The 55,585-nt window shown below is 57.1% G+C and carries 59 protein-coding genes, 1 tRNA gene, 1 other RNA gene and 1 riboswitch; of the genes, 32 read left to right on the forward strand and 29 right to left on the reverse strand.

Features of this window, described 5'->3' with window-relative positions:
- Together ABJN86_RS16605 and ABJN86_RS16610 are read right to left on the reverse strand one after the other, a co-directional pair.
- Positions 1-313: hypothetical protein (locus ABJN86_RS16605; RefSeq protein WP_348362970.1), on the reverse strand; the 313-nt coding region annotated here is incomplete at its 3' end.
- Between the two features lie 76 nt (positions 314-389).
- On the reverse strand, positions 390-1,043 hold the full coding sequence (locus ABJN86_RS16610; RefSeq protein WP_348363754.1) for a transposase: 654 nt from the start codon (positions 1,041-1,043) through the stop codon (positions 390-392).
- On the opposite strand from ABJN86_RS16610, the gene ABJN86_RS16615 reads away from it, so the two are divergent.
- Together ABJN86_RS16615 and ABJN86_RS16620 are read left to right on the forward strand one after the other, a co-directional pair.
- Positions 1,015-1,317: a hypothetical protein gene (locus ABJN86_RS16615; protein ID WP_348362972.1), complete on the forward strand. Its 303-nt coding sequence runs from the start codon at positions 1,015-1,017 to the stop codon at positions 1,315-1,317. The genes ABJN86_RS16610 and ABJN86_RS16615 overlap by 29 nt on opposite strands.
- 16 nt (positions 1,318-1,333) lie before the next feature.
- On the forward strand, positions 1,334-1,468 hold the full coding sequence (locus ABJN86_RS16620; RefSeq protein WP_348362973.1) for a hypothetical protein: 135 nt from the start codon (positions 1,334-1,336) through the stop codon (positions 1,466-1,468).
- Between the two features lie 90 nt (positions 1,469-1,558).
- On the opposite strand, the gene ABJN86_RS16625 is transcribed toward ABJN86_RS16620, so the two are convergent.
- From ABJN86_RS16625 to ABJN86_RS16655, 7 genes are all read right to left on the reverse strand, one after another.
- A tRNA-Ser gene (locus ABJN86_RS16625) sits at positions 1,559-1,648 on the reverse strand.
- A gap of 116 nt (positions 1,649-1,764) precedes the next feature.
- The gene (locus ABJN86_RS16630) at positions 1,765-4,206 is read right to left on the reverse strand and encodes a DUF3772 domain-containing protein (RefSeq protein ID WP_348362975.1); all 2,442 of its coding nucleotides are present in this window, start codon (positions 4,204-4,206) and stop codon (positions 1,765-1,767) included.
- Positions 4,207-4,215: 9 nt separating this feature from the next.
- A complete protein-coding gene (locus tag ABJN86_RS16635; protein ID WP_348362976.1) occupies positions 4,216-5,244 on the reverse strand; it encodes a cysteine synthase A in 1,029 nt (342 codons plus the stop codon).
- 55 nt (positions 5,245-5,299) lie between these two features.
- The gene (locus tag ABJN86_RS16640; RefSeq protein ID WP_348362977.1) at positions 5,300-6,436 is read right to left on the reverse strand and encodes an NUDIX domain-containing protein; all 1,137 of its coding nucleotides are present in this window, start codon (positions 6,434-6,436) and stop codon (positions 5,300-5,302) included.
- 5 nt (positions 6,437-6,441) lie between these two features.
- Entirely contained in the window at positions 6,442-6,900 is a 459-nt protein-coding gene (locus ABJN86_RS16645; protein WP_348362978.1) for a TrgA family protein, read from the reverse strand.
- A gap of 116 nt (positions 6,901-7,016) precedes the next feature.
- Entirely contained in the window at positions 7,017-8,432 is a 1,416-nt protein-coding gene (locus tag ABJN86_RS16650) for a deoxyribodipyrimidine photo-lyase (RefSeq protein ID WP_348362980.1), read from the reverse strand.
- On the reverse strand, positions 8,429-9,655 hold the full coding sequence (locus tag ABJN86_RS16655; RefSeq protein WP_348362981.1) for an aminotransferase class V-fold PLP-dependent enzyme: 1,227 nt from the start codon (positions 9,653-9,655) through the stop codon (positions 8,429-8,431). Before ABJN86_RS16655 ends, ABJN86_RS16650 begins: the two co-directional genes overlap by 4 nt.
- 318 nt (positions 9,656-9,973) lie before the next feature.
- On the opposite strand from ABJN86_RS16655, the gene ABJN86_RS16660 reads away from it, so the two are divergent.
- The 7 genes from ABJN86_RS16660 to ABJN86_RS16690 all read left to right on the forward strand — a co-directional run bounded on the left by ABJN86_RS16660 (position 9,974) and on the right by ABJN86_RS16690 (position 17,319).
- On the forward strand, positions 9,974-10,441 hold the full coding sequence (locus ABJN86_RS16660; protein WP_348362983.1) for a DUF1203 domain-containing protein: 468 nt from the start codon (positions 9,974-9,976) through the stop codon (positions 10,439-10,441).
- A 322-nt stretch (positions 10,442-10,763) separates the two neighbouring features.
- Positions 10,764-11,918 (forward strand): ABC transporter substrate-binding protein, encoded by a 1,155-nt coding sequence (locus tag ABJN86_RS16665; RefSeq protein WP_348362985.1) that lies wholly within the window; start codon positions 10,764-10,766, stop codon positions 11,916-11,918.
- Between the two features lie 62 nt (positions 11,919-11,980).
- Positions 11,981-13,042: an iron ABC transporter permease gene (locus tag ABJN86_RS16670; RefSeq protein ID WP_348362986.1), complete on the forward strand. Its 1,062-nt coding sequence runs from the start codon at positions 11,981-11,983 to the stop codon at positions 13,040-13,042.
- Entirely contained in the window at positions 13,039-13,812 is a 774-nt protein-coding gene (locus ABJN86_RS16675) for an ABC transporter ATP-binding protein (protein ID WP_348362988.1), read from the forward strand. Before ABJN86_RS16670 ends, ABJN86_RS16675 begins: the two co-directional genes overlap by 4 nt.
- A gap of 41 nt (positions 13,813-13,853) precedes the next feature.
- Positions 13,854-14,073: riboswitch (cobalamin riboswitch) on the forward strand.
- 450 nt (positions 14,074-14,523) lie between these two features.
- On the forward strand, positions 14,524-15,306 hold the full coding sequence (locus tag ABJN86_RS16680; protein ID WP_348362990.1) for an ABC transporter ATP-binding protein: 783 nt from the start codon (positions 14,524-14,526) through the stop codon (positions 15,304-15,306).
- Between the two features lie 15 nt (positions 15,307-15,321).
- Positions 15,322-16,257, forward strand: a complete 936-nt coding sequence (locus ABJN86_RS16685) for an ABC transporter substrate-binding protein (protein ID WP_348362991.1) — start codon at positions 15,322-15,324, stop codon at positions 16,255-16,257.
- Between the two features lie 6 nt (positions 16,258-16,263).
- Positions 16,264-17,319 (forward strand): iron ABC transporter permease, encoded by a 1,056-nt coding sequence (locus tag ABJN86_RS16690; protein WP_348362993.1) that lies wholly within the window; start codon positions 16,264-16,266, stop codon positions 17,317-17,319.
- A gap of 53 nt (positions 17,320-17,372) precedes the next feature.
- Here the strand turns inward: ABJN86_RS16690 and acuI are convergent, their stop codons facing one another.
- From acuI to ABJN86_RS16720, 6 genes are read right to left on the reverse strand one after another with little or no spacing between them, the layout of a single operon-like run.
- The gene (gene acuI, locus ABJN86_RS16695; RefSeq protein ID WP_348362995.1) at positions 17,373-18,356 is read right to left on the reverse strand and encodes an acryloyl-CoA reductase; all 984 of its coding nucleotides are present in this window, start codon (positions 18,354-18,356) and stop codon (positions 17,373-17,375) included.
- Between the two features lie 17 nt (positions 18,357-18,373).
- Entirely contained in the window at positions 18,374-19,474 is a 1,101-nt protein-coding gene (locus ABJN86_RS16700) for a dimethylsulfoniopropionate demethylase (RefSeq protein WP_348362997.1), read from the reverse strand.
- A 3-nt stretch (positions 19,475-19,477) separates the two neighbouring features.
- On the reverse strand, positions 19,478-19,732 hold the full coding sequence (locus ABJN86_RS16705) for a hypothetical protein (protein WP_348362999.1): 255 nt from the start codon (positions 19,730-19,732) through the stop codon (positions 19,478-19,480).
- Complete coding sequence (locus ABJN86_RS16710) at positions 19,732-20,238, reverse strand: DinB family protein (protein ID WP_348363000.1); 507 nt, start codon at positions 20,236-20,238, stop codon at positions 19,732-19,734. Before ABJN86_RS16710 ends, ABJN86_RS16705 begins: the two co-directional genes overlap by 1 nt.
- On the reverse strand, positions 20,235-20,876 hold the full coding sequence (locus ABJN86_RS16715) for a DUF1326 domain-containing protein (RefSeq protein ID WP_348363002.1): 642 nt from the start codon (positions 20,874-20,876) through the stop codon (positions 20,235-20,237). Before ABJN86_RS16715 ends, ABJN86_RS16710 begins: the two co-directional genes overlap by 4 nt.
- Positions 20,877-20,891: 15 nt before the next feature.
- Positions 20,892-21,629, reverse strand: coding sequence for a DUF2182 domain-containing protein (locus tag ABJN86_RS16720; protein WP_348363003.1), 738 nt, complete (start codon positions 21,627-21,629; stop codon positions 20,892-20,894).
- Positions 21,630-21,735: 106 nt separating this feature from the next.
- Between ABJN86_RS16720 and ABJN86_RS16725 the strand changes: the two genes are divergently transcribed.
- Complete coding sequence (locus ABJN86_RS16725; RefSeq protein WP_348363004.1) at positions 21,736-22,467, forward strand: GntR family transcriptional regulator; 732 nt, start codon at positions 21,736-21,738, stop codon at positions 22,465-22,467.
- A gap of 13 nt (positions 22,468-22,480) precedes the next feature.
- Here ABJN86_RS16725 and ABJN86_RS16730 read toward each other — a convergent pair whose 3' ends face one another.
- Positions 22,481-23,839, reverse strand: coding sequence for a DUF3179 domain-containing (seleno)protein (locus ABJN86_RS16730; RefSeq protein ID WP_348363006.1), 1,359 nt, complete (start codon positions 23,837-23,839; stop codon positions 22,481-22,483).
- A gap of 152 nt (positions 23,840-23,991) precedes the next feature.
- Here ABJN86_RS16730 and ssrA point away from each other — a divergent pair.
- Positions 23,992-24,343, forward strand: a transfer-messenger RNA (tmRNA) gene (gene ssrA, locus ABJN86_RS16735).
- A 27-nt stretch (positions 24,344-24,370) separates the two neighbouring features.
- On the opposite strand, the gene ABJN86_RS16740 is transcribed toward ssrA, so the two are convergent.
- Positions 24,371-25,045, reverse strand: coding sequence for a winged helix-turn-helix domain-containing protein (locus tag ABJN86_RS16740; RefSeq protein ID WP_348363007.1), 675 nt, complete (start codon positions 25,043-25,045; stop codon positions 24,371-24,373).
- A 136-nt stretch (positions 25,046-25,181) separates the two neighbouring features.
- On the opposite strand from ABJN86_RS16740, the gene ABJN86_RS16745 reads away from it, so the two are divergent.
- The 5 genes from ABJN86_RS16745 (at position 25,182) to ABJN86_RS16765 (ending at position 28,598) form a co-directional block, all read left to right on the forward strand.
- Positions 25,182-25,505: an NIPSNAP family protein gene (locus ABJN86_RS16745; protein WP_348363009.1), complete on the forward strand. Its 324-nt coding sequence runs from the start codon at positions 25,182-25,184 to the stop codon at positions 25,503-25,505.
- Positions 25,502-25,864, forward strand: coding sequence for an antibiotic biosynthesis monooxygenase (locus ABJN86_RS16750; protein ID WP_348363010.1), 363 nt, complete (start codon positions 25,502-25,504; stop codon positions 25,862-25,864). Before ABJN86_RS16745 ends, ABJN86_RS16750 begins: the two co-directional genes overlap by 4 nt.
- Before the next feature lie 125 nt (positions 25,865-25,989).
- Entirely contained in the window at positions 25,990-26,775 is a 786-nt protein-coding gene (locus tag ABJN86_RS16755; protein ID WP_348363012.1) for a sulfurtransferase/chromate resistance protein, read from the forward strand.
- Positions 26,772-27,974, forward strand: a complete 1,203-nt coding sequence (gene chrA / locus ABJN86_RS16760) for a chromate efflux transporter (protein ID WP_348363013.1) — start codon at positions 26,772-26,774, stop codon at positions 27,972-27,974. The genes ABJN86_RS16755 and chrA overlap by 4 nt, the downstream gene beginning before the upstream one ends.
- Positions 27,975-28,067: 93 nt before the next feature.
- Entirely contained in the window at positions 28,068-28,598 is a 531-nt protein-coding gene (locus ABJN86_RS16765) for a ClpXP protease specificity-enhancing factor SspB (RefSeq protein WP_348363015.1), read from the forward strand.
- 64 nt (positions 28,599-28,662) lie between these two features.
- On the opposite strand, the gene ABJN86_RS16770 is transcribed toward ABJN86_RS16765, so the two are convergent.
- The 3 genes from ABJN86_RS16770 to ABJN86_RS16780 form a co-directional block, all read right to left on the reverse strand.
- Positions 28,663-29,196, reverse strand: coding sequence for a GNAT family N-acetyltransferase (locus tag ABJN86_RS16770; protein ID WP_348377722.1), 534 nt, complete (start codon positions 29,194-29,196; stop codon positions 28,663-28,665).
- A gap of 227 nt (positions 29,197-29,423) precedes the next feature.
- Positions 29,424-29,819, reverse strand: coding sequence for a LysE family transporter (locus ABJN86_RS16775; protein WP_348363019.1), 396 nt, complete (start codon positions 29,817-29,819; stop codon positions 29,424-29,426).
- 608 nt (positions 29,820-30,427) lie between these two features.
- Entirely contained in the window at positions 30,428-31,282 is an 855-nt protein-coding gene (locus ABJN86_RS16780; protein ID WP_348363021.1) for a hypothetical protein, read from the reverse strand.
- Between the two features lie 556 nt (positions 31,283-31,838).
- Here ABJN86_RS16780 and fumC point away from each other — a divergent pair.
- Genes fumC through ABJN86_RS16795 form a run of 3 tightly spaced genes read left to right on the forward strand, consistent with a single transcriptional unit; the run spans position 31,839 to position 33,612 of the window.
- Positions 31,839-33,230 carry a class II fumarate hydratase gene (fumC, locus tag ABJN86_RS16785; RefSeq protein ID WP_348363023.1) on the forward strand — a complete coding sequence of 464 codons (1,392 nt, stop codon included), beginning with the start codon at positions 31,839-31,841 and terminating at the stop codon, positions 33,228-33,230.
- Positions 33,227-33,400 (forward strand): DUF4169 family protein, encoded by a 174-nt coding sequence (locus tag ABJN86_RS16790; protein WP_348363024.1) that lies wholly within the window; start codon positions 33,227-33,229, stop codon positions 33,398-33,400. Before fumC ends, ABJN86_RS16790 begins: the two co-directional genes overlap by 4 nt.
- Positions 33,397-33,612 carry a ribbon-helix-helix domain-containing protein gene (locus ABJN86_RS16795; RefSeq protein ID WP_348363026.1) on the forward strand — a complete coding sequence of 72 codons (216 nt, stop codon included), beginning with the start codon at positions 33,397-33,399 and terminating at the stop codon, positions 33,610-33,612. The genes ABJN86_RS16790 and ABJN86_RS16795 overlap by 4 nt, the downstream gene beginning before the upstream one ends.
- Here ABJN86_RS16795 and ABJN86_RS16800 read toward each other — a convergent pair.
- From ABJN86_RS16800 to ABJN86_RS16815, 4 genes are all read right to left on the reverse strand, one after another.
- Entirely contained in the window at positions 33,609-33,890 is a 282-nt protein-coding gene (locus ABJN86_RS16800) for a hypothetical protein (protein WP_348363027.1), read from the reverse strand. The genes ABJN86_RS16795 and ABJN86_RS16800 overlap by 4 nt on opposite strands.
- 274 nt (positions 33,891-34,164) lie before the next feature.
- Positions 34,165-34,644: a DUF3592 domain-containing protein gene (locus tag ABJN86_RS16805; RefSeq protein ID WP_348363028.1), complete on the reverse strand. Its 480-nt coding sequence runs from the start codon at positions 34,642-34,644 to the stop codon at positions 34,165-34,167.
- The gene (locus ABJN86_RS16810; RefSeq protein WP_348363030.1) at positions 34,637-35,989 is read right to left on the reverse strand and encodes a cytochrome P450; all 1,353 of its coding nucleotides are present in this window, start codon (positions 35,987-35,989) and stop codon (positions 34,637-34,639) included. The genes ABJN86_RS16805 and ABJN86_RS16810 overlap by 8 nt, the downstream gene beginning before the upstream one ends.
- Positions 35,986-37,266: a hypothetical protein gene (locus ABJN86_RS16815; protein ID WP_348363032.1), complete on the reverse strand. Its 1,281-nt coding sequence runs from the start codon at positions 37,264-37,266 to the stop codon at positions 35,986-35,988. Before ABJN86_RS16815 ends, ABJN86_RS16810 begins: the two co-directional genes overlap by 4 nt.
- 82 nt (positions 37,267-37,348) lie before the next feature.
- Here ABJN86_RS16815 and ABJN86_RS16820 point away from each other — a divergent pair, with 82 nt between their 5' ends.
- Entirely contained in the window at positions 37,349-37,576 is a 228-nt protein-coding gene (locus ABJN86_RS16820) for a sulfurtransferase TusA family protein (protein ID WP_348363033.1), read from the forward strand.
- Here the strand turns inward: ABJN86_RS16820 and ABJN86_RS16825 are convergent, their stop codons facing one another.
- Entirely contained in the window at positions 37,577-40,984 is a 3,408-nt protein-coding gene (locus ABJN86_RS16825) for an indolepyruvate ferredoxin oxidoreductase family protein (RefSeq protein ID WP_348363034.1), read from the reverse strand. It abuts the gene before it with no gap.
- 149 nt (positions 40,985-41,133) lie between these two features.
- Between ABJN86_RS16825 and ABJN86_RS16830 the strand changes: the two genes are divergently transcribed.
- Positions 41,134-42,039: a LysR family transcriptional regulator gene (locus tag ABJN86_RS16830; RefSeq protein ID WP_348363036.1), complete on the forward strand. Its 906-nt coding sequence runs from the start codon at positions 41,134-41,136 to the stop codon at positions 42,037-42,039.
- Positions 42,040-42,268: 229 nt separating this feature from the next.
- Here the strand turns inward: ABJN86_RS16830 and sigJ are convergent, their stop codons facing one another.
- Complete coding sequence (gene sigJ, locus ABJN86_RS16835) at positions 42,269-43,102, reverse strand: RNA polymerase sigma factor SigJ (protein ID WP_348363755.1); 834 nt, start codon at positions 43,100-43,102, stop codon at positions 42,269-42,271.
- 172 nt (positions 43,103-43,274) lie between these two features.
- Complete coding sequence (locus ABJN86_RS16840) at positions 43,275-43,598, reverse strand: hypothetical protein (protein ID WP_348363038.1); 324 nt, start codon at positions 43,596-43,598, stop codon at positions 43,275-43,277.
- Between the two features lie 257 nt (positions 43,599-43,855).
- Between ABJN86_RS16840 and purL the strand changes: the two genes are divergently transcribed.
- The 3 genes from purL (at position 43,856) to grxD (ending at position 46,681) form a co-directional block, all read left to right on the forward strand.
- Positions 43,856-46,015, forward strand: coding sequence for a phosphoribosylformylglycinamidine synthase subunit PurL (gene purL, locus ABJN86_RS16845; RefSeq protein ID WP_348363040.1), 2,160 nt, complete (start codon positions 43,856-43,858; stop codon positions 46,013-46,015).
- A gap of 75 nt (positions 46,016-46,090) precedes the next feature.
- A complete protein-coding gene (locus tag ABJN86_RS16850) occupies positions 46,091-46,315 on the forward strand; it encodes a BolA/IbaG family iron-sulfur metabolism protein (RefSeq protein WP_348363042.1) in 225 nt (74 codons plus the stop codon).
- A 3-nt stretch (positions 46,316-46,318) separates the two neighbouring features.
- A complete protein-coding gene (grxD, locus tag ABJN86_RS16855; RefSeq protein ID WP_348363044.1) occupies positions 46,319-46,681 on the forward strand; it encodes a Grx4 family monothiol glutaredoxin in 363 nt (120 codons plus the stop codon).
- Positions 46,682-46,787: 106 nt separating this feature from the next.
- Here grxD and tkt read toward each other — a convergent pair whose 3' ends face one another.
- Positions 46,788-48,803, reverse strand: a complete 2,016-nt coding sequence (tkt, locus tag ABJN86_RS16860; RefSeq protein WP_348363045.1) for a transketolase — start codon at positions 48,801-48,803, stop codon at positions 46,788-46,790.
- A 212-nt stretch (positions 48,804-49,015) separates the two neighbouring features.
- Here tkt and ABJN86_RS16865 point away from each other — a divergent pair, with 212 nt between their 5' ends.
- The 4 genes from ABJN86_RS16865 to ABJN86_RS16880 all read left to right on the forward strand — a co-directional run bounded on the left by ABJN86_RS16865 (position 49,016) and on the right by ABJN86_RS16880 (position 51,206).
- Positions 49,016-49,465 (forward strand): hypothetical protein, encoded by a 450-nt coding sequence (locus ABJN86_RS16865; RefSeq protein ID WP_348363046.1) that lies wholly within the window; start codon positions 49,016-49,018, stop codon positions 49,463-49,465.
- A gap of 3 nt (positions 49,466-49,468) precedes the next feature.
- Positions 49,469-49,852 carry a cell division protein ZapA gene (gene zapA, locus ABJN86_RS16870; protein WP_348363048.1) on the forward strand — a complete coding sequence of 128 codons (384 nt, stop codon included), beginning with the start codon at positions 49,469-49,471 and terminating at the stop codon, positions 49,850-49,852.
- 187 nt (positions 49,853-50,039) lie between these two features.
- On the forward strand, positions 50,040-51,038 hold the full coding sequence (gene gap / locus ABJN86_RS16875; protein WP_348363050.1) for a type I glyceraldehyde-3-phosphate dehydrogenase: 999 nt from the start codon (positions 50,040-50,042) through the stop codon (positions 51,036-51,038).
- Between the two features lie 24 nt (positions 51,039-51,062).
- Entirely contained in the window at positions 51,063-51,206 is a 144-nt protein-coding gene (locus ABJN86_RS16880; protein ID WP_348363052.1) for a hypothetical protein, read from the forward strand.
- A 44-nt stretch (positions 51,207-51,250) separates the two neighbouring features.
- On the opposite strand, the gene ABJN86_RS16885 is transcribed toward ABJN86_RS16880, so the two are convergent.
- Positions 51,251-51,598: a hypothetical protein gene (locus ABJN86_RS16885; protein ID WP_348363053.1), complete on the reverse strand. Its 348-nt coding sequence runs from the start codon at positions 51,596-51,598 to the stop codon at positions 51,251-51,253.
- 284 nt (positions 51,599-51,882) lie between these two features.
- Between ABJN86_RS16885 and gap (ABJN86_RS16890) the strand changes: the two genes are divergently transcribed.
- The 4 genes from gap (ABJN86_RS16890) to ABJN86_RS16905 all read left to right on the forward strand — a co-directional run bounded on the left by gap (ABJN86_RS16890) (position 51,883) and on the right by ABJN86_RS16905 (position 55,578).
- Positions 51,883-52,887, forward strand: coding sequence for a type I glyceraldehyde-3-phosphate dehydrogenase (gene gap / locus ABJN86_RS16890; RefSeq protein WP_348363055.1), 1,005 nt, complete (start codon positions 51,883-51,885; stop codon positions 52,885-52,887).
- Positions 52,888-52,965: 78 nt separating this feature from the next.
- A complete protein-coding gene (locus ABJN86_RS16895) occupies positions 52,966-54,144 on the forward strand; it encodes a phosphoglycerate kinase (protein WP_348363056.1) in 1,179 nt (392 codons plus the stop codon).
- Between the two features lie 117 nt (positions 54,145-54,261).
- Positions 54,262-55,155, forward strand: a complete 894-nt coding sequence (locus ABJN86_RS16900; protein WP_348363058.1) for a fructose bisphosphate aldolase — start codon at positions 54,262-54,264, stop codon at positions 55,153-55,155.
- A 117-nt stretch (positions 55,156-55,272) separates the two neighbouring features.
- Positions 55,273-55,578: a septum formation initiator family protein gene (locus ABJN86_RS16905; protein ID WP_348363059.1), complete on the forward strand. Its 306-nt coding sequence runs from the start codon at positions 55,273-55,275 to the stop codon at positions 55,576-55,578.
- Positions 55,579-55,585: the final 7 nt, after the last annotated feature.

Here is a 55,585-nt window from a genome sequence, read left to right on the forward strand (position 1 = left end):
CCCGCCGCCCCCATTGATCTTTGGTATGATGTTCCTGCCACCCAGTGTTTTTTCCTGAGTGGTGCCCTCGCGCAAGATCTAAACGATGCCGGCTTTGGGAAGGCTTTGCACCTGTCCCAGCTGCGTAGTAATGTTTAAGAGCAGCTAAAGCGATCTTCTCAACCTTTTTTGCGCTAAATTGAATATAGCGAAACCGGCTTTCATTATGCGCCTCTTCTGCGAGCGCCACCAGTGCAGGAGAATCAGTGCGACTTGAAACCAGCCGAAAGCTAATTGAGTTTCGAGTGATTTTTGCGGTGGTTGGGGTTTTCAAAACAGTGGCCTTTATGTTTCCTAAACCTAAAAAGGGTTTAACAAAGTTCGCCCGATCAATTCAATTGTAAGCGGTGTCAGTCCTTCTTGTCAAAGCTCCACGGCATGAGCTCATCGGTACGTGCGCTTGGATGTCCTGCTGCGATGGCCTCCAAAGTTGCCTTTAGGTAGGCGTATGGCTCAACGTCGTTGAGCTTGCAGGTCTCGATGAGGGAGGCGATGCGCGCCCATGTTCTGCCACCTTCGTCATGGCCCGCGAACAGGGCGTTTTTGCGGTTCAGAGCAATGGGACGAATGGCGCGCTCGACAATGTTGCTGTCCATCTCGACGGAACCGTCATCAAGAAACAACTTCAGGCCGCCCATGTATTTGGCGATATAGGAGAGCTTCTCGCCAAGGCCGGCTTTTGCGGAGCTCCGGGATCTCTGTGTTTTGAGCCAAATCTCAAAGTCATCCATCAATGGTTTGGTTTGTTCTTGGCGTGCGGCCTTGCGCTGTTCAGCCGATTGCCCTCTGATCGCTTCCTCAATCTTGTAGAATTTCGCAATGCGCTTCAGTCCTTCACCGGCAATGGGCGAACCATCGCGATCATGGACCTCCTTAACGCTCCTAAAGATCCCGCCGTTTGCCCCCAGCGTGTGCGGATCAATTTCGATCTTATACTGGTTCAGTCGCCGCCTAATCGACGCGAGTGCAGAGGAGATGACACATCTGGGCCTCGTCTGGTTAATGCTGCATGAGCTGCATCATTTTGAAATGGGACATTTCGAGTTTGCAGGGCGGCTTTGTCTGACCGAGGCGCATGCGCCGTCTTCGTTTGGTGTCGTATCAAGAGCGAAATCACAACCCTCGCCAGCATTGGCGCAGATCGATGCGGATGATCTGCCCAAGGTCGAACCTTGTCTGGAGATGCAGGCAGATCATGACGCCATAGAAATGTTGATTGACGCGTACGCGCTTTCAAAAGGTGGAAGGTCTCCTTCACCAAATCAGCAACCTAAATAAGATCGGAGCCGCTGCGATGGAAAGCGATTTGAAAATCCCCAACTTGGATAAAGCACACGACACGTTACACGAAATCATCCACCGCCTAGCCTCCGAAGCATTGGAACACCTAGAAAAGTTCGAGAAGATGGATAGCGTCAAACACCCTTAAAGGGCCTCAAAGCACCGCTTTTTCTTGGACGCATAGGATGGCGCATAAGAGAAAATATTGCACCCCAACCCATTGTTATTAAAGGGTTAGTGGCGGACAGACAGGGATTCGAACCCTGGAGACGGTCTCCCGCCTACACACTTTCCAGGCGTGCGCCTTCGACCACTCGGCCACCTGTCCGTGGCGCTGGGTGTAGCCAAAACTATAGGGTATGCGCAAGAGGCAAATCGCGCTTTTCTGCAAGAGATTACCCAAGCAACAAACAGGCACCACTTTGGGGTGCCTGCACGCGTCGTTTAGGTAGTGCTGCCTTTCTTTGACGGCTTGTTTGGACCAGCCTTTTGAGGGGCTTTGGTCGGGGCCGCAGGAGCCGCCTGAGGGGGAGACAAAGCCTCGGGGTTGCGCAGCCATACGTCGCGTTGCGCGAAGGGTATCTCCAGCCCCTCCTCCGCGAACCGCCGTGCAATCTCATGGTTCATGTTCGAGGTCACCGACAGCGAATAATTGATGTCACGCAACACGGCCCTGATCTCAAAATCCATCGAATCCGCCCCAAATCCGCGAAACAATACGGATGGCGGCGGGCTAAGGATGACCAGCGGCTCGGCCTCGGCAATTTCGCGCAAGACGGCTTCAACCTTTTTGGTATCGCTACCGTAGGCCACCCCAACCGGCAGAATGATACGCCCCGTCAGATTGCCTTTGGTCCAGTTGGTCACCGAGGTGGAGATCAGGTCCGCATTGGGCACAATCACATCACGGCGATCAAAGGTCTCGACCCGCGTGGCCCGCACCGAGATATCGCGCACGACCCCCATTGTGTCGCCAACTTCGATCCAGTCACCTTCGGAGATCGGGCGCTCGATCAACAAGATGATGCCCGACACAAAGTTCGAAACGATAGTCTGCAAGCCAAAGCCGATACCAACCGACAAGGCCCCTGCCACAATCGCCAGCGACGACAGATCAATGCCCGCACTGGTGATCGCGATGACAGCAGCCAAGAAAATCCCCACATAGCCCGCGCCCGACACAATGGCGTTCCGCCCGCCTGTATCAAGCTTGGTGCGTGGCAAGATTTGCGTCTTCAAGCTGCTTTGCAACAGGCGCGTCAGCCCATAGCCAAGCGCGAAGACCACTGCGAACTTTAGAAAATCCACCGGCGAGATACGGCTTTCACCCAAAGGAACCCCAGCGGAAATGACGGCCCACGCCTCGCTAAGGTCGGTGACCTGCGCGCCCCAAATCAGCGCCAAGATCGGCAACGAGCAGATTGCCAAGGCGAAGCCCACAAGCACTGGGATCAACCCTTTGCTGCCCGCATCTTCCCCGCGGATCATCGCATAGATGTCACGCACCAGCCTTTGCAATATCGCGACACCAGCCAGCAACGCCAGCGTCAGATAGCTGGAAAAGACCAGCGCGTTGCCTGCAAACGTATAACCGATCACCGCCAAAACGGGGCCCACAACCGCCACGAGTCGAGCAGCACGGCCCAAGTAGCGCACCACCACCCCAGCCGAAGCATCGGCTGCTGACATGGCCCCATCCGCGCCCTCGGCTTCTTCAGTAGCCAAAGCTTGCTGCGCCTTTGCTGACACCACCAGCAATTGCGCGATACGGAACAAGAACAGACCTGCAATCACAATGACAGGAAGGCCCAGAACGGAGGCTGCAGTCTCGGACAACAGCCCCATCCCCAACAGGCCGGAGATCGCGACTTCAAAACCAATCAACAGGCCAGAGATGTTAATCATCAAACGCAATTGCAGCGCCTGTCCTTGCGTCAGAACCAGCAATGGATGCGGTGGGTAGGCAGGTGGTGCAATCTGGCGACCAAGCCATCGAGCGATGTAGCAGATCGTGGCCCCAATGACGCTAACATCCAACACCAATGTGCCTACGCTACCCGTCAATTCGCTTTGCTCAATGGCCTCGCGAAGCATCAACATACCAACAATCGGCAGCACCAGTGCCACCAGCGAGGTGATGAACACCCCAACCCGCACACGGGCGCGGCTGGCGTGGCGACTACCGCGCAATGCCGATGTCCCACGTTCAACCCACAGGCCTCCTCGCACGACCAAGGCCAGACCGATCAGAACCAGAACGGCAATCAGCGGCAAGCTCCCTTTCAGCGTCTCAGCGCGCAGGGGGGATTTGAAGTTTGCCTTCACTTCCGAGACGACGCCTTCCCAGATACTTGCCAAGGAGATCACAGTCTCTGGCCACAAAGCGGGGTTCACCGGTGTGGGGTTTAGTTCCAGAATTTGGGTGGTCTGGCGGTCACGCACGATACTATCGAGCCGCGAAATCAGCCCGTCCGCACGTGCATAAGCCTCCTCGGCCCTGCGCACAGGCGCGGTTTGAGCGTCCAGCTCGATGTTCAACTCGGCACGTCTGGAGGCTATTTCCTCCGCTTCTTCGCCCTCTTCTGGGACGGGGCCAAGCGCGTCGATTTGATCCTCTAAGGTCTCAATCTGCTCACTGTTGGCCCCTTGCCTGCGGGTGAACAGTTCGCGCCAAGACGACAATTGCTCGCGCAGCGCTTGCAGCCCTTCGACCGAGGCGCGGTTGGCCACCAGCACCTCGTCGGCGCGAACGGCGTCGCGGTCCCAAGCCTCGTAATCGGGCGCCCCTGTCTCGGTTGCGATGGCCTGAGCCAACGCCACACCCTGCCCCGACACCGTGGCCACACACACTGTCAGCGCAATGAGAAACGCGCGCAAAATATTCATGTCTAGTTCCTATTCAAAGACGTCAGGCATGGGTTGGGCGTCTTTCGCCAGCCACTCAGGAAATGGCAGGCCCTTTTCCTTCAAGAACTCTGGGTTCCATAGCTTCGACTGATACCGCGTGCCGTAGTCACATAGCACCGTCACAATGGTATGGCCCGGCCCCATATCTTTGGCCATGCGCAGCGCACCCGCGACGTTGATGCCCGAGGACGCGCCAAGGCACAGCCCCTCATCCGCCAGCAGGTCAAACACCACCGGAAGCGCTTCTTCATCGGAGATTTGGTAGGTGTAATCAGGGGTGAACCCGTCCAAGTTTTTGGTGATGCGCACCTGCCCGATGCCCTCCGCGATGGAGCCGCCGTCCATAGTCAGCTCCCCCTTGGTGTACCAATCATACAGCGCAGCACCCATCGGGTCGGCGATGCCGATTTTGACGCCCTTGGGCTGCAACGCCATCGCCGTGCCCGCCAATGTGCCGCCAGAGCCAACCGCGCAGATAAAGCCATCGACCTTGCCGTCGGTTTGCGCCCAAATCTCAGGGCCAGTGGTTTCAATATGCGCCTGACGGTTCGCCACATTGTCGAACTGGTTGGCCCAGATCGCGCCATTTGGCTCGGTCTTGTTCAGCTCATTGGCCAGACGTTCCGAATAACGCACAAAGTTGTTGGGGTTGCGGTATGGGGCGGCGGGCACTTGGACCAGCTCCGCGCCCGCAAGGCGCAACATGTCTTTCTTTTCTTCGCTTTGCGTCTCGGGGATGACGATAACGGTTTTGAACCCCATAGAGGCCCCAACCAGCGCCAAGCCAATGCCCGTGTTACCCGCCGTGCCTTCAACAATCGTGCCACCCGGTTTCAACGCGCCAGAGGCAATTGCCTCGCGAATAATGTACAACGCTGGTCGGTCCTTGACCGATTGGCCGGGGTTCATGAACTCGGCTTTGCCCAAAATTTCACAGCCCGTTGCCTCACTGGCCGCATTCAGACGGATCAATGGGGTGTTGCCCACCATATCTGCTAGATTTTTGTTGATGGTCATCCGTGACAACTCCTGTTCAGCGCTTGGCCTTTGATAGGCACCACGCGAGCCGAACTCAAGCGTCCGTTGCAGCCTTGCGCAGCCGATCTCGCTCACGTTCCAGATACAGGGCGCAAATCAACAGTGGGCCATTTTGAACCTCGCCGCTGCGCACCGCGCCCATAAGCGTCTCAAACGGGATCACCAACGAGCGGATATCCTCCCCCTCCGACGCCAAACCACCGTGGCCTGCAGCACTGTCAGGAATATCAGCAAGCCCTAAGAAGCAATACAGGTATTCACTAAAGGCCCCCGGTGACGGGTAGTAATTAGCAACTGATAACAGCTCCTTAAGCGACAATCCGACTTCCTCTTGGGTTTCACGGTGTGCGGATTCTTCAGGGGTTTCGCCCCCATCAATGCGCCCAGCCACAGCTTCCAGCATCCAAGGGTTCATATCCCCGCGAACATATGGGGCGGGCCGAAATTGCTCGATTAGCATAACGGTGTCGCGGACCGGATCATAAGGCAGGATCACGGAGGCATCGACAGCTATGAAAACCGCCCGCTCAACTTGATTGGTCCCGCCGTCAAAGCGTGGGTGGCTCAAATCCAATTCATCCACTGCAAAAAACTGCGAATACGGTCGGCGTATTGAAGTCAGGCTTACTGCATCTCGCCCCTCACTTTGACGTAAGGCCACGGGGATGTTGTCCGTCTTAGCATTCACCCGAGCTTGGGCCCGCGCCCTGATCGGCCCCAAACGGCGCAACAGATCATCCATGGTGATGCGGCCAAAGAGGCCCATGATCTCATGCGCCGCCTCGCGGGTCATAGCGCCGATCTGGTCTTGCCAAACCGACAGCTCCCACGGCGCAGCTGCCTCAAACTGGTTATCTGACGGCCTGTAGACCTGCGCCTCTCGCCCGCCCGCCAGAACCACAGGCTCCAAGGCGTAGCCGTAAGGGGCCTCGTAATAGTCCAGTCGCGCGACCTGCTCGTGGGACAATTGTTCCAGCAGCAGCCCATGGGCCTGCACGCCGTCACGGGGCAGCAACAAGGGGAAACTTTCTCCGGCGGCAGTAAAGACTTGGTGGTTTTCCAGCACAACGGGTTGCGAAATGGCCACATCGCCCAGCACGATTTCCAGCAATTCAGGATCAGTCAGTGTGCCGAATAGGACGACATCTGCGGGCATGTCTCGCGTGGTCACAGGTGTTACTCAAACTTCCTGTGGGCCCACTCGGACACGATCCCCGCGATAAACCCGCCTCCGACCAAAGTGACCAACACCAACGGGTTCAACAGCAACAGGCCGTATTCCAACATCAGTGCGAACACATCGACCAAGGCCTCCATCGGGCCGTCATATTGAAGACGACGAGACTTCTTTATCATCAAGGCCGCCGCAAAGATGAAAGTCACAGAAATTGTACAAACAACAACAGCATAGAAGCCGGAGTTCATGCTTACGCCGTAGTTATTCCCAACCAATTTCCCCATGATGCGCCACCCAATAACCATTGGAACTAGCGTACAAATCGGCAGCAACCAGCCCGCAGGCTGCCCTTCAGGCAAGGAGGCCCTGACAAATTCCGACGCAAAATACCCCGTCACTGCTAAGATCACTGCAGCAACAAGTTTGGCGGCGGTTGGCATCGTTGAGGTTGTGCTCATGGCGAAAGCTACTCGTTTGTTCTCGGTGTTGTTGGTGTCATGGCACAGTTTCCACGCCAATTCTCAACGGCGCAAGAGGTGGCGTACGATTTCCCTCAACCCTGACCTTAACACCACTATCCCCGCGCCTTATAGGCATCGAGCGCAATCTGGCGCCCCTGCGCTAAGCTGACGACCGGCGCGGGATACTCATCATCTGGCGACAGGTTCCACGCTTTGGGAATGGCCGAGAAGTAATCATCCGCCTGTTGTCCATGGTCCGTGTAAGGCTCCGCTAAGTAGCGCGCACGGTAGCGTCTATCGGGGTCGAACTTCTCGGCCTGCGTATCGGCGTTGAAGACCCGAAAATACGGCGTCGCATCAGGCCCGCACCCCGCCGACCATTGCCAGCCCATCGCGTTGGAGGCCGGATCCCAATCAATCAAGCAGTCCGCAAACCATGCCTGCCCGACCTTCCAATGCGTCATCAGGTGCTTGGTCAGGTAAGACGCCACAATCATACGCCCGCGGTTGTGCATATAGCCCGTTACATACATCTCGCGCATGGCGGCATCGACCAGCTGCACCCCCGTGCGCCCCCGCGTCCACGCGGCGACCTGCGTCGATGTCTCGTCGGTCTTCCAGCCAAAGGCATCCCACTCCTCGCGCCAGTTTTGGTCGATAATGCGCGGCGTGTGATAGGCCAGATGATACGCAAACTCGCGCCAGACCAGTTCTTTCAAGAACACCTCCGCACCGGCTTTGCTCTCATGCAACGCCTGCCAGCCTGCATGCCAACATGTGCGCGGGGAGATTTCGCCGTAGGTCAGGTTCTCCGACAGCATCGAGGTTCCGCGCGTTGCCATTTGATCGCGCGCCGACAGGTAATCCGCAATGTTGTCACCTACGAAGGACTGCAAGCGCGCGCGCGCCGCTGCCTCGCCCACCACGACATGTTGGGCCACAATCTGCGCCCCTCCACGCATATCAGCGCCCATGTTCCACTGTGAAATTTCATCGCTTGCGGGCCACCGTTCGGGCGGCTGCAAGTGGTCTACGGCGGCAAGATCGCGCGGCAATTCTCGGCTGCGTACGGTTTTCCACATCGGCGTGAAGACCTTATAGAACCCGCCGGTTTTCGTCTCTACGATCCAAGGCTCGAACAGCACATGCCCCTTGAAACTTTGCGCCTCCACGCCGTCGCCTTGCAAGCCCGCCTTGACGCCCTTGTCCCGCTCAATTGCTGCCGGATCATAGGCCCGCGACCACCAAACCGCCCCTGCCCCGGTCTCAACCACCAAGTCGCGCAATACCTTGAGGGCAGGTCCACGTCGCAAGATCAAACGCGACCCGATCCCCTCCAGCGTTTTGGCAAAATGCTCCACCCCCAGCCCAAGACGCCACTTTGGGGCCGCGCCATGGGTCTCGACCACCTCATCATGAATGAACACAGGGATAACGGGACGCCCCGTTGCTGCGGCGGCGGTTAGCCCTTCATGATCGGCCAGCCGCAAATCACGTCGCAGCCAGAATAGAATTGGAGTTTGGGTCATAGCACGCGATCTAGCGCGTCGATCAACTGGTCGACTTCGTGTTTGGCCGTGTAATGCACGAAAGATACCCGCAGCACGCCTTTGCTCATGTCGACGCCCATCGCCTCCAACGCGCGGCCGGCATAGAAGTCGCCGCCCCCCGCCATCACGCCCAATGGGGCCAGTTGCGCCGCCACCTCTTCGGCGCTCGATTGCAAGGATAATGCAACGGTCGGTGCCCGCTTGGCGGCCTCAGACGTCCCGATCAACCGCACCGAGTTCTTAGACGACACATAGTCCAACAAAGGTTGCAGCACCCGCACCTCATGCGCGCGCATCAAGTCGTGGACCACAGCCCCCCTGCCCGCAACATCGGCCCCGCCGCCACCGTGATGCGCATACAGCGCGTCGACATAATCCGCCATGCCCGCACTTGCCGCCACTTGCGCGTGGTCAGGCCCCGCAGGGGTGAAACGTTGATACAGATTGCCGCCGTTGAAGTGGTGCCCTTGGTTGGGCAGCGCCATCCCAAGGTCGCGGCGGATGGCCATAATGCCCTGATGCGGGCCGTAGGTTTTATAGGCCGAGAATAGGTAGATATCCGCCCCAAGCTTGCCCACATCCGGTATCCCATGCGGCGCGTAGGACACCCCGTCCACACAGGCAACCGCACCGGCGTCATGCACCATCTGGCAGATGCTCGCCACGTCGTTGATCTCCCCCACCACGTTGGAGCAATGCGGGAAGGCCACCAGCCGCACCTTATCGTCAAGCAAGTTCGCCAAATCCGCGGGGTCCAGATGCCCCGTCTCAGGGTTGATCTTCCATTCGCGCATCTCGAACCCGCGATCCGCCAACCTGCGCCAAGGGCCAGAGTTCGCCTCATGGTCCTGATTGGTCACGATGAACGCATCCCCCGGCTGCATCCACTGCGCGAAGGCTTGAGATAAAACATAGGTGTTTTGCGTGGTGGACGGGCCGAATGACAGCTCGTCCGTGTCGATCCCCATAATCGCCGCCAAGCGCATCCGCGCCTCGTCCATCTCCGCGCCCGCTAGGGTCGAGGCCTCATACGGCGCATAGGGCTGCACTTTTCGCTCGGTGTAGTAACGGGTTAGCCTGTCGATCACTTGGCCGCATGTATAGGAGCCGCCTGCATTTTCGAAGAAGGCTTGCCCCTGCAACGAGGGCACCTCAAACGCAGGGAACTGCGCCCGCACAAAATCCAAATCTAGTGTGGTCATCAGAGCATCCTTGAAAAGTCAAATCTGATGCAGTCTGCCCGTGGTCTGCATAAGTATCAATGCCTCCGCGACCAAACGGTCATCTCGGAAACACGTCGTGACGTGTTAGACGTCGAATTGCATCGAGCGTCGGGGCAAAATCTGAACCAACCCAAGACCAGACGTTCACGAACGGCGCAACGGACGTCCGCTTCGAGCCCACTTTGACAGATGCTGCGCCTTTCCTGAATGGCCGCTTTAATTATTGAGCATGTATCGGGTCGCTCGCTGTGTTGGCATGTTGCTATCTACGTTCCAAACAAAAAAGGAACTAGAAACATGAGCTTTCAAATTCACTCCCTACCAGCTGAGGACTTTGCAGACCTTTTCGATCTCTCCGACGCTGAACTAGCCAATAAGAACGCTTGTCGTCAGATTGTGCAGTCAAAGCCGGGTACACCCTGTCGCGTAAGTATGGCTGATGCCGAAGTGGGTGAAACTGTCATTCTGTTGAATTATGCACATCAACCCGAACAATCGCCTTATAAGGCGACACATGCAATCTTTGTGCGAGAAGGAGCGCCACAAGCCAAGTTGCCTGTTGGCGTTGTGCCAGAGGTTTTGCGATTTCGCGTCATCTCGCTACGACTGTTTGATAGCGATCATATGATGATTGATGCTGATGTGCTGCAAGGTGACGTACTTGCTGATGCGATCGCAACAGCATTCGAAAACGATCAAGTGTCTTATGCCCACTTACACAATGCCAAACCCGGTTGCTTTGCTGCGTCCGTTACCAGAGCATAATAATGGGGTAGTTGGATGAAGCCGCCATTCGCGCAGTCGCAGCGAAATGGCGCTTTGTCCGCCCCCAAAACTTGACCTAGGTCGAGAACAAGGTTTGGTCTGGGTTAAAAATGCATGATGTAGGTCAGTATTGCATGACGCCGCATATCGATGGGAGGTCAGAAAACCCGCTGTCTCGGGTTAAAGATTAGCCGCACTCCACACTCCGCGAAGTCGCTCCTTCGTCTAAAAATCCTGCAATTAATAATTGACTCTTTCTATCGGATATAATTTACCCCCACCAGAGCATGGCATAAGCCCTGCCAAAAATTAGGAGAGACCCATGAATGTCAGATCACTGACGCGGGGTCTTTGCTCCGCTACCGCAGCTATGACGCTATCTTTCGCGTCTGCCACGATCGCCACCGCAGAGACGATTACCGTGACCGACATCGCAGGACGCGTTGTCGAAGTTGAAAAGAACCCATCCAAAGTTGTGATTGGCGAAGGGCGCATGATTTACTCGCTTGCGCTGCTCGATAAGGAAAACCCGTTCCAGCGCGTTATTGGCTGGAAAGACGACATGATCAACTTCGACCCAGACGCCTACCGCGCCTATCTGGCGGCCTATCCAGAGGTCAAAGACCTGCCCAGCTTCGGCAGCCCTTACACCGATGAATGGAACCTAGAGGCGGTAATCTCACTGGGAACCGAGGTCGTCATCATGAACCTCGGCAACCTTCTGAAAGCGCAGGAAAGCGGGATCATCAAAAAGTTGGATGAAGCCGGCATCGCCACCATCTTCGTGGACTTCCGCCAAGACCCAACACAAAATACCGTTCCAAGCTTGCAGCTGTTGGGCCGTGTGTTTGACCGCCGCGACGAGGCTGATGCCTTTGGCGACTTCTACCAAGCGCAGATGAAAGTCATCTATTCGCGCGTGCAAGGCATTGCCGACGAAGACCGCCCCGTCGTCTTCATTGAGCGTGCAGCGGGCTACAACCCGGCTAAGTGCTGCAGCACATTTGGTGGTGCCAACCTTGGGCGTCTTGTTGATCTGGCGGGCGGCCAAAACTGGGGCACACTGAAAACCCCTGGGTATTCCGCGAATGTCAGCCTTGAGGCCATCTTTGCAGATGATCCTGACGTGATCATCGGCACTGGCGCCAATTGGTCGGAAACGAACCCTGCCACAACAGCGGTGCTGTTCGGCTATGAAGCCGATGAAGCCACCGTTCAAACCCGCTTGGCAGCCCTTGCGGCACGTGAAGGCTGGCCTGAGTTGTCCGCCGTTCAGAATGGACGTTTCCACTCGGTCTACCACCAGTTCTACAACAGCCCCTACCATTTCGTCGCCATGCAGGCCTTCGCGAAATGGCTGCACCCTGAGCTGTTTGTAGACGTAGACCCGACCGCCACGATGAAAGAGCTGCACGACACGTTCTTGCCCATCGATTACTCCGGCGTATTCTGGGGCACCCTTCGCGGCGACAGCTAAGTCGAGCGAACAAATCGGCCCCGCGACACGCGGGGTCGTAACCGCCTTTGGAGGGCCTCTTCGTGACAACAGACATTAACGCCGCAGACATGCGGCAAGCATATGGCGCGCAAACCGCCCGCCGCTACGCCATGATCGCAATCGTTGCTGGGCTGCTTCTTGTGAGCTTCTGCCTCGACGTGGCGACAGGCCCGGGCAAATACAGCCTCTCAACCGTGCTTGAGGTCTTCACCGATCCCCTGTCTCATGGCGTGCGCCTGAAGGTGATCGTTTGGGATTACCGCCTTCCCGTTGCCATTACCGCCGTGCTGGTCGGCGCCTTGCTGGCCGTCGCCGGTGCGCAGATGCAGACGATTTTGAACAACCCGCTGGCCGAGCCTTTCACCCTTGGCGTCTCCGCCGCCGCCAGCTTCGGCGCGTCCTTGGCGATTGTTTTGGGCTTTAGCGTGGTGCCCGGTGTGGGGCCGTTGCTGGTCACCATCAACGCCTTCGTCTTCGCGCTGCTGACCTGCGGGTTCATCTTGTTTGCAACCCGCCTCAAAGGGGTTGGCAGCGAGACCATGATCCTATTTGGCATCGCAATCTTCTTCACCTTCTCCGCCCTGCTGGCCTTGATGCAATACATGGCGTCCGAGGACCAAATCGCGCGGATCGTCTTTTGGATGATGGGGTCCCTGAGCCGCGCAAGCTGGGAAAAAATCTCGCTCGGCGCGCTGCTTTTGGCCTTCGCCATTCCCTTCAGCCTGCTGCGCACGTGGCCCATGACCGCCCTGCGCATGGGCGAGGCCACCGCCGAGAGCATGGGCGTAGACGTAGGCCGGTTGCGCGTTGAGATGCTGATCTGCGTCTCCTTGCTGGCGGCAACGGCCGTGTCATTCGTTGGCACCGTGGGCTTTGTGGGCCTAGTCGGTCCGCATATCGCGCGCCTGCTGGTGGGCGAGGACCAACGCTACTTCGTCCCCCTCTCCGCAATTGTGGGCGCATTGGTGATGTCGCTCACCTCGCTGATATCCAAGTCGATCACCCCCGGTGTCATCTACCCAATTGGCATCATCACCTCGCTGATCGGGGTGCCGGTGTTCATATCTATCATTCTTAGCACCCGTCGGGAGAAGCTTTCATGACCCTGTCCATCTCCAACCTCAAAGCCGGATACGGGCGGACCGAAATCTTGCATGACGTCTCGGTCCCCGACATCGAGAGCGGCTCCTTTGTTGGGCTGATCGGGCCGAATGCCTCGGGCAAGTCCACCTTGTTCAAGACCTTGGCGGGGCTGGTGGCCCCAACGGCTGGGCAGATCACCCTTGGTGCCGATGACATCACCCACTTGCAGCGCAAGGACCGTGCGCGGCGCGTCGCCTACATGCCGCAAGCCTTTGGCTGCAACGCCTTGCTAACGGTCTTTGAAAGCGTGCTGCTGGCGCTCAAGCAAACCACGGGCTGGCGGGTGGAGGTCGACAATCTTGACCGCGTGTCCGACACCTTAAGCGCGCTGAACTTGTCCCATCTGGCAGGCCGCGGCGTGTCTGATCTGAGTGGGGGTCAGGCGCAAATGGTGGCCGTCGCGCAAACGATTGTTCGCGCGCCAGAGGTGATCTTGCTCGATGAGCCAACCAGCGCGCTGGACCTGCACCACCAGCTGTCGATCCTGACCTCCATCCGCAACGAGATGGACCGTAAAAAGCCCGTGGTCATGGCCGCCCTGCACGACCTGAACCTTGCGGCAAAATTTTGCGACCGTTTGGTGCTGCTGCGCGATGGCGTCATCCTAGCCGACGGCCCACCCGCGCATATCCTATCCCTGTCTGAGATTGGCAAAACCTACCGTGTGGAAACCGATCTTGAGCACACCAAGCGTGGCGAGCTCTATGTAGACGCCCGCCTGTCGGCATAGCGCCCCGCCTGTGTTTGAACTTGACTGTCTCAGGCAAGTCTTCCACAAAACTCCCAGATGGTTCCGAGGCGCCGAAAATGCGTCTGGGATGAAAAGGGAATACGGTGAGGAGGAGCATATATGCGCCAAATCCGTTACTGCCCCCGCAACTGTAAGCGGTGAGTGCCCCGATGAATGCCACTGAGCCTTTAAGGCTTGGGAAGGCTTCGGGGAAACGCTGATCCGCAAGTCAGGAGACCTGCCATCAACGGTGCCATGTATTTGGGGCCGTCAATGTAACTCAATCCAGACGGGGCGTCTGGCTAGGTGATTGTGATGGCGATACGGATATCCCCGTGGATCAAAACATATCTACCCCGCGTCCCGCGTGATCGCGGAGGGCGATATGCACACACTCTATAAGTTCAGAGTAAATCGTATAAAATTTGAGGTGTAGCTGTTGGGCTGAGCCTAACGCGAATGCCAGATCGCGACTTCACAATCGGATCGATCCCGACTGCTCACTGCGGCGCGGCCCCAGACAGATGTGCGCGACTAGGCGGAAATTCAATCAATATCGCCCTGCATCTCTCCAAAGCAATAACGCGCCTTGCCAAACGGATCAGGTCAGAATAAATAACTTGATATGTTATAACGTAACACAAATTGAAGTTTCAAATCGAGGACCTAATTTTGCATTACCAACCCAGAAGCGCATTGGGACCTCTTGTCATGAAACTCGCTGAGCTTGAGGTAAATGGGGTCAGCTGGTCACCGACCAAAGCCTCCCTGCCCGTTCTTCACCCCACCACCTTCACTGTCGGTGCGGGGAAAGTCCTTGGGGTCGTTGGCCCCAATGGCGCAGGTAAATCGACCCTACTCCGCCTCCTGTACCGGTTCCAAAAACCCCAAACCGGATATGTGCGCGTCGGGGGCCAAGACATCTGGGACATGCCCGCGCGCGATGCGGCGCTGTGCATTGCCGCAGTCTTGCAAGAGCAAGCGTCAGCCTTCGGCCTGACCGTTCGCGAGATTGTCCGATTAGGCCGCACCCCGCATAGATCCCATTACGCCACATCGGGGGCGCGCGACGAGCAGGTCGTAGAACACGTCTTGGGCTTCTTAAACCTTCACCCACTTGCGGACCGCGACTTTGGCACCCTATCGGGCGGCGAGCGGCAACGCGTCATGGTGGCCCGCGCCTTGGCGCAAGAACCGCAGGTCCTTGTCTTAGACGAGCCGACAAACCACCTAGATGTGCGCCACCAGCTTGAGGTGGTGTCGCTGGTGCAAAACTTGGGCCTGACAATTGTGGTGTCGCTGCATGACCTCAACCTCGCGGCGCGGGTGTGCGACGATGTGTTGATCCTCAAAGACGGCCATCCGCAAGGCTTCGGCCCGCCCCAAACGCTGCTAACCGACAGCCTCGTGTCGGACACCTTTCACGTCGATGCGCGCCGCGAACAACTCGCGCCAAGCGGCGCGTCGCATTTCTCTTTCTCCCTCCCTAATTAATAAGGCTTCTCTACAGTGAAACTTACCATTACGTCCCTAAGCGCCATTTTTCTGGCAACCACTGCATTTGCACAAGTCACGGTGCAAAGCTGCGACCGCAAGGTCACTTTTGACGCGCCGCCAAAGGCCGCCATCTCCAACGACGTCAACCTGACCGAAATGATGCTGGTTCTGGGCCTTGCAGATAACATGGTCGGCTACACCGGCATCTCTGGCTGGAAAACGCTGGACGAAACCATGACCAATGGCGTCAAGGAATTGCCAGAGCTGGCGTCCAAATACCCCTCCAAGGAAGTGCTGATCGGTGCCGACGCCGACTTCTACTTTGCTGGCTGGAACTACGGCATGAAGGTCGGCGGCGAAGTGACGCCACGGACGTTGGAGCCCTTCGGCATCAAGACATATGAGCTCACCGAAAGCTGCATTCACGTCGGCGAGAAAAGCGCGGCCTCGATGGACGATATGTACAACGACCTTCGCAACTTGGGCGCTATATTTGAAGTCTCAGAGCGCGCAGACAGCCTGATTGACGGGTATAAAACCGAGCTTGCGGGCTTTGTGGAGACCCTGCCGGCCTTGGACGCGGCCCCGCGTGTATTTGTCTACGACAGCGGCGAGGACGTGCCCTTCACAGCGGGTCGCTACGCCATGCCGAACGCTTTGATCGAAGCCGCAGGCGGCGTCAACATCATGAACGATTTTGAGAAAAGCTGGGCCACCGTCGGCTGGGAAGCCGTCGTCGAGCGCAACCCCGAGGTGATCGTCATCGTGAACTACGGCGATGTCACCGCCGACCAAAAGCGCGCGTTCATGATGTCCAACCCCGCCTTCGCCGACATTGACGCGGTGCGCAATGACCGCTTCGTTGTGCTGGAATATGTCGAGGCAACCCCTGGGCCGCGCAACATCAAAGCCGTCAAAACCCTCGCCGCCGCGTTTCGTGATAAGTAACGCATCATGACGCGAGCGAAGCAATCGACAGCACGCCCTGCCCGCACGCCCCTGCCCTTGTGGGCGGCGGTGCTCATGGGCATTGCGGCCCTTTTAGGATCGCTGTCGATTGCTGTGAGCGTCGGGGCAATATCCATTCCGCTTGAGACGGTTTGGGGCGTTCTCATCCACAAGATTGCCCCAAACGCCATTGCCGTCGATTGGTCCAACGGGCGCGAGGCAATCGTGTGGGACATTCGCTTTCCACGGGCCATCCTTGCGTGCTTCGTGGGCGCGGGCTTGGCCATGGTCGGCGCGAGCCTTCAGGCCGTGACCCGCAACCCGCTGGCCGACCCGCATCTTCTGGGCATCTCGGCGGGGGGCGCGTTCGGCGCGATTTTGGCCCTGTTGCACACGGGGCTATTCTTGGGCCTGCTAACCGTGCCGCTGTTGGCGTTCCTAGGCTCACTTGGCGCAACGCTCATCGTGTTGGGCGTGTCGCAATTCGCGTCGGCCACCAGCGCCGATCGCTTGGTTTTGGCGGGAATTGCGGTGTCATTCATCGTCATGTCGGGCGCGAACATATTGATATTCCTAGGGGATCCACGCGCGACCCACACGGTGGTCTTCTGGATGCTGGGCGGGCTTGGCTTGGCGCAATGGGACCAGCTCATCTACCCCGCGACGATCCTGCTGCTCTGTGGGGGCTTCTTGTGGCTAAGGTCAGGGACCCTCAACGCGATGACCATCGGGGACGAGACGGCCACCACCCTTGGCATCTCCGTCGCCCGCTTTAGGCTAACCATTTTCGTGATCGGCGCATTGATCACCGGCGTGATGGTCGCCTTCTCGGGGATCATCGGCTTCGTAGGCCTTATGGTCCCGCATATCGTGCGCTTGCTGGTTGGCGGCGACTACCGCCGCTTGTTGCCGCTATGTGCCCTATGCGGGGCGGTTTTCCTTGTCTGGGCCGACGTCATCGCGCGCACCATCATGGCCCCCGACGACATGCCCATCGGGATCGTGACGGGCCTTATCGGCGGCATGTTCTTTGTGTGGTTGCTGCGCAAAAAGCTGGGGTAGGTGAAAACGGCGCCCCATGGGACGCCGCTTTGCCTTGCTACATTTTCCTAAACCTACGCATTCACGTCGACGACCACGCGGCCCTTCACTTGGCCCTTCAGGATGTCACGCCCCAAGGCGGGCAAATCCGACAAGGTTGCAGGCTGCACCATGGCCTCCAGCTTGTCCATCGGCAGGTCCTTGGCGATCCGCTGCCAAGCGCGCAGCCGGTTGTCGTAGGGCTGCATCACGCTGTCGATGCCCAGCAGGTTCACCCCGCGCAGCAGGAACGGGATGACCGTGGCAGGCAACCCTGCCCCGCCAGCCAGTCCCACCGCCGAGACCGAGGCCCCGTATTTCATCTGCCCCAGCAGCCGCGCCAGCATCTCGCCGCCAACCGCGTCAACGCAGCCCCCCCATGTTTCCGCCTCCAGTGGGCGCTTGGTGGTCTCATTCACCTCGTCGCGGGCAACGATCTGAGTAGCCCCTAGGGCGCTCAGGTAGTCTGCGGTCTCAGGGCGTCCGGTGACCGCCGCGACCTCATGGCCCAAACTGGCCAAAAGCGCCGTTGCCACAGACCCCACGCCCCCAGCGGCCCCCGTCACCAGCACGGGGCCGTCCTTGATGCCGTGATCCTCCAGCGCCATAACGGCCAGCATTGCCGTGAAACCCGCCGTGCCAACCGCCATGGCTTGGCGCGTGTCCAAACCGCTGGGCAGCGGCACAAGCCAATCGGCCTTGACGCGCGCCTTTTGCGCGTAGCCGCCCCAATGGGCCTCGCCCACACGCCAGCCGGTCAACACCACCTTGTCGCCCGCCTTGTAGCGCGCGTCATCCGAGGCCTCGACCGTGCCCGCGAAATCAATCCCTGGCACATGTGGGTAATTGCGCACCAAGCCGCCACCCGGCCCCACGCAAAGCCCGTCCTTATAGTTGACGGTCGAGTATTCCACAGCGACGGTCACGTCCCCCTCGGGCAAGCGGTCCTCACCAATGCTCTCGACGCTGGCACTGGTTTTGCCATCTTCGTCCTTCTCAACGATCAATGCGTTAAACATAAGGGTACTCCATTGTATTATATCCAAAATTTCTCATGAACCGTCGCGCTCCGCGGCCCGTCATGTGTTTGTATTTGCACGCGAGCGCCCTCATTCCAGTGCGTCATCCGCACCATGCCGATGGCCACATTGGTATTGAAATCCGGGCTTTTCGCCGCCGAAGTTATCTGCCCGATAACCTTGCCATTGTCGGTGATCTGCCAAAGCCGATCACACGGTGGCAGGTCCCCATCGATGCTGAAGGCACGGATTTGTTTGACTGGGCCTTCCTTGGCGACCCGCAACAAGGCATCACGCCCCACGCAGCCAATCGCAGTTTGCGTCGAGCAGAACCGACCCAAGCCACATTCGTGCGGCGTGTTGTCGATGGTCATGTCGTTGCCGTAAGACAGTAAACCGCCCTCAATCCGTTCAATCAAGTTCGGGCCCCCTGCATGGACGTCCAGGTCCTTGCCCGCCTCCATCAGTGCGTTCCACAGCGGCATGCCCTTGTGGGCGCCCTCGACATAGACCTCAAAACCGCCCTGTTTTGAATAACCCGAGCGTGCAACCAGCATCATCTGGCCTTGAAAGTTGAAGTACCCGTATCGGAAGAACCGCAACTCCTTAACGCTGTCGCCAAAGATCCGCGCCGCCAATTCATCCGCCTGCGGCCCTTGGATCGCGAGCGGTGATACATCTGGCTCATCCACGATCACATCCAAATGAAGTGCGTGAGCTAAACCCTTTATCCAAAACATTAAATCGCTATCCGCAATGGACAGCCAATAACGATCATCTGACAGCATCAACGCCACCGGATCGTTCAACATACCACCCGTGCCGTCGACCAATGGAACATAGTAGCACATGCCAGGCAGCATTGCGCGCAGGTCACGCGGTGTCAGCATTTGCATCAACCGCCCAGCGTCAGGTCCGCGCAACTCCACTTGGCGCTCGCAAGATACATCCCAGACCTGCACTGCGGATTTCAGGTGATGGTAATCTTCCTCAATGGAGCGAAATATCGTCGGCAAAAGCATGTGGTTGTAGACCGTGTATCCTTTGACGCCCGCCGCCTCGACCCCGTCAGAAAACGGCGTGCGGCGCACACGGCGCGATGGAGCGATTGTTGCCATGTCTTAAAGTCCTCCCCTCAGGTTTCGTTTGCAATCGTTTGGCCCTTTGCCTGTCCGGCTGTAGGCGGCAACTCCGCAAGTGGCACATCGGTATTCCAGCAACGCGCCTTTGGCGTCTCCGGTTCCGTTCCAACGACAAGGCTTGCGGCGAAACAGTTTATCGAGCCGAAACGCCACCTCGTCCCCCGCGCGGCGACGCCCCCAGCTCCACCACACGAAGCCTGCAACTGCGAGCAAGATGGCCAGTACAATTGGCATCAGTCCTCTTCCCCCATGAAAACCAGGTCAGTATCGCCAATGCTTTGGCCCGCCTGTGACAGCATCGCGTGGATTTGCCCGCGGTGATGCGTCTGGTGGTTAAAGAAATGCGTCACGCACATCTCCATCGGCTTGCTGAACTCGCGCTCTGCCACAACAGATCGGTAGGTCAGCGGCCCAACTAGATCGAGTTGCCTTAGCCCCGCGGCCCACCGCGTAATCCGCGCATCCATGCGCATGCGGTCGTCTAGGAACAGCTGCAAATTCTCATGCATGTTAACGCTGTCCTTCACCCCGCCCGAAGGCCCAAAGCCCCCGTCGAAACGCGCCATCCACAGCTGATCCCCCCACAAAAGATGGTTTGCTGTCGCGAAAATCGAGCCGAAGAACGACTTACGATCCTTGCGCAGCTCGGCCGAGGGCATGGACTGGAACACCTCCATCTGCCCGCGACTTTGCCAAGCGTTGTACCGTGCCATCATCTGGCAGTAATCAGTCGTAATCATTTCGGCGCTGGACCTCCCCAATCAATCTGGCAAATCTCGGCAGAGCGCCCGTCGAAGTCCCAAACCCGACCGTAAGCGCGCACCTTGCCTTTGTTGGCGGTGGCCACGGTGATGTCCGGCCCCATCCAGTATTCGGTGTTTGTGATCACCATGTCCTTGCCGTCTTTGCCCGACACGGGAACCACCTCGCCTTGGATTTTCTTCCCGACCATCAAACGGCGCGCGTTGCCCTCGGTGGTGAAGGACACAGGCGCGCGTTCGGCGCCCAAAAACTCACCCACAAGCATGGAGAACAACCCCGTCGTCCCCTTGGCAGCCCCTGACAAAATGGCCACCAGCCCGTCATATGCCGCCTCTGACACTTGGTCGTCGATATAGGCCGCAGCCTTCCAATTGCCGCGCCCCATGTTGCCCGGAATGTCCATCAACATGCCGACGGCGGTGCCTGACAGGTCTTCGTCGCCGTAGTGGCCTTCATCGATGCGAATGCCCAACCACGCTTGGCAATAGCCTTCCGTGGGCGGGTGCTTGCCCAAGGACACAACACAGGGGCAAAACACCGTGCAGTTGCAGTTCAAAATGAGTTCGCCCTTGATGCTCCATGGAACCGTTCCCACGGCTTGTGCGTCTAACGCCATCGGTATTTCCTCCCGTTAAATTCCAGTTACCAGGACCCACGCCCCTGCCATCAGCAGTGCTGCACCCAGCGGTTTCGTGACATGACGGCCAAGATCGGGCAGCTTTTCAACCACCATGATCACTGTGGCCAAGCCCATGAAGGCAACGCTCATCACGCCGCCCACAAAGGCCAATAGCATCAACGCCCAGCAGCAGCCCAAGCAGACAAGACCAAGGCGCAATCCGTTGCGCCACGGGCCTTCGTCAAAGTGCTGCATGAAGAACGTCATCGGTTGGCGGCACTTAGACAGGCACGCTTCTTTCATCGTGGAAAACTGATAAAGGCCCGCAAGAATAAGCAACCCACCTGATAGGCCCGCTGATAGGCTGTCGCCAAACACTCCGATCAGGCCAGCTTGGAACAGGATCATTTGAAATCCAGCAGCCACAACTGAGAAGCCAACCCACACGGCCATGTAGCCCGCGACCAACTTGCCAAATTTGGCGTCCCCGCTCACATGCGACAGGTCATCATAAGTTGCCAGTGCCGGCAGAACCGTTGGGGCCATCATCGCCGCAGACATCAGCGACCACATCAGCACCATGCGGATATAGCCCGCGCCATCTGGTGTGATTGCGCAAAGCTCCACCCAAAAGTCGCGGCCATAGATCTGCTCCATCGCGCGCATCTCAGCGGGGATCGACATCGCATATAGCGAAGCCCATGACGCTAAGATCAGTCCAAACAACGCAAGCCAATGCGTCCCCGACATCGCTCTGATCCGACCTGCCCACATCCGCGTTGCGACTCCCTAACAACATGCTAGATTAAATTGTCAGACTTTTATTTGTCTGACAATTAAAATTGATACGAGACCTATGAAAAAATCGAACTCATCAAAGGGCGACCTTTCTGCCCAAATCGCAGCCTCCATCCGCGACGCCATCGTGACGGGTGACCTCATCGTAGATGAGCGCTTGCCCTCAGAGACCGAATTATCCGAGCAATTTCAAGTGTCTCGGTCCACCGTGCGCGAAGCATTGAAGCGCTTGGCCGCCCAAGCCTTGATCCGCACGCAGCGTGGGGCCACTGGCGGCGCATTCGTCAATCACCTGAAATATCCCGACGCCTATGCCCAACAGATCACCACCTCAACCCTGCTTTTGTCGATGAACGAGGTCTCAATCGCCACCGCCTGTGAGGCCCGATACGCCCTAGAGCGGGCCTGCACCCCCCTATCCGCCGAGCGCCGCAGCCCCGACCATCTGGCCACCATGCGGGCCGAAATGCACCGCCAATCACAGCCGGGCCTAAGCGACGAGGCCTTCTGCGCCTCCGACGTGGCTTTCCACCGCGCGCTGGTCGACGGGGCGGAAAATCCCGTGATGTCCTACCAATTGGCCGGCGCGGTTGAGGCCATGCAGCCCTTGATGAACATGATCACCTTCACCGCCCGCTCGCGCGAACGCATCGTGGAGCTGCACACCCAGATTACCGATGCGCTAGAGGCGAAAAATGCCCCCGCCGCAGATGCCGCATTGATCGAGCTGGAGGCCTATACGATTTCATTGGCCCAAGACGTGTTAAAAGCACGGCAAGCCCGTCAATAACCCCGCATCAGTCCTATCCGTCCCATAAGACGGTGTTGGGGTGAAACTGCGACCAAGCGAACCAAAATGCCTGATGGCTTCCGGTGTCACTACCGTCGCGCCTGACAGCATGCAGACCGCCCGCTGATCCCTTCAACCTCACGTCCCCAAACGCCACCTCTTGACCAGCAGCCAACGCGGCGGCGGCAATCGTGCGGGGAAATGCAACCGGTATGCCGTCCGAGGTGATCACCCCGATGACATCTTCATGCACAGGTAGTCGCGGATCGACATCGCCCACAGGAAAGATCGGGCCATTGGCGTCGCGGGTTTCGCGGAAGTTAAAGTCACGCCCCAAGGCCAAGGCCTCGACTAAGACCGTGGTGTCCGGATAACTCGCCCGCCAAGTCCCCCAATCCGTCGTAATGACGCTGGCTTGCTCCAATTGCAGCCCGATTTCCGCCAGTGACCCCGTCACGGCCTTCCCCATGAATGTGTCGAAAACTGAATTTGTTTCAATATCATACATCACTTTGTTCGAGCGGATCAAAAGACCAGACGTGCGCAAAATGGGGCGCTTCACGCCTGCGGGTAATTCATCGGTAAAGAAGGCCTGCGCGGCTCCGCACAGGGTGCAATAAGGAAGCCCCAGATCACGACCGCCCAACGTATCATTGACCATTTCGCGCACTTCCATGATCTGGCGGGGGTATGCGCGAGCCTCACCCTCGATGACGATGCCAAAAATGACGTCGTCATCCTCCAACCATGTGGCCTCTGCGGCGGTGCTAACTTCGGGATTATCCACCGCTGGGATGCAATTACAGATGTCTTCGGTGGTGTCATAGGGGCGCGCATCGATGTTTACCCCGCCCCAATCCACGAGGTGCCACGCGATGTCGCCCTCGACAAAAATCTCCTCCCAACCCGGAATGTAATTGGTAAAAACGCTGCGTTTATGCGCCAGATATCCTGGGTAGGACGGCATATCCCACGCGATCATCTTGTTGATAATATCCGCACGTTGGCTGCCGCTGGAGAACGACGCATCGAGTAGCTTTTCTGCGGCCCCCGCGACTGCTGCACGAAATTCCGGCCGCCACGCAAAACGCAATATATCAGAGAGCGCCCACACAACTCGCGGATCATCCGCCTGCGCGATGACGTCCAGCTTTGAGGCATTGGTGGGAACCCATGCGGATTGGTTAAGCGCAAGTGAAAGGATGTCCTCCAACGCCTCGGTTACCTCCACGTCCAAGGGTCCATCGGGAATTTCAGGTGGCGCGCCAAATTCACCAACAACGTAGTCCGGCAACGGTGCTCGGTCTTGTGCCCAAATCATGGTGGATGACAAACAAAGCGCGGCAACCGCGCCGAGGAGAAAGTGATACATTTAAGACCCTTGCGTATGAGCGTTTTGCGCAGGCTACGTCATAAACCGCATTCCCGGCTTCACGTTTACATCAGGGGACGATGCCTCCCGCGCGCCCTATTTCGGTGGCAGGCAACACATGTTTCAAATTAGCGGCTATCTTAGAGGCGCCCTATATTGAAACTTCCCCAAGCTCACCCTATGTATGGGATGTCTCTTCGGGGACTATGGACATAAACGCGCTCGTAATAAGCGGATCGGACTCGGGGGCGGTACCCGACGACTCCACCAAACATCGCTCATTTGGCGAACATGGGGTCGAAATAGGATCGACGGACGTCTAAAGGGGTTTGCTTTGTCTCGGTGAGTTACCACCGATATCGGTACATTTAAGCTAGTTGCAAATGACAACAAAGCTCCAATGGCGATGGCTGCGTAAGCAGTCGGAACTATTGAAAACTTAAGTCCTCTCGCGTTGCAGCGTTTGGCGGGGTTTGCAGGTACCTGGCAACAGAAACCTGCGCTACTCCCCCCATAGTCTAAGCCCCTACTTTAAAAATTAAATGTTTTGCGAAAAGCGGCCTCACCAAGTGCGGTGAAGCGCACGATGCGCGTGTTTTCGGGGCGTATGGCCCAACCTTGGGTAAAGGTATGATCCAAGATTGCGCGACCAAGTCGTCCCGCCAAATGCGAGCCGCGGGCGGACCAATCAAGGCAGGATTTGCATTCGGGGCTGCGCGACTTTGTATTCAGCTCAATCCCAAGTGCTTCCATCTCGGCGCGGCCAGTATCGGCCAAGGCAATGCTGTCGCCCTCCCCTCGCAAAACGCCGCGCGCGCGAAGCCCGTCGTATAACGCCACCCCCAGCTCTCCCGCCAAATGGTTGTAGCAGACCCTTGCGTGGCGCAGTTCCAGATCGCGCGGGCCAGTACGTGTGCGTAGCTGTCCTTTGGCCGCCGCCAGCCCCATCAAGGCCTCCAGCACAGTTGCAACCTCCGCGTCGGCCAAGCGAAAGTAGTGATGCCGCCCTTGGCGTTCCCGCTTGATCAAGCCGCCCTCTTCCAACCGCACTAGATGGCCCGATGCGGTCTGCAACTGCACTCCGGCTTCCGAGGCTAACTCTCCTGCGGTTAGGGCTTTGCCACTCATCAAGGCGGTCAGCATGTTGGAACGGGACGGGTCGCCGATCAGATTGGCGATACGGGCTATATCTGGGCCTTCTTTCATTTTTCGCACTCCATGGTTCGCCCCAAACCGTAGCGTGAAACGCCATAAAGAGATAGCGCAGACACTTCGCTCCAGACCGAAGCATCACCCGCAACTCCAAAGCTATACGACAGTTGGAACATCAAAGGAGACCACCATGCTGACCTGCTTCATCCGCTATCAGATTGACCCAACCAAACGCGCACAATTTGAGCAATATGCCCGAAATTGGGGGCAAGCCATCCCGCGCAATGGGGCCGATTTGATCGGCTACTACGCCCCGCATGAAGGGTCGTCGACGCTTGCCTACGGCGTCTACAACATCCCCTCACTGGCGGAATATGAGGCTTACCGCGCCCGATTGTCCGCCGATCCGTTGGGGCGCGAAAACTACGAATTCGCTCAATCACAAAAGTTTATCTTGCGCGAAGACCGCACGTTTCTAAAGCTGGCCAGCACGCCACATGGGAGCAAATCATGATCGCCGTCATTTTCGAAGTCACCCCGGCAGAGGGGCAAAAGGACGCCTATTTGGATATCGCGGCGGGTCTGCGACCCCTGTTAGAGCAGGTCGAGGGGTTTATCTCGGTAGAGCGCTTTCAATCCATCACCGACCCCAGCAAAATGCTGTCCTTAAGCTTCTTTGAGACCGAGGAGGCTTTGGCCAATTGGCGCAGCTTAGCCGAACACCGTGCCGCACAAAAAGCGGGTCGCGGCGGTGTCTTTCAAGGGTATCGCCTGCGCATCGGGGCGGTCATGCGGGACTACGAGCTGGACCAGCGTCGTGATGAGGCCCCAGTTGACAGCAATCAGGCGCATGGATGCCCTTATGAGCCGTGACACCCCCTTGACCTTGCCCCATGAGCAAGGCACCCTAGCCTCATGGGGACCCCGCGACACCCCGTGAGGCGACAGCCGAAAGATCGCACCCTTCTTCTTTCGCTCAAAACACAGGGTGCTTTACCATGTCTGGCTTTACAGAAATATCTCCTACCGCGTTGATGCGCCTCCTTGGCACGCCTGAAGCGCCAACCGTTATTGACGTGTGCATCGATGACGATTTCGCCGATGATCCACGCCTGATCCCGACCGCGCGGCGCTGGCCGCATAAGAATATCGCAAAGTTTGAAGCCAGCGGCCCCGTGGTCGTGGTCTGCCAGAAAGGCTTGAAGCTGAGCCATGGCGCCGCGGCAGTGCTGCGCGCAAAAGGGATCAAAGCCGAGGCCCTAGAGGGCGGCAATTATGCATGGCGCGATGCGGGCCTGCCACTGCTGCCCGCCGCCACGATCCCTGCCCCGCTTTGGGTCACGCGGCACCGGCCCAAGATCGACCGCATCGCCTGCCCATGGCTCATCCGCCGCTTTATAGATCCCATGGCGCAATTCATGTTTGTCCCACCCGCACAAGTCATGGCGGTTGCCGAAAAATTCGACGCAACCCCCTTTGATGTAGACGGCGCTCCCTTCGCCCATGAGGGCGATCACTGCACCTTTGACGCCATGCTAAGCGCGTTCCATCTGGGCACACCCGCCTTGCAAACAATGGCGAAGATTGTCCGCGCGGCTGACACCAACCGTCACGACCTTGCCCCTGAGGCCGCAGGGTTGTTGGCGCTCTCCGTCGGGCTTTCACGGCAATACAAAGACGACACGGCGCAAATGGAGGCTGGTTTGGCGCTCTATGATGCGCTCTACCGTTGGGCGCGTGACGGGCAAAGCGAGACCCATGATCACGATGGTGCAAAACCATGACATCCCTATACGAGATGACCCGCGTCTTTGGCCGAATTGGATTGTTATCATTCGGCGGCCCCGCCGCACAAATCGCCCTGATGCATAAGGAGCTGGTCGAAGACCGGACTTGGCTGACAGAAGCACAATTCCTGCGCGCCTTGTCCTTTTGCATGTTGCTGCCCGGACCAGAGGCCATGCAGCTCGCCACCTATTCCGGCTGGCGCATGCGTGGCGTGCCCGGTGGGCTACTGGCGGGCCTGTTGTTCGTCATCCCCGGAGCTTTGGTGATCATGGCACTGTCCCTAGCCTACGGCACCTATGGCCAACTGCCATTGGTGCAATCGCTGTTTTTAGGGGTGAAGGCCTGTGTGGTCGTGATCGTGATCCAAGCGCTCATCAAAGTCGCCAAGAAGGCGTTAAACGGCCCGATCCACTATGTGATCGCGGCGTTAAGCTTCCTCGCGCTGTTCGCGTTGAACGCGCCCTTTCCCGCAGTGATTGTGGCCGCAGCGTTCATCGGCGCCGTGGCGTTGCAAGGGGACATGAGCAAAGAGCCCGTAGCGCCCAAGACCACCATCAGCCAAACTTTGAAAACCGTCACGACATGGTTGGTGATTTGGTTCGCCCCTGTCTTGGCCCTGATCTTCCTTGCCCCAGATATTCTGGTGGAAATGGCTAAGTTCTTCTCGACATTGGCCGTGGTGACATTTGGCGGGGCCTATTCCGTGCTGGCCTATATGACGCAAGCCGTTGTGGGCGACTTTGGCTGGCTGACCACCGCACAGATGGTTGACGCCTTAGGATTGGCCGAAACCACCCCTGGCCCGTTGATCTTGGTGACGCAATTCGTGGCCATGGTTGCAGGGCTTATGGCGGGCGGTGTGGGCTTGGCATTGATCGCGGGAGTGGTCACGCTTTGGGTCACCTTCGCGCCGTGCTTTTTATGGATTTTCGCTGGCGCCCCCTACATTGATCGCTTGGCGCATATGCCACGGCTGTCTGGGGCGTTAAGTGCGATCACCGCCGCCGTCGTAGGTGTGATCGCAAACCTTGGGTTGTGGTTCGCAGGAGAAGTCTTCCTCCAAACCGGCGCGCTTCAACCTGCCCCCATCGCCATAGCGGTCCTTGCAGCGCTCCTTTTGCTATGGCGCAAATGGGATATGTTGCTGGTTTTGCCAATTTGTGCGGCAGTTGGCGCGGTTTTGGTTTGGTTTTAACGAGTTTTAACGGGGGCTATACCAGCCCCCCTTTCCCTCACCAACGAATCCGCGCATTGTGCCATCGGCAGTCACTCTGGGGACCTTGACGATATGACCGACACAATCGATTACGGCAACAAGATGCACCGCGCGATGCGTGGGCTAATTGCTGAGGTGTTGGAAGATGTCGGCGCAAATGGCTTACCCGGGGAGCACCATTTCTTCATCACCTTTGACACCCGCCACCCCGACGTGGAAATGGCAGATTGGCTGTTCGACCGCTACCCGTCGGATATGACCATCGTGGTGCAGCATTGGTTCGACAACCTGATTGTGGCCCCTGACGGCTTCCAGATCACGCTGAACTTCGGCGACAATCCAGAACCACTGGCCGTCCCATTCGACGCGATCCGTACCTTCGTGGACCCTTCCGTGGAATTCGGCCTTCGCTTTGAGAGCCAAGACGACGAGGATGAGGAAGACGGCGAACACGAGGTGGTGGAGCTGCCCGACATGGATTTGGCTGAGGCACTGGACCTCGACAAAGCGGAAGACCCCAAAACGGATGCAAAAGCGGACGCTGAAGACGCGCCCGCCAAAGAGGCCGATGTCGTCTCATTGGACGCCTTCCGCAAGCCCTAGGGCGACTTCAGCGGCACCCCCCCTATCTAATCCTGCGTTACCATTCTTCTAATCCGCGACTTTCTTATTCAAGAGAGATGCGGAACTTTGGATTTGATCCATGTTTTTGGACGAAGCCACAGGCTAAATAGACCGCTTGAGCACTCAAATTGTCGGGATGCGTGCCAACGGTCATGGAGGTGCAAGTGAGGTCGCGTGCCTTCTGCATCGACGCCTCGATGAGTAGCTTCCCAACACCCGCTCCCCGAACCTCATTTTCGACGAATAGGTGATGCAAATCGATGCCGCGAGCACCATCTTGCAGCTTGATCAAAGGACAGAGTGCCGCGTATCCAACGACCTCTTTACCTGCTTCTGCAACGATCACGTAAATCCATGGGATTTCACCGAAAATATCACGCTCCAAGGCGTTTTGGCTAACGGCTGGCACGTCATCATGGTGTGATGCCAGCGCCTGCACCATTGATAATAAACGATTAATGTCAGATCGAGCTGCATCTCGCGTGACAACAGATCTGATATCGATTGATTTTTCCATTTCACTCTCCGGTTTTGCTCCGAGCGCGAAATAAAGGATGCCGCGCTGAGGCGGCATCATGTGATTAAATATCGTTGACCGCTCCGTTTAAGAACGCAGGTAATAGCTCATCATTTGGGCGGTCATGATCATCATCGCTTTTCTTAGGGACTTACCGCTTCAAGTGTCAACATTTCTGAGCCAGTTTTATCGTCGATGCCTGCTAGGGCAATATCGGTGAAGCGCCCGATCAAGTCACGAAGGGCGCGAATGGGAGCCATTCCCGATGGGCCGCCTTAGCCACGAGATCATCCCCGATCTGTCAGAAGTCGAAGGCCAGCAAAGCCGAAAAATGCGCCAAGTGCGCCTTGGATGCCCCTGCGCGCGCCCGTAGAGACGGACATTGTGGGGGTCGAGAACGCCAAAGCGTATAAAAGGTGGATCGCCACGGACAGGATGAAAGTGCCGCCCACAATCACACCTGCGACCCAAAGTGGTGCATTCGGTGCCGGACCCAGCGAGATAATTGCGATCCACGCCAGCGCCGCCTTAGGGTTGGTCATTTGGATAATGTAGCCACGCCTTGCGTAGCCCAAAGCGGTGCGACGCTCACCCGCCAATTCATTTGCGTCGATATCTTGGGATGACGCCCCAGAGCGAAACGATTTGTAGGCAAGCCAAAGTAAGTAGAGGCCGCCAAACACTTTGATGTGAGAATGCTCGACGCGTAGGTTGCAAGCAGGGCCGATAAGCCAATAGCCGTCAGCATTGCCTAATTCAGAGTGCCCGTCGCCACCCCCATACTCGAGCGACAGCTCACGGCCATAGAGGTTCCAATCACAGCCAGCACATTCGGGCCCGGGCTAGCGATAGCCATCAAAGACGCACCGTAGGACAGTAGAATACCGGTTAGCTAGGGTGAGCACTTTCCATGAATAGCGCCTCGCTACGGGATGTGAATCTTCGCAATGTTCCACCAATTGCACTTTCACAAGATATTTTGTTTGCATGAATAATGCTGAAACGGTCATTCGATCAATGAGGCGAGTTTTCCAAAACCTACCCATGAGCCGCCTCACGCAATAACCGCCTAAACGCTACGCATCTGTGACCTTAACAGGACTGCCCTCGTGATTCAGGTAGAGGTCCCAACGCATTGAGGCCTGCTTTGCGCGCATTGAAGTCGTGGTGACCCACACCGCAGGCTTAAAGCGATCATTTGTGGCAGATGAGTAAGCGCCTCCTCGAAAAGATCGAAGCAGCCATTCACAGTCTAACGATAAATGCGCACTTTTAATACGGTCGGTCAACTTCATTGAATCGTCAAAGTTTTCCGAAGCTCATCAACAGTCACAATTTCAAGATCATTTCCCGATGAGCGAAATTCCTCGGCTGCTTTGTATTCTGCGCTGTTTGATATGCCGACAGTCAATGGACGTTCGCGTGCAATCACAAGCATTGATGTTGTCTTGCCCACTTTTGACATAAGCGTGGCACCATGTGCTGCCAACTCCTGGGCGATCGTACCATCTTGGGCGCAGCCAAATAAGAATATGCGCTGGCCCTTCAAGAGACCCTCTACTGCTGGCTTAGGCCTAACCACTCTGATTTTCTTCTGTTTCTTGGGCCACTCTATCACCGGTGTCATGGGACTTCGATCAGGAAGCCCAAAGTCAATTAGGCCTCTCGTTGGTACTGCCAGCCTTACTCCGTAAGATCCTTCGTCGTGCTGGTTGGTTCGCCAACCGCCACGGACCCGCGCATTACAGTTCACTTCAGTAAGGCGAACTTCTTTCATCTGCGTTCCAACGCGTACAGCTTGTTGTCTCGGCAAATAGCCGACGGTTTGCCCCTTGATCTTTACCACAACAGCATTTGAGTCATGTGGGTTCGACGGTTCCAACTTCATCAAAGCGGAGTGCTCTGCGTCGTACCCCAACCGCGTGTATCGACCACAGATTGACACAAGCTCTCGCTGGTAATTGCTCTCACCAACTACTTCCAAGGGGAATGAACCATCCCGCCAAACTATATTGGCTTTTGCGGAATTCGGATTTGCATAATTATTTAGAACTGACTGACTAGACCCGGCGGCAGGCGAAGGCAATTTCTCCACTCTTTGACGAGGTGCCGAATATTTCCCGAAAAATCTCAGTAGCCAGCGCATTTCTTCCTCCGTAGTCAACCCAAGCACCCTACATCAAAATTGTATTGTCCGCTTCGGGAAAGTCGCGTTGCTGCTATGGATGCGTAAGCGTGTGTCTATAGTTGGTAGTGCTTGCCAACGCCAATGTCGGCAATCTGATCCTCACGGTCATTTATTCAACATGCAGCATCGGTCAAAGAGGGCTCGAAGCCGCCATTCGCTGCATCCGACGCCAAGGTCCGGTTTGCCATGTTGGGTCAATTTACGACGTGAAGGCCAAATTCGCCTGACGATCAACGCAACAGTGTTATCAATCACAGGTGGGACGACGAGATGGGCGAAGGCGAAGGTTCGGCATGTTCTCTATTCGGTAACGAAGCACTCGATCTTCCTGACAAGTCCCCTCCTCAAAAGCGCAATTATGAACACTGGGTGATTGAGGAAAACCCCGCTCAAAACCCAAAGCTTTCACCTGCAATCCTCCACACCCTATCCGCAATTGCGCACCCCGCCTCCGATTGCAAATCAGCCTGCATCCCGCTACATCGGTGCCCAAACATGCTTTGGAGGAAGACCCATGACCGCGACCCGCACCGAGACCGACAGCTTTGGCCCCCTAGAGGTCCCCGCCGACAAATACTGGGGCGCGCAGACGCAACGCTCGATCATGAACTTCCCCATCGGTTGGGAGCGCCAGCCGGTTGCCATCGTTCGCGCCTTGGGCGTGATCAAGAAAGCCGCCGCTACCGTGAACCTAGAGTTCGGTGACCTCGACGCCGAACTGGCCCCCGCTATGAAAGAAGCCGCGCAAGAAGTGATCGACGGCAAGTTCGACGACAACTTCCCGCTGGTGGTTTGGCAGACCGGCTCCGGCACGCAAAGCAACATGAACTCCAACGAGGTTATCTCGAACCGCGCGATTGAGATCATGGGCGGCGTGATGGGTTCCAAAACCCCCGTTCACCCCAATGACCACTGCAACATGGGCCAGTCGTCCAACGACACATTCCCAACTGCAATGCACGTCGGCATCGGCATGGTGGCCCGCGACACGTTGCTGCCCGGTCTGCGCAAGTTGCACGCCGCTTTAGAAGCCAAATCTGAAGAATTCAAAGACATCATCAAGATCGGCCGCACGCACACGCAAGACGCGACCCCGTTGACCTTGGGCCAAGAGTTTGGCGGCTATGCGCACCAGATGAAGAAGGGCATTGAGCGGGTTGAAGCCTGCCTGCCCGACATCTACGAGCTGGCCCAAGGCGGCACCGCCGTTGGCACAGGTTTGAACACACGCAAAGGCTTCGCCGAGAAAGTCGCCGCTGAAATCGCCACGATCACTGGCCTGCCCTTCGTCACCGCACCCAACAAATTCGAAGCACTAGCCGCACATGACGCGATGGTCATGTTCTCGGGCGCGTTGAAGACCGTTGCCGCCTCCATGTTCAAAATCGCCAACGACATGCGTTTGCTGGGCTCCGGCCCGCGTTCGGGTCTGGGTGAATTGATCTTGCCAGAAAACGAGCCTGGCTCTTCCATTATGCCGGGCAAGGTGAACCCGACACAGGCCGAGGCGCTGACAATGGTGTGCGCCCACGTCATGGGCAACGACGCCGCCGTGGGCTTCGCAGGATCGCAAGGTCACTTCGAGCTGAACGTTTACAACCCAATGATGAGCTACAACGTCATCCAATCCATGCAACTGCTGGGTGATGCGGCAGGCAGCTTCACCGACAACATGGTTGTGGGCACTTTGGCCAACGAGGAGCGGATCGAGAAGCTGATGCAGGAATCCTTGATGCTGGTGACAGCCTTGGCCCCCACCATCGGCTACGACAACGCCACCAAAGTTGCCAAGACGGCGCATAAGAACGGCACCACTTTGAAGGAAGAGGCCATCAACCTTGGCCTCGTCGACGAGGAAACATTCGACCGTGTGGTTCAGCCGAAAGACATGATCGGCCCAAAATGAAGCCGGTCAACCTGAACCAGAAACGTAAGGAAAAGGCGCGGGCCGAGAAGAAAACCCGCGCCGACGCCAATGCGGTGAAGTTCGGAACACCAACAGGCTTGCGCAAGTTGGAAGCAAAGAAAAAGGCCATCGAGGTTACCCGCCTCGATGGCCTTAAACTTGATAAATGAGCCGCCCGATCAAACGCTCGTTGACGTTGAAAGGGCATCGAACCTCGGTGTCCTTAGAGGACGAGTTTTGGGTAGAGTTTCGACGCATTGCTGCAGAGGCGGACCGACCAATTAATGATCTGGCGGCTCAAATTGACAGCGAGCGCGGGACTGATATTGGGTTAGCCTCCGCGATACGCTTGTTTGTTCTCAGTGACTTGAAGTCAGTTTAGGCCGCTTGGCCGACGCCTGTAAAAGGGCGCATACGCGGGCGTCGCATCTGAACTACATTTTGAATCGTCGCCTCCTCTTTCAGAGTTGTCATATCCGACAGGTCCGATTGAAACAGCTCCATCAGATTATCGCGTTCAAGTTGATCAATAGGTTTCTCAACCCGTGTCTGAGTACGGCGACTACGTGTCAGAGCCGGTACAGCGACGCGAATTCGTGGCATCCACGTGAAGCTTAATGTTTTAGCAGCAGCTTTAGTAAGATTTTCAATATTCGTCATGGCAGTCTTCCCCTCTGTAGGTTGAGTTAAATTTGCCAGATTGCCCGAACCACTTCATGGGGAACGCCCGTTGGATTTCCCCCAAAGAGGCAAAACTGTGGCAATTGTTACAAATTAAGTAACTGAAAAGAATAATGAATCACATTTTTGCCCTCTTTCAAAAAACAAAACGTGACGCCGCGTAATTGCTAACAAAAAGCTAGAAAATTGGGGAAATACGGGTCTGATTTTTCCTAAATATGCCGAAAAATACCCTCAAAACCGGAGGTATTCCTTACTCGACAGACCGATTCTTTCGCCTGCGATGCATAATTCCGCCAAACAAGTGCCATCCTGCCGCAAAAACTGCAGCCAACCCAAGCAACGTCAAACCCCACAACATAATCGACATACCAAAATGCCGCCTAAACGGGATATCAATGGCGATTGTCTGAGTAGCGGGCCGCCAAAGCACCGTCACACGGTCGCCTTTGCGAAAGTCGTAATGAGATGAACCGCTGCTGACGCTCATCACCCGCTCTTGCCCGCCGGGGTCAGTGAATTCGACCCGTGGAACATAGGTCAGATAAGTATTGGACGCAGGAATGCGTGAGCTGTGCATGTCGACGACACGCCCCGCCACCCGTTCGCCGTGGTTGGTAAAGCTCCAGATTATTCGGTCGAGATTCCCCAAGAACAAGAAGACCAAGCCGATCCCTAGCAAAATGCCGATCAGCCCCCACCCCAACGGGCTTGCATTACGCCGTTTAGCCATCATCTGTTCTCCTGCTGATCTTTAACCAAATCCCGTCCTTGGAGCGCACGGTCAAATGCGCCACAGGAACGGGGGTGCGTTCGGTGGTCTCAAACTTGTAATGCCGCACGAGCATCGACAACAGCAACGGCCCCTCGACCATCGCGAACCCCGCCCCTGTGCAAACCCTTGGTCCGCTGGAGAACGGTATAAACGCGTCGCGCATGCACTGCTTGCCGTTGTCCGTGGCCCACCGTGTGGGATCGAACCCGTCAGGGTTGTCCCAAAGCCGCTCGTGCCGGTGCAAGTGCCACGGCGATATCACCACCTGCGCGCCCTGCTTCACATCGCGGTCTCGGAAATTTTCGGGGCATGTGGTTTCGCGCACCATCATCGGCACCGGCGGATAAAGCCGCAACGCCTCGCGGAACACATCGCGCGACAGGCGCAATTTGGACATCACCTTGAAGTCGCAGCCCTCGTCCAGCGCCTTGGCCTCTTGCGCCAGCTTCTCCTGCCACACGGGGAACATCGCCAACAGGTACAGGGTCCACGCCAATGCGGACGCGCTGGTTTCATGCCCCGCAAGGAAGAAGATCGCCACTTGGTCGACCATTTCTTGCGTGGTGAATGTCTCGCCGGTTTCGGGGTCCGCGGTGGTCATGATCTTGGTCGCCAGATCATCAGGCGCAGTGCCGTCCTTGATCTGGGCCATGCGGGCCTCGGTCAACTGGGTGATCAATGCTCGGATAGAATGCGCCGTCTCCTTGGTACGCTTGCGAAACAGGCGCGGCATCCATTTTGGCCCCTTTATGAAGGCCGCGAGGTTCAAAATTGGCTGCGTGCGCTGGTAGTCGCGAAACTCGGTGAATACGGCTTGCGCGATTTCATCCTCAATCGGGATGGAGAACAGGGTGCGGAAGATCACATCGGCGGCGGCGAAGCTGGTGACCTCTTCTACCTCTGTCACGCCTTCCTCTAACCGTGCCGTGACCGCTTCACCAGACGCCCACATGGCGGGAAACGTGTCGCGCAAACGCCCGCCCTCAAATGCGGGGTCGATGATGCGGCGTTGGCGCTCCCACGTCTCACCATTGGTCAAGAACACCGAGTTACCAAGCAGCGGGCGCAGCCCTGCGCCGATGCGGTCGGACTTGGGGAAGTCGCGCGGGCGCTCGTTTAGGACTTTCTTAACCAGCGAGGGCTGATTGATCATGTAGCTGCGAAAAAACGGCGTCTTAAACTCCGCCATCCATGCACGGTACAGCTTCGCGGGCTGCGCCGACAGGATGTCTTGGCGAAACAAGCGCACGTATTTCAGCAACGACACCTTCTCAGGGCGCGATGGGGGCTTGGGCGGGATCATGACATGCTCGTGTAGCCAGAGGCCGCTACGTCAATTCGGGACCGCGATTGCGGGCGGTCATGGTAGCGCTCATACAGGGTGATTGGCCCCGCAGTGATCTGAAAGTAGTCGTAATCCTTGGGGCGATCAAAGGCGCAAAGGTATTGGAAATGCAGCCGGAAGAAGCGCCAGCGCAGCTCTTTCCACCGCTCTGGGCTTAGACTTTGTGTGAAGGCGGCCGAGAACACCAACGGCCATTTCTTGCCCTCAGGCTCAACCCCAGACACGGCCACCGGATCGCACAGCGCGAAAGCGCAGCCATCACCGGGCGCCGTCACGTCCACCCATGTCAGCGCGTCGCTGGCAGATAGATCGTGCAAGTCGCGGCGCAAACGGTCGGCTTTGGGCAAGAAGGACACCATAGGCACCACTTGGCCAAGGCTCAGGAACGCCAGCTTCGGGCCGTCTTCGGGCACCCGCCCCGCTCGGATCAAATCCGCCAGAATGGACACCGACAAATGCGCGCCGGAGGAGTGGCCAACGACCAGCACCTCGTCCACGTCGTTACTCAGGGCTTGGGCGATGGCTTCACCAAACTCGGACATGCGTTCTTCCAAGGCCGGCGGGTTCGCACCCATCCAGCGGGCGGAATAGGCGAAGTCATGCATCAGGTAATAGGCGAAGAACTTGCCGTCCTTGGCTTGGAACCAACGCAGGACATAGATCACGACCACGCAGGCCAAAGCCCATCCCAGGGCCTCGAATACCCATAGATATTTTCCCGAGACCAGCGGTCCAAGCGTAATGCGCAACAGGCGCTCGCCGCCCCACTCCAAGATGCCCGCTGCCATCCGCCCCAGCACAAAGGCCAGCAAAAATTGCCCCAATAGCATTCCTATTGGATAGAGCGCCGCGATGATCGGCCCCTTGCGTAGGCGCATCAGGTTGAACAACGCGCGGGTCGAGATATAGGCAAACGCCGTGCGCACCAACTGCAAGTAGGTCGCAGGGATCGAGTTCGACATGGAGCCGCGTACAATGTCGGACCACACCAACACATCCACCTGCGCATTGGTCTGCGCCCCATCGATGTCGCTGCTCGCATGCCATCCGTAGGTGCCATCACCTGTTTTTGGTTTTAGATCAATGTCGTACCCACTGATCCTCGCCTGCTCCGCGCCTTCTTTGCGGTACAGCTCACGGTAGCGTCGGGGATGGATCGGATCATAGCCGGGGATATAGAACACCCGCCGCTTTTGCACGCTTTGCACTTGGTTGAACTCGTCCACTTTTTCCATGCCCACACGTTAAACCGCGTTTCATTTGAAAGTAAGGACCGCTTACGTGGACAATTGCCCGCGTGTCGCCTAGATCACGGTTATGGATCACGACGCCGAACTCGACGCCTTGGGGCTGCTGTGCCCCCTACCCGTGCTGAAAGCACGTAAACGATTGCAACCTCTGTCCAGCGGGCAAGTCTTGCGCGTTTTGGCTGACGATCCGGCGGCTGTGATCGACATGCCCCATTTTTGCGCCGAAGCCGGTCATGAACTTGTGTCCATGACCGACGAGGGTACGCAACAGGTCTACTACTTGCGCAAAGCCTGATTACTGCGCGGCCATAGCCGGATCGGTGACATTGAGGCTTGCCAACAGCTCCTCGCGCCGCTTCGCAGCCTTTGCTTCATTGGCTTCCTTCACGGGGCCAAACCCGCGAATTTGCAACGGCAATTCTGCCAGGGCCATTGCCGCATCATGGTTCGTCGCGCTCAGAATCTTAGGTAGATCTTCCTCGTATTGCTTGATCAAGGCACGCTCCATTTTGCGCTCTGTGCTGTAGCCGAACAAATCAAACGGAGTGCCGCGCAGCCCCTTCATTCGCGCCAAAATCCTAAAGCCGTGCAGTATCCCCGCCCCAAATTCCTTTTTCACCGGACGCCCGTTCGCCCCCATCTTCGACAGCATTGGCGGCGCAAGGTGGTAGGTCAGCTTTAGGTCGCCATCAAAGGCCTCGCCCGCTTTGGTTGCCGTTTCCAAGTGCAATCGCGCGACCTCATATTCGTCCTTATATGTCAAAAGTTTATGGTAACCTTTCGCCACCGCTTCCTTCAACGACGGGTTATCGATTTTCGCCAACGCCTTTTCAAATCGCTTGGCTAATCTGCGCCCTTGATATGCCTGTAAATGAGTACGCCTAAACGCGATCTTATCATCCAAAGACTTAGGCAGATCGACCACCTTATCCTCAATATACCCAGCGGCTTGCTCGGGATGCGTGGCCGCCCAACGCCCCAGCTCAAACGCGCGTTTGTTGCGCTCAGGTGCGGCTCCATTCAGCTCAATCGCCTGCATGAGCGCATCAAAGCTGATCGGCAGTAGACCGCGTTGCCACGCCGCACCGAAGATCATCATGTTAGAGTAAATGCTGTCCCCCATCAAAACACGCGCCAATTCGGACGCGTCAAAGAACTGCACCTGATCTTGCAGGCGGGCCTCGAGCGACAATTGCAAACGGTCTGACGGGATTGAGAACTCGGTATCGCGGGTAAAGTCGCCTGTGACGATCTCGTGGTTGTTCACCACTGCGCCGGTGCGCCCCGTGGTCATCAACCCCATGGTTTTCGCCCCCGCCGAGACGACCAGATCGCCGCCAATGACCGCGTCCGCCTCGCCTGTGGCCACACGGATAGCGCTGATGTCTTCCGGGCTATTGGACAGTCGACAATGGATGTGAACCGCGCCGCCTTTTTGGGCCAGCCCCGCCATTTCCATCATACCAGCGCCTTTGCCGTCGATATGCGCCGCCATCGCGAGAACCGCGCCGATGGTGACGACACCTGTGCCGCCCACCCCCGTGATCACAACGTTATGGGTGCCTGTGATCACAGGCATCACCGGATCGGGCAAATCGGGCAAATTCACCTCTGCGGTTGCTTGTTTTTTCAGCTGAGCGCCCTCCACCGTGACGAAGGACGGACAGAACCCGTTCACGCAGGAGAAATCCTTGTTGCAAGACGATTGGTCAATGGCGCGTTTGCGGCCCAATTCGGTCTCGGATGGTACGATGGAGACGCAGTTGGACTGCACACCGCAATCGCCGCACCCTTCGCAGACATCCGTGTTAATAAAGACGCGTTTGTCAGGGTCAGGGAACAAGCCGCGCTTACGGCGTCGGCGCTTTTCAGCGGCACAGGTCTGGATGTAGACGATTGCCGATACGCCTTTGACCTTACTTAATTTTTCCTGAATACGTGGCAGTTCTGCACGTTCATGATGCTCTAACCCCGATGGGAACTGAGCGAAGTCTACATCTTCCTTCTCGTCATAGACAACGACAAGGTCCTTGATGCCCATCGCGCTGAGTTCAGCTACGATCCGCGGCGCATCTAAGCCGCCCTCATTGCCCTGCCCGCCAGTCATCGCGACAGCGTCGTTGAACAGCAGTTTATAAGTGATGTTCGTCCCCGCTGCGACGGCCGCACGGATCGCCTGAATACCGGAGTGATTATAGGTGCCATCGCCCAAGTTTTGGAAAACGTGATCACGGGTGCTGAAAGGCGCCTCCCCGATCCAATTCGCGCCTTCGCCGCCCATTTGGGTGAAGCCCACGGTTTCGCGGTCCATCCATTGCACCATGTAGTGACAACCGATCCCCGCATAGGCCCGCGAGCCGTCGGGGACTTTAGTAGAGCTATTGTGCGGACAGCCTGAGCAAAAGTAAGGGACCCGCGCCGCGATGTCTTGTGCGTTGTCGGCGCGCCGTGCCTCTGCCAGTTGGGCCAAGCCCCCCTCGATGCGGTCTGTTCGGCGACCTTCCTCAATCAAGATTTCACCAAGTTTTTCAGCGACATCAATAGGATCAAGCGCTGAACGCGTCGGGAACAACTCCTTACGCCGCCCGTTCTCCAATGTATCGCCCTTGTGCCAGCCATACACACGGCGTCCCTTGCGGTCATCAAAAATTGCCTCTTTAACCTGCACCTCGATCAGCTTGCGCTTCTCTTCAACCACGACGATCAAATCCAACCCGTCAGCGAAGTCGTGGAAGCTGTCCATATCCAACGGCCAGACCTGTCCAACCTTATATAGGGTGATGCCAAGGCGCTCCGCCTCATCGGCGTCGATGCCCAGAAGCGAGAACGCATGTAGTAAATCAAGGTAGTTCTTGCCCGCAGCGACAAATCCGATTTTCGCACCGGCCTTACCCCATACACGTTTGTCAATTTTATTAGCCTTTGCAAAGGCTTCCGCTGCGAACCTGCGATGATCAATGACACGCGCTTCTTGCAGCTGTGGTGTGTCGATCAGTTGAATATTTAACCCTTCATCAGGCAAATCGATGTCCGGCGTCACGAAGGTCATTCGGTTGGGGTCGCCGTCCACTACCGATGTCACCTCGATCGTGTCCTTCATGGTTTTTAGCCCGACCCAAAGCCCCGAAAAGCGCGACAAAGCCCAGCCATACATGCCGTAATCGAGGATTTCCTGCACACCTGCAGGCGACAACACAGGCATATAAGCGTCGACCATCGCCCAGTCGGATTGATGCAACGTGGTGGAGGATTCGCCCGTGTGGTCGTCCCCCATCGCCATCAGCACCCCGCCGTGTGGCGAAGTCCCCGCCATATTGGCGTGGCGCATCACATCACCGGAGCGGTCAACGCCGGGTCCTTTGCCGTACCACATGCCAAACACGCCGTCGTAGCGCCCCTCGCCGCGCAGCTCTGCTTGTTGGGAGCCCCAGATCGCGGTGGCCGCGAGATCTTCGTTCAAACCGAGCTGAAATTCGATGTTTGCGGGTTTCAGAACATTGGCGGCTTTGCTCATTTGCATGTCCACCGCACCTAAGGGTGAGCCTCGATATCCAGTCACCAGACCTGCGGTATTCAACCCCGCAGCCGAGTCGCGGGTCTTTTGCATAAGGACAAGACGCACCAAAGCTTGGGTGCCATTCAGCAGAACTGGCGATTTTTCCAAGTCATACCGGTCATTCAATGAAATTTCTTGAGTACCCATGCCGCGCCTCCCAGTGCTTAGGATATAGGCATTATAGGTCACAAAAGCTGACCTACCAAGAGGTTTTTGCAAATCAATCCTTTTCGTGATGCACCGTGAAAGGTTAGATAGGCGACACTTTAGGTATTTCGTATGGAAGTGTACCCGTTATGGATTGGGATAAGCTGAGAATTTTTCACGCTGTAGCGGACGCAGGCAGCTTAACGCATGCTGGCGACACGCTGCATTTGTCGCAATCCGCCGTATCTCGGCAAGTGCGTGCGCTAGAGGATTCGTTGAATACCACGCTGTTCCACCGCCACGCCCGTGGCTTGATCCTGACCGAACAAGGTGAGCTGCTGTTTGATGCCACCCGCGCCATGACCAAACGCCTTGATGCTGCCTCCGCGCGGATACGCGACAGCGAGGAGGAAGTCTTTGGCGAGCTGCGGATCACCACGACAATCGGCTTCGGCTCCTTGTGGTTGGCCCCGCGCCTGTCGCGCCTTTACGACAAATACCCCGATCTGAATATCAACCTGATGCTGGACGAGCGGGTCCTTGACCTACCGATGCGCGAGGCCGATGTGGCCATCCGCATGAAAGAGCCGTCGCAGGCCGATCTTGTGCGCAAACGTCTGATGGATGTGCGCATGCGCCTCTACGCCTCGCGCCATTACCTTGAGACCCATGACCAGCCGCGCAACTTCGAGGATCTGCGGGATCACCGCCTGATTTGTCAGAATATCGATTCAGAGCAGGTATCCGCAGGTGCCACTATGGTGCGCGAACTCATGAGCTACGATCTGCCCAATATTTTGACCGTGAATAACTACTTTGGCTGCCTGCAAGCGGTGCGAAATGATCTCGGCATTGGTATTTTGCCCCACTATGTGGCGATCGATGACCCCGAAATCGTGCGCGTTCTGCCTGACGTAGAATCGCACGCTGTGCCCGTTTTCTTGGCGTTTCCAGAAGAATTACGCCAATCAAAGCGCATATCAGCCTTCCGCGACTTCGTGCTCGAGCAAATAGGCGAACAGAAAAAGCGCGCCCAACTCGTTGAAAAAGATTAATTTAGGGCTTGCTATGCGTCAGACGCATAGCGGTTATGATTAAAAAATCGCCTATTTTTCTTGAAACAGACGGCTCAGATGCCTAATTCAAAGTCATCGGGAGACACTATGTGTTTCCCACCTCCCTGTTGGACTTCGGCCGAGCTTAGTGCTCGGCCTTTTTTTTTGGAATAACGCCAAGGTCAGCCTTGATCGCATCCCAACAACCAGCGTCGCTATACTCTCCTAGTTATTTACTCATCACGGCCAACTTGTCGGGGTTTTTCATAATGTAGATCCACGCGATCTTTCCGTCATAATCCGGCGCAATCGTTGTTACAGAATCCAGCACCCCAAACTGATAGCGCAAGAATGCGGGCTTCCCGTTCACGGTTCTGACCTGTGTCGTCCATCCCTGCTCCGCTTTTGTTTTTAAATACAACGCGCGGATCAATTGGATGATTTCGCTCCCGCCTACCAATGGACGCCGCGCCGCACGCGTCTTGGCACCACCATCCGAAATTGACACAGACCTCGGGGTCAGCAGCGCAAGTGCAGCCTCAAAGTCCTCCGACATAATCGCCATAAAGAAACGCTGACTTAAATCGGCTACCTCCTGCGTTGTCGCATCGATGCGCGGGCCTGCCTGTTGCACCTTTTTCTTTGAGCGGCTGACAAGTTGGCGACATGCAGATGCGCTCAACCCCAAGGTGCCTGCAATTTCCGAATAATCCGCGTCAAACGCCTCTCGAAGGATGAATGCTGCGCGCTCCTTCTCGTTTAAACGCTCCATCGCCCACAACAAAGCCAACTCGCATTCCTGCGCCAGCTCAAAATGATGAACCGGCGCACCTGCTTCAGGTTGCACCAAAGGCTCAGGGAGCCATGGCCCCACATAAACCTCTCTTTGGCGATAGGCAGATCGCAACATGTCAATTGAAATATTGCTCGCAACGCGGCGCAACCAAGCCGGCGGATTGCTGATCTGGGCCACGTCAGACGCAGCCCATTTCAGCCAAGTGTCCTGAACGGCATCCTCCGCGCCTGCCCGCTCGCCAAGCATGCGGTAGCATAGCGAAAACAGCTTGCTTCACTCTGCCTGAAAAACATCTGCCACCATGCTCAGTGCTTCGCAGAGCGTGCTTTGCCCTGAACACACAAGTTCAGGTGATCAGCACAGACCTGAACCTCAAGCGCCATATCAACAACCAATTGCACGCAAGGTCCGCAATCCCCTTCCAGTGTTGAGGCAAGCATTACTCCGCCCCAAACATCTTTCGCCTCCTTCGGGCAGCGAATGCCGAACAGATTTGCCGCCGCAACCACGTCGACGGATAGGCCACGATGGATCCACATCGCACGGAAAACCCCACAGATCGCTCGGATTTCACGGCGGCCCAAATCAACGCCCCGCCGCTGGCGAGATAGGCCAATGCCACGTCTTTTGCGAAATGAAGGTTGAGAGGTCCCGTAGCCGCGACCCCCGGTACATTGTCGTACCAATGTTGCGTTGCGGCCCAGATATACACGGCGGTGCCCGTTGAAAGCACGCCAAGCCCGATTAAAATAATTCGTGTCATGATACCCCTATGAAGTCAGATGATACGGGGTTGACGATTCAGACGGCCTGTTTGTGACATCAAGAGAAGAAGAAACCTTAATTTCGAAGGGTTTTTTCATCGCGGCAACCACGCCAAGCTGAAACCGGCCCGAAATCGACCCCCAACCGGATCGCCTGTAGACCTATCTATAGAAAGAATGCCGCTTGCCCCCTTTCCCCTAGCCCGCCTGTGCAATAAGAGGTGCGCAAGCGGAAATGACTTGGGGAATTCACGGAATGCAAGAACCACAAATCAACGATGAACTCATCGCGGCGCACGGGCTATCCCCTGATGAATACCAGCGCATCCTTGAGATCATAGGTCGCGAGCCTAGCTTCACCGAACTGGGCATTTTCTCGGCCATGTGGAACGAGCATTGCTCCTACAAATCTTCCAAGAAATGGCTGCGCACCCTGCCCACCGAAGGCCCGCAAGTGATCTGCGGCCCGGGTGAGAACGCGGGCATCGTCGACATCGGCGACGGCCAATGCGTGGTCTTCAAGATGGAGTCGCACAACCACCCGTCCTACATCGAACCCTACCAAGGGGCTGCGACCGGTGTTGGCGGCATTCTTAGGGATGTGTTCACCATGGGCGCACGCCCGATTGCGGCGATGAACTCCCTCTCTTTTGGTGAGCCTGACCACCACAAAACCCGCCAGCTTGTGTCTGGCGTGGTGGCTGGCGTTGGCGGCTACGGCAACTGCTTCGGCGTGCCGACCGTGGGCGGCGAAGTACGCTTCCACCCAGCCTACAATGGCAACTGCCTTGTGAACGCCTTTGCCGCTGGCATCGCGGACACTGACAAAATCTTCTACTCCGCCGCCTCCGGCATCGGCATGCCGGTTGTGTATCTTGGCGCCAAAACCGGCCGTGACGGTGTGGGTGGTGCGACTATGGCCTCCGCCGAATTTGACGACACGATTGAAGACAAACGCCCCACCGTGCAAGTCGGCGACCCGTTCACCGAAAAACGCCTGATGGAAGCCACGCTGGAGCTGATGCAAACCGGCGCTGTGATCTCGATCCAAGACATGGGGGCCGCTGGCCTGACCTGTTCCGCCGTTGAGATGGGCGACAAAGGCGGCTTGGGCGTGAAGCTGAACCTCGAGGACGTCCCACAGCGCGAAGAAAACATGACTGCCTACGAGATGATGCTGTCAGAGTCCCAAGAACGCATGCTGATGGTGCTGAAACCAGAGCTGGAAGCCGAGGCCCGCGCCGTCTTCGTCAAATGGGACCTCGACTTTGCAATCGTCGGCGAGACTATCGCAGAAGACCGCTTCTTGGTGCTGCATAACGGCGAGGTTAAAGCCGACCTGCCGCTCGCGACCCTCTCCGGCTCCGCCCCTGAATATGACCGCCCTTGGGTCGAAACACCTAAAGCGGAGCCGCTGGAAGACACCCCACAAGTCGACGCGATTGATGCGTTGCGCATGATCCTGACCAGCCCGAACTACGCCCGCAAGCAATGGGTATGGGAGCAATACGACAGCCAAGTCATGGCCGACACCGTTGCGGCCCCTGGTGCAGGTGCTGGCATCGTACGCGTGCATGGCACGGACAAGGCGCTGGCCTTCACCTCCGACGTGACACCGCGCTACGTCAAGGCCAACCCTGTTGAGGGCGGCAAACAAGCCGTGGCCGAAGCCTACCGCAACCTGACCGCAGTGGGTGCTGTGCCACTGGCCACCACCGACAACATGAACTTCGGCAACCCTGAGAAGCCTGAAATCATGGGCCAGTTCGTGGGCGCTATCGACGGCATCGGCCAAGCTGTCAAAGCGCTGGATATGCCAATCGTGTCGGGCAACGTGTCTCTTTATAACGAGACAGACGGCACTGGCATTCTGCCCACCCCGACCATCGGCGCCGTAGGTTTGATCGACCACACCGACCACATCATTTCGGGCACCGCGCGCGAAGGCCATGTGTTGTTGATGGTTGGCGAAACCGAAGGCCACCTTGGCCAATCCGCCCTGCTGGCCGAGGTCTTCAACCGCGAAGACGGCGACGCGCCGTCCGTGGATTTGGCCGCTGAGAAGCTGAACGGCGACTTCATCCGCGCCGAGCGGGAGTGGATTGATGTCTGCACAGATGTCTCCGACGGCGGCGTTGCAGTTGCGGCCTTCGAGATGGCCGATGCCGCTGGCGTCGGCGTCACCTTGGACGATGACACCACCACGCAAGCCTTTGGCGAGGATCAAGCCCGCTACCTGATCGCCTGCTCGTTTGATAAGGCCGAGGCCTTGATGGGTGCCGCTGGCCAAGCTGGCGTGACGCTCAGCACAATCGGTAAATTCGGCGGTGATGCGGTCACAATCGGGGCGTCCTCTGCCCCGCTGGCCGATCTGTCCGAGGTGTATCACACCAGCTTTGAGGCCGCCGTTGGCTAAACGAGGGTTGTCAGCCGCGTGGCGGCTACCTACCTTGATATTTGAACGACCACTCAACAGGAGCCTTGTGCGCCCATGCTACCAAAAGACATCGAAGACTTGATCCGTATCGGCTTTCCCAACGCGGACATCACTGTTCAAGGTGACGACGGCGCGCATTTCTCAGCACTTGTGGTGGATGAAAGCTTCAAAGGCCAAAACCGCGTGCAACAGCAACGCGCGGTGATGGCCACCGTTAAAGCCAAAGTGGACAGCGGCGAATTGCACGCCCTTGCCCTGACAACAAAAGCACCGGAGTAAGTCATGACTGACGCAAACGCACAAATCCAAGAAACCGTAGATGGCAACGACGTTGTCTTGTTCATGAAAGGCACGTCCCAAATGCCGCAGTGTGGCTTCTCGTCCAAGGTGGCGGGCGTGCTGAACTACATGGGCATCGACTATAAGGATGTGAACGTGCTGGCGGACGACGCCGTGCGCTCCGGCATCAAAGAGTTTTCGGACTGGCCAACAATTCCGCAACTCTACGTCAAAGGCGAGTTCGTCGGCGGTTGCGATATCATCACCGAGATGACCCTATCCGGCGAGCTGGACACCCTGCTTGAAGAAAACGCTGTGAACTTCGACAAAGATGCGGCCAACAAAATCCGCGAACACAACACCTAAAGCTGTGTCTGCTCCACAAAGCGCCCCATAGCGCTTTGTTCCAGAATAGAAAAAGCCCGACGAAGTCTTCACTTCGCCGGGCTTTTTTCATGTCTTATCGCTGTGATTACAGCAGGCTTTTGACCTTATCAGCCACGCCTTGCGCCGTAATGCCGAAGGTATCGTAAAGCACGTCTGCCGGAGCAGAAGCACCGAAGCCCTGCATGCCAACGAAGCCCGCCTTGCCGGATTTGCCGCGCTCGCCCAGCAACCAACGGTCCCAGCCGAACTCAACAGCCGCTTCAACAGCCACACGTACCGGACCCGCAGGCAGAACCTTGCGGCGGTATTTCTCGTCTTGCTGCGCGAACAACTCGTGGCACGGCATCGAGACAACGCGTGTACCGATGCCCTCGCCTTCCAGAATATCGCGGGCAGCCAAGGCGATTTCCACCTCAGAGCCAGTCGCCATGATGATCGCCTGACGCTTGCTTTCAGCCTCGGCCAGAACATAAGCGCCTTGGGCGGTCATGTTCTTCAGCTTATGCTCGGTGCGCACGGTTGGCAGGTTTTGACGCGACAAGGCCATCACCGAAGGTGTGGATTTCGACGACAACGCCAATTCCCAAGCCTCAGCTGTCTCTACCGCATCCGCAGGGCGGAAAACATTGGTGTTTGGCGTCGCGCGCAGCATGGCGAGATGCTCCACAGGTTGGTGCGTTGGGCCATCTTCGCCCAGACCGATGCTGTCGTGCGTCATGACGTAAGTTACAGGTACACCCATCAATGCGGACAGGCGCATAGCGCCGCGTGCATAGTCGGTGAAACACATGAACGTCCCACCATAAGGCTTTGTTCCGCCATGCAAAGCCATGCCGTTCATCGCAGCGGCCATGCCGTGCTCACGGATACCATAGTACATGTAGCGGCCCTTGCGGTTCTCTGGATCGAACACGCCCATATCCGCCGTCAACGTGTTGTTTGAGCCGGTCAAATCAGCAGAGCCACCGAAGGTTTCCTGCATGATCGGATTGATCGCAGCCAATGCCATTTCCGACGCCTTGCGGGTCGCAACCTTAGGCGCATTCTCGGTGATGTCTTTCTTCAACGCCTTGATGGTCGAGGACAGTTTGTTCGGCACATCCCCTGCGTAGCAACGCGCGAACTCTTTTTGCTTGGAGTTGGACACGTCCAGCAAACGACCTTCCCACGCTTGGCGATCAGCCCCGCCGCGTTTGCCGATGGCTTCCCACTGGGATTTCACATCCGCAGGGATCTCGAACGGGCCGCCGGACCAGCCATAAGCCGCCTTGGTGTCGCGGATCAGGTCGTCCGCAGTCAACGCGCCGTGGCCTTTGGATGTGTCTTGCGCCGAAGAGCCCAGTGCGATGTGCGTTTTGCACGCGATCATCGACGGTTTCTTGGTCTTCTTTGCTTTCTCGATCGCCGCATCGATCTGCTCGGGATCATGGCCGTCAACTTCTTGCACATGCCAGCCCGACGCCTTGAAGCGTTGCACTTGATCGGTGCGGTCAGACAGCTCAACCGTGCCGTCGATGGTGATGTTGTTGTCATCCCAAAGCACGATAAGGCGGCCCAGCTCGTGGCGGCCCGCGATGCCGATGGCCTCTTGGCTGACGCCCTCCATTAGGCAGCCGTCGCCCGCGATGCAGTAGGTGTAGTGATCAACGATTTTTTTGCCGAAACGTGCGCGTTGGTTTTCCTCAGCCATAGCGAAGCCAACAGCGTTTGCGACCCCTTGGCCAAGTGGGCCAGTGGTGGTCTCGACGCCAGTGGCGTGGCCGTATTCAGGGTGACCCGCAGTGATCGCGCCTTTTTGGCGGAAGTTTTTGAGCTGCTCTAGCGTCATGTCGGCGTAGCCGGTCAGGTGCAACAGCGAATAGATCAGCATGGAGCCGTGGCCCGCAGACAAGATAAACCGGTCACGATCCGGCCAGTTTGGTGCGGAGGCATCGAATTTAAGGTGCTTCTCAAACAACACGGTCGCAACGTCCGCCATGCCCATTGGCATGCCAGAGTGGCCGGAATTCGCCGCCGCAACGGCGTCCAATGTCAGGGTACGGATGGCGGCTGCGCGCATCCAATGTTCGGGGTGGGCTTTGCGCAAAGCTGCAATATCCAAGGGTCTGATCCTTATTAGACGGCATGTATCTAAGGCGGTGATACCAACGTTGGCGCGAAGTTCAAGCCGCTCCTGAGGCCCCATCCGCGCCATATTGTCTTAAAGGGGAGGCATTCGGCGCAATCTATGGTTAAAATCAAGCCTGTGAGGCACGGAGTTGATTCGTAGCGGGATAAGCCGTGATCGATCCTCCTTCCAGACGAGGGACAAATATGACGGACGTCACCGAGCTAGAACAACGCATTTTAACTGCGCTAGACAGAATTGAATACACAGCCGGTCAAATCACCAGCGCCCCTGCGGCACCTGACGCGGATATGGTTGAAGAACTGGAAATCGAGCGCGACACCAACGCGCGTCTTGTAGAATCCGGCCAGCAGAACCTTGCCCGCATCGAGCGCTTGGAAACACGCGTTGCGCGCATGACCTCCCGACTGGAATTCATGGACACCGAAAACAAGCGCCTACAGGCCGTGATGGGCGCCCTGCGCGACACCAACAAACAGCTGCGCACCGCAAATGCCGAGCACCAAGGTGCAGAGGCCACGATAAACACCGCCCTTGAAGCCGAGAATGAAGCGTTACAAGCCGCCCGCGCCGCAGACCTTGCGGAGATGGACGACATTTTGGGCAACATCGCCCCATTGGTTAAGGAGGGTTAGATCATGCCAGAGATTACAATTGAAATCGGTGGCCGCGCTTTCCAAGTCGCTTGCCAAACCGGCGAAGAGCACTTCTTGCAAACCGCCGCGAAGTTCCTAGACAATGAAGCCAGCGTTTTGGCCGACCAAATTGGCCGCATGCCAGAAACCCGCATGTTGCTGATGGCGGGCCTGATGCTGGCCGACAAAACAGCCGGGTTGGAAGAAGACCTGAACGCCGCTGAAGAACGCTTGGACAAGATGCGCCGCGAGTTGGAGAGCCTGAAGTCCGCACCAGCGCAAAAGGTGGAGGTCCCGGTTGTGCCGACCTCGGTTACAGACACGCTAAACGAGCTGGCGGCCCGCTCCGAGGCATTGGCATCCTCGCTGGAGGAAAAGCACGGGTGAGTCGCAAGAAGCGGTCACCTTAAAAAATCGTTACCGCTAACACCTCTGCGGCCACAGCACCCTGAGGCAGATCAGCCGCATGTTAACGCTAACACACTCATTTTAAAGCGTATTTTCTATACCCACCTTTGATGGCACCCCTTATACCTCCGAGCAACACAGAGCGGAGCGTAAGGGACCATTCACCATGACCACGACTGTAGCAATCAACGGGTTCGGCCGCATCGGCCGCTGCACCCTCGCCCATATCGCCGAAAGCGCGCGCAACGACGTCCAAGTCGTCGCGATCAACGCCACTGGCCCAATTGAAACCAACGCACATCTTTTAAAATACGACAGCGTTCATGGCCGCTTTGGCCAAGAGGTTCGCGTGGACGGCAACACGATGGATATCGGCCGCGGCCCGATGAAGGTGTTCTCGACCTACAACCCCGACGAGTTGGATTGGAGCGGCGTCGATGTCGTGCTGGAATGCACCGGCAAGTTCAACTCCAAGGAACAGTCCGAAGTTCACCTGTCTCGCGGCGCTAAACGTGTGCTGATCTCGGCCCCTGCAAGCGGCGTTGATCGCACCATTGTGTACGGCGTGAACCACCGTGACCTGCTGCCGGAGCACAAAGTGATCTCCAACGGCTCTTGCACCACCAACTGCCTTGCGCCACTGGCCAAAGTCCTCAACGAGGCGATCGGTATCGAGCGCGGCATCATGACCACGATCCACAGCTACACTGGCGACCAACCAACGCTGGACCGCCGCCACTCCGACCTCTACCGCGCGCGAGCTGCCGCCATGGCGATGATCCCGACGTCCACAGGGGCAGCGAAAGCACTGGGCGAGGTTCTGCCAGAGCTGTCTGGCAAGTTGGACGGCACCGCGATGCGCGTCCCTACCCCGAATGTATCCGCTGTGGATTTGACCTTTGAGGCCTCCAAGGATGTATCCGTTGAGGACGTAAATGCCGTGGTAGCGGAGGCCGCCGCAGGTCACATGGGCGCGGTGCTGAGCTACGACCCCGAGCCGAAGGTCTCGATTGATTTCAACCACACCAACTATTCCTCCATCTTCGCCCCAGACCAGACAAAGGTTGTCGGCGGGCGCACGGTTCGGGTATTGGCTTGGTATGACAATGAATGGGGCTTCTCGTGCCGCATGGCCGATGTGGCCGCTGCAATGGGACGTCTCTGACACTTCAGAGGGCCATAGCCATACATGACTGACAAGATTGCTATTGTTTTGGCTCTACTGATCGGCTCCGTAATTGCGGCCGATCAATTCGTGTTTGGATGGGATTTGCACATCTTTCTTGGCCGCAAGCTACTGGAGCTGACCGAGTACATCGCCTTCTGGCGATAACTAGGGCGAGTTAAACAAGGCGGCAATAGGTCCGCCTTGCAACACTATCCCTTAAAAATACGACCCAAGAACGAGCGCGATTTTGGGGCTTCAACCGGTGCTTCCGATGCTGGTGTGATCCGCGGGAAGCTACTTGCTTTCGGCACTTCTGGGCGCGAAGGTTTTGGAGCAGCAGTCGCCACTTTGGCAGCCGGCTCAGCTTTCGCTTCAACGTTCTGCGCCGGCACATCTTTCGATGGGGCAGCTTCAATCGCCTCTTTTGGCTCTGCCTCGCCGAGCTCGTCACCCGCCGTAAGTTCTTCGGCAAGCAGTTCTTTGATCGTCTTCATTGTAAAGGCCGTCTGCTCACGTGCTGACGCGCCCTTGAGAGGCTTAAGTCGTTGGTGATCCATTACATTGATCTCCTGTGTACTGAATAAATGGCGGCAAATGACGTGAAAACACTTCACGCGTAACGACGGCTTAGATGCAGAATGTGGCAATAATTCGAAATTATGGAAAATATTATGACAACCACCCCATTCTAATGGGCCTAAACGTCGCTCAGGCTGCAATTTCGGCGCCAAAACCTCAAAAACGTGATCAAATGGATTAGCGCCCCATAGGTTGACCTTTCCATGAAAATGTAATTGTTAGCGATAACACAATTGCAATCTCCCTCAGGAGGGTCTCCCCCATGTCAGTTAAAGTAGCCATCAACGGATTTGGCCGTATCGGTCGCAATATTTTGCGCGCCATCATTGAAAGCGGTCGTACAGACATCGAAGTCGTCGCCATCAACGATCTGGGCCCTGTCGAGACCAACGCGCACCTGCTGCAATACGATAGTGTTCATGGCCGCTTCCCACAGGAAGTTGTCGTCAAAGGCGACACCATCGACGTGGGCCGTGGCCCGATTGCGGTAACGGCTATTCGCAACCCTGCGGACCTGCCGTGGAGCCACATCGACATCGTCATGGAGTGCACAGGCATCTTCAGCTCGAAAGAAGCGTGCCAAGCCCACCTTGAGAACGGCTCATCCCGCGTTCTGATCTCGGCACCTGGCAAAAACGCAGACAAAACCATCGTGTACGGCGTCAACCACGACAGCCTGACCGCAGATGACATCGTTGTGTCCAACGCGTCGTGCACCACCAACTGCCTGTCACCTGTTGCCCACGTTCTGCAAGACAACATCGGCATCGTTAAAGGCTTCATGACCACGATCCACAGCTACACGGGCGATCAGCCAACTTTGGACACCATGCACTCCGACCTGTACCGCGCACGCGCTGCGGCTTTGTCCATGATCCCAACATCCACTGGCGCCGCGAAAGCCGTGGGCTTGGTCCTGCCAGAGCTGGACGGCAAGCTGGACGGCGTCGCCATCCGCGTGCCAACCCCGAACGTATCCGTGGTTGACCTGACGTTTGAAGCCGCCCGCGACACAACCGTTGAAGAAATCAACGCGTTGGTCAAAGCCGCATCTGAAAACGGCCCGTTGAAAGGCATCCTTGGCTACACAGACAAGAAGCTGGTCAGCACCGACTTCAACCACGACCCGCGCTCCTCGATCTTTGCGTCGGACCAAACCAAAGTCATGGATGGCCGCATGGTCCGCATCCTCAGCTGGTATGACAACGAGTGGGGCTTCTCCAACCGGATGAGCGACACTGCGGTTGCGATGGGCAAACTTATCTAGGTTAGACCCAACCTATCGACTAGAACCCGCGGCCCGCTCCTTATAGAAGCGGGCCGTACGCATTTATGGAGACGACACATGGCTTGGAAGACACTCGACAACATGGATTTGAACGGCAAGCGCGTGTTGATCCGCGTGGATATCAACGTGCCGATGGAAGATGGCCGCGTCACTGATACCACTCGCATTGACCGGATCGTTCCAACCGTGCGTGACGTGTTGTCCGCTGGCGGCAAGCCGATTCTGATGGCGCATTACGGCCGCCCAAAGGGAAAAACCGTGCCGGAGATGTCGCTGAGCCACGTCGTCCCTGCCCTGTCCGATATTCTGGGCCAACCTGTGACCTTCATCGATGGCAACTACGGCGAGAAAATAGATGCCCTTGGCACGGGCGAGATCGCCTTGCTGGAAAACCTGCGCTTCAACCCTGGTGAAGAGGCCAATGACGCCGCATTCGCCGCACGTCTGGCCACATTGGGCGATATCTACGTCAACGACGCATTCTCCGCCGCGCACCGTGCGCATGCCTCCACCGAGGCGTTGGCCAAGCTGCTGCCCGCTTGCGCTGGCCGCTTGATGCAAGCCGAGCTGAGCGCGCTGGAAGGCGCATTGGCCACACCGAAGCGTCCTGTTTGCGCGGTCGTTGGCGGCGCCAAAGTGTCCACCAAGCTGGATCTGCTGGGCAATCTGGTGAGCAAGGTGAACCATCTGGTGATTGGTGGCGGCATGGCCAACACCTTCCTTGCCGCCCAAGGCATCGACGTTGGCAAATCCCTGTGCGAGCATGATCTGGCCGACACCGCACGCGACATTCTCGCCAAGGCGGAAGCCGCCGATTGCAAAATCCACCTGCCTACTGACATCGTCGTTGCGCGCGAGTTCAAAGCCGGTGCTGACCACGAGGTCCTCCCCGCTGACAAATGCCCTGCTGACGCGATGATCCTTGATGCGGGCCCCGATACAGTGGCCGCACTTGAGGCGGTATTTGCGGACAGCAACACGCTGATCTGGAACGGCCCGCTGGGGGCGTTTGAGATCCAGCCTTTCAACTTCGCCACCAACGCGGCGGCCCGAAAGGCCGCCGATTTGACCAGACGTGGCGATTTGGTCTCTGTTGCAGGCGGTGGAGACACGGTTGCGGCCCTGAATGGCGCGGATGCAGCGGCAGATTTCACTTATATTTCAACGGCTGGCGGCGCGTTTCTAGAGTGGATGGAAGGCAAGACTTTGCCCGGAGTAGCCGCCCTCGAGGGTTAAACTATTCAGGCAAAACCTGATAAATTTTTTACGTTATGTTAGCGCAAGCAGGATTGCGGACATCGAAAACCTCGCCTAGTAGGTCATTAAATCGGACCACTAGACGAGGCTTTTCACATGTCAAATTCCGCACAACTCGAACAAATTCGTAACGGCAATGGCTTTATCGCGGCGCTGGACCAAAGCGGCGGATCGACACCTAAAGCATTGCGTCTCTACGGCATCAGCGAAGAGGGCTACGCCAACGACGCTGAGATGTTCGGCCAAATCCACAAAATGCGTACTCGCATCGTTAAAGCCCCTGCCTTCAACGGCGAAAAAGTCATCGGCGCGATCCTGTTCGAGAAGACAATGGACGGCGAGATGGACGGCGTTCCATCGGGCCAGTTCATTTGGGAAGACAGCGGCGTTGTGCCCTTCTTGAAAATCGACAAAGGCCTAGAGGCGGAAGCCGACGGCGTGCAGCTGATGAAACACATCGACGGGTTAGACGCCTTGTTGAAGCGCGGCGTGGGCAAAGGCATGTTCGGCACGAAGATGCGTTCTGTCATCTCGGCCGCCTCCCCAAAAGGCATCGCGGCGATCGTCGCTCAACAGTTCGATCTGGGTCGCCAAATCCTGGGCCAAGGTTTGGTACCAATTATTGAGCCAGAGATCACGATCACCATCGCTGACAAAACCGAAGCCGAAGACATCCTGCTGGCCGAGTTGATCAAGCAACTCGACGCATTGCCCGAGGGCAAGGACGTCATCTTGAAGCTAACACTGCCAGAAATCGCGAACGTGTATAAACCACTGGTCGACCACCCGCGCGTTATCCGTGTTGTTGCCCTCTCGGGCGGTTACAACCGCACCGAGGCCAACGCTCGCCTGTCCACAAACAGCGGCATAATCGCCAGCTTCTCACGCGCGCTCACCGAAGGCCTGTCGGCGAACCAAAGCGGTGCAGAGTTCAACAACATGATCGCTGGCACAATCGACAGCATCTACTCAGCTTCTGTCTCTGGATAAGTAGCAAGAATCCCAACAAAAATTACCCTTTTTGTTATTTAAGGGATTCACAAATCGAATCTCATGTGCGATTCATGTGGGGCAGCGTCCAAAAGAGACGCGCCCCTGAGGCAAGACATGACACATTCGCGCACCACATCATTCGGCATCACGCCCCTACTGATCTTCTGCCTGTTGTTCGTAATGGGTGCTTATTTCGTGTTTGCTGCTGTGCAGGGCGACTACGGTATTTTCCGCCGTGTCCAAGTCGAAGCCGAAATCGAGTCCCTGCGCAACGAGTTGGATGCATTGGAAGCCGATGTTGCCAGCTTGCGCAACAAGACGCGCCGCCTGTCAGATGGCTACCTTGACTTGGATCTTCTAGACACTCAGGCCCGCGCAACACTGGGCCTGATGCGCTCCGACGAAATCCTACTTCGCTAACCGCCCT

This window comes from Litoreibacter sp. (genome assembly GCF_039974535.1).
Taxonomy (GTDB): Bacteria; Pseudomonadota; Alphaproteobacteria; order Rhodobacterales; family Rhodobacteraceae; genus Litoreibacter.

Coding starts and splice junctions, on each gene's coding strand:
- ABJN86_RS16615 (WP_348362972.1), top strand. CDS start 1,015: ATGACACATCTGGGCCTCGTCTGGTTAATGCTGCATGAGCTGCATCAT.
- ABJN86_RS16620 (WP_348362973.1), top strand. CDS start 1,334: ATGGAAAGCGATTTGAAAATCCCCAACTTGGATAAAGCACACGACACG.
- ABJN86_RS16630 (WP_348362975.1), bottom strand. CDS start 4,206: ATGAATATTTTGCGCGCGTTTCTCATTGCGCTGACAGTGTGTGTGGCC.
- ABJN86_RS16635 (WP_348362976.1), bottom strand. CDS start 5,244: ATGACCATCAACAAAAATCTAGCAGATATGGTGGGCAACACCCCATTG.
- ABJN86_RS16645 (WP_348362978.1), bottom strand. CDS start 6,900: ATGAGCACAACCTCAACGATGCCAACCGCCGCCAAACTTGTTGCTGCA.
- ABJN86_RS16650 (WP_348362980.1), bottom strand. CDS start 8,432: ATGACCCAAACTCCAATTCTATTCTGGCTGCGACGTGATTTGCGGCTG.
- ABJN86_RS16655 (WP_348362981.1), bottom strand. CDS start 9,655: ATGACCACACTAGATTTGGATTTTGTGCGGGCGCAGTTCCCTGCGTTT.
- ABJN86_RS16660 (WP_348362983.1), top strand. CDS start 9,974: ATGAGCTTTCAAATTCACTCCCTACCAGCTGAGGACTTTGCAGACCTT.
- ABJN86_RS16665 (WP_348362985.1), top strand. CDS start 10,764: ATGAATGTCAGATCACTGACGCGGGGTCTTTGCTCCGCTACCGCAGCT.
- ABJN86_RS16675 (WP_348362988.1), top strand. CDS start 13,039: ATGACCCTGTCCATCTCCAACCTCAAAGCCGGATACGGGCGGACCGAA.
- ABJN86_RS16680 (WP_348362990.1), top strand. CDS start 14,524: ATGAAACTCGCTGAGCTTGAGGTAAATGGGGTCAGCTGGTCACCGACC.
- ABJN86_RS16690 (WP_348362993.1), top strand. CDS start 16,264: ATGACGCGAGCGAAGCAATCGACAGCACGCCCTGCCCGCACGCCCCTG.
- acuI (WP_348362995.1), bottom strand. CDS start 18,356: ATGTTTAACGCATTGATCGTTGAGAAGGACGAAGATGGCAAAACCAGT.
- ABJN86_RS16700 (WP_348362997.1), bottom strand. CDS start 19,474: ATGGCAACAATCGCTCCATCGCGCCGTGTGCGCCGCACGCCGTTTTCT.
- ABJN86_RS16705 (WP_348362999.1), bottom strand. CDS start 19,732: ATGCCAATTGTACTGGCCATCTTGCTCGCAGTTGCAGGCTTCGTGTGG.
- ABJN86_RS16710 (WP_348363000.1), bottom strand. CDS start 20,238: ATGATTACGACTGATTACTGCCAGATGATGGCACGGTACAACGCTTGG.
- ABJN86_RS16715 (WP_348363002.1), bottom strand. CDS start 20,876: ATGGCGTTAGACGCACAAGCCGTGGGAACGGTTCCATGGAGCATCAAG.
- ABJN86_RS16720 (WP_348363003.1), bottom strand. CDS start 21,629: ATGTCGGGGACGCATTGGCTTGCGTTGTTTGGACTGATCTTAGCGTCA.
- ABJN86_RS16725 (WP_348363004.1), top strand. CDS start 21,736: ATGAAAAAATCGAACTCATCAAAGGGCGACCTTTCTGCCCAAATCGCA.
- ABJN86_RS16730 (WP_348363006.1), bottom strand. CDS start 23,839: ATGTATCACTTTCTCCTCGGCGCGGTTGCCGCGCTTTGTTTGTCATCC.
- ABJN86_RS16740 (WP_348363007.1), bottom strand. CDS start 25,045: ATGAAAGAAGGCCCAGATATAGCCCGTATCGCCAATCTGATCGGCGAC.
- ABJN86_RS16745 (WP_348363009.1), top strand. CDS start 25,182: ATGCTGACCTGCTTCATCCGCTATCAGATTGACCCAACCAAACGCGCA.
- ABJN86_RS16750 (WP_348363010.1), top strand. CDS start 25,502: ATGATCGCCGTCATTTTCGAAGTCACCCCGGCAGAGGGGCAAAAGGAC.
- ABJN86_RS16755 (WP_348363012.1), top strand. CDS start 25,990: ATGTCTGGCTTTACAGAAATATCTCCTACCGCGTTGATGCGCCTCCTT.
- chrA (WP_348363013.1), top strand. CDS start 26,772: ATGACATCCCTATACGAGATGACCCGCGTCTTTGGCCGAATTGGATTG.
- ABJN86_RS16765 (WP_348363015.1), top strand. CDS start 28,068: ATGACCGACACAATCGATTACGGCAACAAGATGCACCGCGCGATGCGT.
- ABJN86_RS16770 (WP_348377722.1), bottom strand. CDS start 29,196: ATGATGCCGCCTCAGCGCGGCATCCTTTATTTCGCGCTCGGAGCAAAA.
- ABJN86_RS16780 (WP_348363021.1), bottom strand. CDS start 31,282: ATGCGCTGGCTACTGAGATTTTTCGGGAAATATTCGGCACCTCGTCAA.
- fumC (WP_348363023.1), top strand. CDS start 31,839: ATGACCGCGACCCGCACCGAGACCGACAGCTTTGGCCCCCTAGAGGTC.
- ABJN86_RS16790 (WP_348363024.1), top strand. CDS start 33,227: ATGAAGCCGGTCAACCTGAACCAGAAACGTAAGGAAAAGGCGCGGGCC.
- ABJN86_RS16795 (WP_348363026.1), top strand. CDS start 33,397: ATGAGCCGCCCGATCAAACGCTCGTTGACGTTGAAAGGGCATCGAACC.
- ABJN86_RS16800 (WP_348363027.1), bottom strand. CDS start 33,890: ATGACGAATATTGAAAATCTTACTAAAGCTGCTGCTAAAACATTAAGC.
- ABJN86_RS16805 (WP_348363028.1), bottom strand. CDS start 34,644: ATGGCTAAACGGCGTAATGCAAGCCCGTTGGGGTGGGGGCTGATCGGC.
- ABJN86_RS16810 (WP_348363030.1), bottom strand. CDS start 35,989: ATGATCCCGCCCAAGCCCCCATCGCGCCCTGAGAAGGTGTCGTTGCTG.
- ABJN86_RS16815 (WP_348363032.1), bottom strand. CDS start 37,266: ATGGAAAAAGTGGACGAGTTCAACCAAGTGCAAAGCGTGCAAAAGCGG.
- ABJN86_RS16820 (WP_348363033.1), top strand. CDS start 37,349: ATGGATCACGACGCCGAACTCGACGCCTTGGGGCTGCTGTGCCCCCTA.
- ABJN86_RS16825 (WP_348363034.1), bottom strand. CDS start 40,984: ATGGGTACTCAAGAAATTTCATTGAATGACCGGTATGACTTGGAAAAA.
- ABJN86_RS16830 (WP_348363036.1), top strand. CDS start 41,134: ATGGATTGGGATAAGCTGAGAATTTTTCACGCTGTAGCGGACGCAGGC.
- ABJN86_RS16840 (WP_348363038.1), bottom strand. CDS start 43,598: ATGACACGAATTATTTTAATCGGGCTTGGCGTGCTTTCAACGGGCACC.
- purL (WP_348363040.1), top strand. CDS start 43,856: ATGCAAGAACCACAAATCAACGATGAACTCATCGCGGCGCACGGGCTA.
- ABJN86_RS16850 (WP_348363042.1), top strand. CDS start 46,091: ATGCTACCAAAAGACATCGAAGACTTGATCCGTATCGGCTTTCCCAAC.
- grxD (WP_348363044.1), top strand. CDS start 46,319: ATGACTGACGCAAACGCACAAATCCAAGAAACCGTAGATGGCAACGAC.
- ABJN86_RS16865 (WP_348363046.1), top strand. CDS start 49,016: ATGACGGACGTCACCGAGCTAGAACAACGCATTTTAACTGCGCTAGAC.
- zapA (WP_348363048.1), top strand. CDS start 49,469: ATGCCAGAGATTACAATTGAAATCGGTGGCCGCGCTTTCCAAGTCGCT.
- gap (WP_348363050.1), top strand. CDS start 50,040: ATGACCACGACTGTAGCAATCAACGGGTTCGGCCGCATCGGCCGCTGC.
- ABJN86_RS16880 (WP_348363052.1), top strand. CDS start 51,063: ATGACTGACAAGATTGCTATTGTTTTGGCTCTACTGATCGGCTCCGTA.
- ABJN86_RS16885 (WP_348363053.1), bottom strand. CDS start 51,598: ATGGATCACCAACGACTTAAGCCTCTCAAGGGCGCGTCAGCACGTGAG.
- gap (WP_348363055.1), top strand. CDS start 51,883: ATGTCAGTTAAAGTAGCCATCAACGGATTTGGCCGTATCGGTCGCAAT.
- ABJN86_RS16895 (WP_348363056.1), top strand. CDS start 52,966: ATGGCTTGGAAGACACTCGACAACATGGATTTGAACGGCAAGCGCGTG.
- ABJN86_RS16900 (WP_348363058.1), top strand. CDS start 54,262: ATGTCAAATTCCGCACAACTCGAACAAATTCGTAACGGCAATGGCTTT.
- ABJN86_RS16905 (WP_348363059.1), top strand. CDS start 55,273: ATGACACATTCGCGCACCACATCATTCGGCATCACGCCCCTACTGATC.